The organism is Salipiger sp. IMCC34102 (genome assembly GCF_004145405.1).
Lineage (GTDB): Bacteria > Pseudomonadota > Alphaproteobacteria > Rhodobacterales > Rhodobacteraceae > Loktanella.
Genome location: NZ_SELQ01000003.1, coordinates 57,672 through 115,342 on the forward strand (window position 1 = coordinate 57,672; position 57,671 = coordinate 115,342).

Below are 57,671 nucleotides of genomic sequence, written 5' to 3' on the forward strand. Positions count from 1 at the left end.
CCGGTTGGTGGCGGTATCGCACGGTCAAAGGACATTGCACCTGGCAAGACAAACCCCTGTAGAACCGCGTGGTGGAAAGCTCTCAAGGTCTCATGCGGGACGAACTGGCGGCTAAGCCCCTCCGAAAGCCCACACCAAGCTCGCAGTTTCGAGCCGGCGTATGACAATGGCGCGTGACATCGTCGCCCGCCATTCCGCCTTGATTACCCGAACGCACCGGCTCAGGCTTCGGTCGGTTCCGGCTCTGCTTCATCGCTTTCGTCCGTCTCGCGGTCCCATTGGAGAAGATCGTAGAGAACGGGCGTCAGGAACAGCGTGAGGATGGAGGCGAAGAGAAAGCCGCCGATGATGACGATACCGATAGAGAAGCGACTGGATGCCCCCGCTCCGCTTGACAGCACGAGCGGCACGGCGCCCAGGACGGTGGACATCACGGTCATCAGGATCGGGCGCAGACGCACCGTTGCGGCCTCGATCACGGCCTCCCGGACGCCCATGCCGCGCGTTCGAAGCTGGTTGGCGAACTCGACGATCAGAATGCCGTTCTTGGCCATCAGACCGATCAGCATGACCATCCCGACCTGGGTGTAGATGTTGATGGCCTCGCCCAGGACAAACAGCGTGATCAGCGCGCCGGCCGCGGCCAGTGGCACCGAAAGCAGTATGACGACCGGCTGTATGAAGCTTTCGAACTGCGCGGCCAGCACCAGGAACACGATCAGAAGCGCCAGGGCAAAGGTCGTGGCAATACCGCCGGAGGTGTTCTGGAAACTTTCGGCCTGACCGGAATAGGAGATTTGCATCTGCGAGGGCAGATCCTCGGCGATCCGCTCGATCGACGAGATGGCCGAGCCGAGGTCGACGCCTTCGGCCAGGGAAGACGAGATTTCGACGCTGGGTTGCCGGTTGTAGCGGTTGTAGGCGGCGACGGAGGCGCGCCGCTCCAGCGTCACCAGACCGTCGAGCGGCACCAGGTCGCCGCTGTCCACCCGCACGTTGATGCCGCGCAGATCGTCCGTGGCCGCGCGCCGGTCGTCGGGGGCCTGCAGGATCACGGGATACTGCCGGTCGCGAGAGATGAATTCCGTCACCTCGGCCGAGGCGAAGAAGGTCCGGACCGCGTCCGAAATGGTGCGTGCGTCGACCCCGATCTCGCGTGCGAGCGCGCGGTTCACGCCGATGTCGTAGCCGGGCGTGTTGATCTCGTAGCTGCGACGGACACCGGTGAAATCGGCCTCCGAGCGCATCGCGTCGGCCATTTGCTTGGAATAGTCGGCGGCCTGCTCGAAGCTGGGCGCCGTGACGATCAGCTCAAGCCCGGTCCCGCCACCTCCGTCGAAGCCGGAGGGCGCGAAGCTGCGCACGCTGACGCCGGTGATCTTCGCGAATTCTGGCCGCAATTCGGACAGCACGTCGCGCGGGCCCATTTCCCGCTCGCCCCAGGGCGCCATGACGGCGACAACGAAGGCGCGGCCCGTCTCGCCGTATTGGCCGACGATGGCGATGCTGTCGGATACGATCCCGTCCTCGCGGTAGGGTTCGATCAGCGCTTCGACCTGTTTGACGGCGGCATCCGTCAACCCGAGCGCCGATCCGGGCGGGGCGGAGATCGAGGCGAAGAACACACCGCGATCCGACTCCGGTGTCAGCTGCGAGGGAAGTTCCTGGTACAGCACCCAGGACATGCCGGACAGCGCCGCGGCGATTGCCAGAACGATGATCGGCGCCTTGATCGCCCGTGTCAGGACACTGCGGTACCCGCTCGTGACGCGTTTGGTGGCCCCCTGCACGAGGCGCGAGAACCAGCCCTCGTTCATGTCCGGCTTGAGCAGGCGGCTTGCGATGACCGGGCAGATGGTCAGGGCCACGAAGGTGGACAGCGTGACGGCGATCGCCAGCGTGATGCCGAACTCGCGGAACAGCTTGCCCAATTCGCCTTCGAGAAACGAAAGCGGGACGAACACGGAGACGAGGACGGCCGAGGTCGAGACGACGGCGAAGAAGACCTGGTTGGCGCCGGTGCGCGCGGCGTCTTCCGGGTCATCGCCTTCCTCGATGCGGCGTTCGATGTTCTCCAGGACCACGATGGCGTCGTCCACCACCAGACCGATGGCCAGAATGAGCGCGAACAGCGTCAGCGTATTGATAGAGAACCCGGCGATGGCGATCCCCGCGCAGGTCCCTACGAGGGCGATGGGGATGGTGACCGCAGGGACCACCGTCGCCCGGATCGATGTCAGGAACAGGAAGATCACCGCGATGACGATGGCGACCGAAATGCCGAGCGTCGTCAGCACCTGCCGGATGGAGTTGCTGATGAAATCGGCATCGTCCGAGGTGATCGAGATCTCGGTCCCGCCGGGCAGGCTTTCGGCGATCTGCTCGACCTCGGCGGCGACGGCGGAGGATATCGTCAGCGTGTTGGCGGAGGATTGCCGCAGGACGCCCAAGCCCACGGCCACTTCGCCGTTCACGCGGAACAGGCTGTCGTCATTCTCGGTGCCGATCTCCACCCGGGTCACATCGCCCAGAAGAACCCGGCCGTCGTCATCCGATCGCACGATCAACCCCTCGAACTCCTCCACGCTGTTCAGGCGGGTTTCGGTGCGCAGAAGGTAGGTGCGGGAGGTGCTCTCGATCTGGCCTGCCGGCAGTTCCAGGTTGTTGGCCCGCAAGGCGTCGGCGACCTCGGTGGCCGTCACGCCGCGCGCCGCCATCGCATCGGGATCCAGCCAGACCCGCATGGCGTAAGGGCGATCGCCGTAGATCTGCACGGCCGCAACGCCGGAGAGCGTCTCCAGCCGGTCAGTGACGAAACGGTCGGCGTAATCGGTAAGCTCGGACGCAGACAGGGTGTCGGAGGTCATCGTCAGGCGCATGATGGGATCGCCCTGACTGTCGTTCTTCTCGATCTGCGGCTCTTCCGCCTCGGTCGGCAGGTCCCCCGATACGGATTGCACGGCAGCGCGGATGTCGGAGGCCGCCTGATCGATGTCGCGCCCTTGCTGGAACGTGATGACGGTGCGCAGGCCGCCCAGTTCGGATTCGGTCGAGATGTTGTCGATCCCCGAGACCGAGGAAATCGCCCCCTCGATCACCGTGGCCAGCTCGCTGTCCACGACGCCCGGACCGGCACCCGTGTAGGGCACGCTGACGGTGACTTCGGCGGTCGTGGTGTCGGGCAGTTCGCGCACCGGCATCCGCAGAAGACCCGCGATGCCGATGACGACGATCAGGATCGAGACGACCGTGGCCAGCACGGGCCTGCGGATGGACAGATCGGACAGGGTCAATTCGTCGCCTCCTGCGCGTAGTCTTCGTCGATCTCGACTGTGTCCCCGTCCGACAGGTCGTCCCAGCCGGCGATGACGACGCGATCATCCGCCTCCAGGCCCTCGCGCACTTCCGTCAGCGCCTCGATGGAGCGTCCCGCGACGATCTCCGTGCGGGCGGCGGTGTCGTCCGTCACGGTGTAGACGAAAGTGGTCAGGCCTTCGCTGATGATGGCATCGTCCGGTATCGCCAGGGCGACGTAGGTGTCCAGCACCAGGCGCGCGTTGGCAAACATGCCGCCGACAAGGCGTCCATCGGGATTGTCGATGCGGGCGCGGACATCGAAGCTGCGTGTCGCGAGGTCGATCTGCGTGGCCCTGACGGCAACGACGCCTTCGAAGGTGTCGTCGGGGTAGGCGGGCGTCTGCATGGTGACCGTCTGACCGGGCTCGACGCGGTCGAAGTACCGTTCCGGCAGGGACAACTCGATCTCGACGGCCGACAGGTCGAACAGGGTGGTCACCATCGTATCCTGCGCCAGGAAGCTGCCCGGTTCGATATCCACAAGGCCCACGGTCCCATCGAAGGGCGCGCTGACCGTGCGATCCTCGAGGTCGGCGCGGGCAGAGGCCACGGCAGCTTCGGCCCGCCGAAACGCGGCGCGGGCCTGTTCGACGCGCGCCTCTGCGGCGGTGTTGCTGTCGCCCAGCTCCTCGAAGCGTTGGAAGTCTCTGCGTGTTTCGTCCAAGGTCACTTCCGCTTCCGTCAGGGCGGCTCTCTCTGCCCGGTCGTCCAGCTGGATCAGGACGTCGCCTTCCGAGACAATCTGTCCGGAGTCCACGCGGACTTCGGTGACGCGTCCGGAGACCACGGGCCTCACCTCAACCGCGCGGATCGCCCGCAGCGTTCCGACCCCGGGCACGTCTTCCTCGATCCGGCGTTCCTCGGGCATGGCCACGCCCACGCGCCGGGCGTCCGACCCGCGGTCCCCACTTTCCTGGTCGCTGTCCTGCGCGGTCAGCTGGCGTGCCCCCCAGACCCCGGCGAATGCGAAAGCGGCGACCAGGAGGACGCCGATCAGGAACTTGAACAGCTTCGACACCGCAGCTTCCCCGTTTCAGTTCGTTCTTTCGATCCCAGCAGGGCCGGATGCAAGATTGCTTCAGTCCGACCACCTAGGTCCAAAGCGCTCGATTGGCAGGGACGCGTCAAAGGGTCGCTGCGCGCATGGATCGCACGGAGCCGCGATCGCAAGCCTGGTCGACCGGATACGGTGCGGCTTTGATACGGGAAGAATGGAGGAGACGCGGCGCCATGCGCGGCGAGATTTCAAGACAAAGACGGAAAGACGGGACGGGATAGGGTCTCGCCCGCATATTTCGATGGGCACATGCGGACCCCCGGCAACACAGCCTCGATGAAGATGTTAATACCATCTCTCGCATACATATCATAACTTTCAAGCCAGCGACGGAATTGGAGGCTCGGGACATGGCGCAGGGAAGATCCGGGCGGCGGGGGGACGATGGTGATGGACATCGTGGAAACCTTGCAGAAGCGCATCACCTCCGGTGAATTTCCGGTCGGAGGTCGACTGCCGAGCGAGGCGAAGCTTTGCGAGGAGGCGGGCGTAAGCCGGACAGTCGTGCGGGAGGCCGTGGCGGCGTTGCGCGCCGACGGACTGCTGGAGCCGCGCCAAGGGTCGGGTGTCTACGTGACCGAACCGCCCACAAGCCCCGCCGTCCCGTTTCGCGACATCGACCCGTCGAGAGTGTCGTCGGTCATCGAGGTGCTGGAACTGCGCACCGCGCTGGAAGTCGAGGCCGCGTCCCTGGCGGCGCGACGTCGGTCGGCGCAACAGGAGGAAGATATCGTCGCGAGCTTCGACGAGATGGAACGGGTCATCGCGAGAGGCGAAACTTCTGTCGAGGCGGATTTCGCTTTGCATGTCGCCATCGCGCGCGCCTCTAACAACACGCGGTTCGAGGAATATCTGCAGCTGATCGGACCCAGCGTGATACCACGTCGCGGTGTCCGCGAAGGCGAAGGCGATACTCCCGTCGATCCGGCTTATCTTCAGCTTCTGTCGCAGGAGCATCGCGAAATCGTGTCTGCCATCCTGGCCAACGATGCGGATGGGGCGTCGGATGCCATGCGAAAGCACCTTCAGGGCAGTTTGGCACGCTATCGTGGGCTTCTCGAATGCGGATCTTCAATGAGGCGCTTGTAATATCAATTCTGCAAGCCGTACTGCGAAAGGGTTCATCGGGAAGAATGTCAGGCAGCGCAGCGCTTTATCGGGCATGGCGGGACAGGCCGGGGCGATCTTCGTCACGCTGGCCTGCCTGCTGATCCTGACCTTCGTCATCGGGCGGATCATGCCGACGGACCCCGTGCGCACCATTGCGGGAGAGGACGCGACCCGCGAAGCCTACGAGAATGTCTACCATCAGCTGTGGCTCGACCGGCCGCTCTGGCAGCAGTTTACGATGCGCCTGCGCGACGTAGCGACCTTCGATTTCGGAACCTCCATCCGGACCGGGCAGCCCGTCCTGCATGACGTTGCCCACGCGTTGCCCGCGACGATCGAGCTTGCGACCTTCGTCGACATCATCGGCGCGGTCCTCGGGCCGCCGATGGGGGTGGCCGCCGCCGTGTACAAGGGCCGCTGGCCCGGCCACGTGATACGCGTGGTCAGCCTGATGGGGCATTCGATGCCGATCTTCTGGACCGGGTGGATCGCGGTCCTGAACGTCGACGGCGGCTGGCTAGCCCGCTGACCCCTCCTCCCCAACCGCAGCCCCCGCGCGGGGATCATCTTGCGATCCACGCCGCCGATCGGGCAGGTTCGCCTCTCCGATAGGCCGTGCGCGGCCAAAAACAAGCGGCGGTGGCGCGATTCACGGAAGGCCCGTCACTTTCCTTGGCTCATGCCTTCGGCGCGGCATGATCTTGCACCGGCCGGGACAGACGCTGCTTCACCCTGGCGTTCTCGTCCGAAAGCGCCGTGAAGTGCTTGGCCTTCGGCGCGGCCTTGCAGCAAGACCCGGCATTCCCCCTGATTGATCTGCCTTTCGACCTGTTGGCCGGCGCCGTATGTCGCCGTCCTGGCCCATTGCTACGCGTTTGAATTGCAACTGGCGTCTGCGCAGTCCGTCCCGGCCCCAGGGGCAGTGGGCATCGCGACAATTTGCCCTGACGGCAAACTGGTTTGATTCCATTTCTGTCCGCAATCCGGCCACTGTGCTCACCGGACCGTCAGCCAATCATCCGCTCTGAAAGCATCTCGATCCTCGGGCCGAGCCTGCCGAGTTACACGCAAAGCGCGAATCACGGTGGTGGAATCACGTCCGAGTGGCCGGCAGCCAAGAGGATCCGCGATCACGAATGTCGAGTGGATGGAATCAATCGGTGGTTCGGGGCGTCATTTGCGCTTGGATGGAATCAATCGCCGAGCGTTTCGGCTGAGAATCGCAATTCTTGGCGGGAAAGCTTGTCTATTGCCTGAAAATTCCCAATGCTCGGACTCGGTATCTTGAGCGTTACGATCTGCGGCTGATTGTGGTCGCCGAGGAGCTTTAATCCGAACCTCTGAATAGGTATTCGCCCAGTGATTATCGCAGCTACCGGGATTCTCCTGGTTGGAATCGTTTTGCTCGATATCTTTCTGACCGTGCTCGACGCCAATGGGTTGAGCATGATCTCCAGCCGCATCTACAGAGGATTCTGGTGGGTATGGAGGCATTTTTCCCTGCTTCTTCCGCCCATTGCGCGACACCAGATGCTGGCGCTCGGGGCCCCGCTGATGATTCCGGTCATGATTTTCATTTGGCTGATCGGCATCGTGGTGGGCTTCACGTTGATCTATTACGGCGGCCTCTTGCCGGGAAACTTGAGCCACGTCGTATCAGGGGAGCATTCTCGACCTGAATTGCCCGATGCTTTTCGGTTGAGCGTGGTTTCCATTTCGACGATCGGTTTCGTGGAAATCAGTCCATCGAATATGCCATATTCGCTGACTGTCGCATTCGAGGCAATTCTCGGAAATCTGATCTTGACGCTCGTCTTGACTTATTTCCTGAGCGTTCACGGAGCGGTTCTCAGCTACAACGTGTTCGTTGCTTACCTGCGGGCGCGCATTCCACGCAGCGGAGAGCCCATCGACGCGCTCAAAAGGCATTTCGACAAGGGCGAAGCGCGCGAACTGGAACCCTGGCTCGATCGGTTGGATTCCGGGCTGTCTGCGCTTCACGAAGGGCTGCGGCGCTACCCGATCCTCTACTATTTCCGGCCCCTGCACATCGAGCGCGGGCTGCCGGATACGTTGTCGGCGCTCAGACGCGTCGTGACCGGGTTGAACTGGGGGCTTCCCGGGGACCATCCGGCCCGCCGAAGCGCCAACTTGGGCGCGTTGGAAGCAACGCTGGAGGACCTGATCGAGGATCTGCAGGATCGCTACGTTCCGATCCACCGCCGAACCGTGATCGCGCCGATGTCGGCCCGGGCCTTCGCGACGGCCTGCGCCTCTCGCCGGGCCCTTCGCGATCCCTGGCTGGACGAGTTCCTCGCCGAATGTCGCGCGGTGCAGATCGCGACGGGCGTGGAGGATACCGATGACGTCGAGCAACTGTATGACCGCTACCTCTCCTGGTTGCCGATCACGCTCAGGCTTCATGACTTCAAGCGCGCCGTACGGGACGACCTGGGCTACTCCGAACGGGTTCGCCCGGGTCGCAGGTCTGTCTGGGCGGTTCTGGCCAGCGGACCGCGTGAGCGTCCGCAATCCCTGCAGTCGACCTCTTCCGAGAGTGCCGAGCAATGATCGGGTCGTCGTTTCATATCCCGACGGTGCTCGGCCGGATCCGGGTGTTCCTGCTGGATGCCTTCTGGATCGTGCCGGCCTTGGCGACAATCGCCGCATTGCTCCTGGCGCGCTGGACCAGCACCCTGGATTACACGACGCCCATCCGTTTCGGCGGACTGCTGACGACGTCGGGGCCATCGGGCGCGCGCGACATGGTGCAGACCGTCGCCAACAGTTCGCTGTCGGTCGTCACGTTGGTCTTCTCGATCATGATCGTGGTGCTCCAGGTCGCGGGGTCGCAGTACTCGCCCCGTCTGCCCGCGCAGTTCCTGCGCGACATGACGACCCAGGTGGTTTTGGGGATCTTCGTGTTCACCTTCGTGTTCAGCCTGTCGATCGTCCGGTCGATCGGCGCGGCGAGCGACTTCGTCCCCACCTTCGCGGTCACGGCCTGCTTTCTTGCCGCCATCTTCTGCGTCGCGGCGTTCATCCATTTCATCCATCACACCGTTCACTCGATGCGGGTTGAAATGGTGCTCGACCACATCCGTGAGGAAACCGTCAGCACGTTGCGCAGGCGGCAGCGACGCCACGATCCCTCGGTCGAGTTCGCCGAGATGCCGATCATTCCCGATCACGCGGCGCCATTGTTCTGCCCGGTCGTGGGCACCTTGCAGAACCTCGACGGCAGCGGGTTGGTCGAGACGGCGAAATCCGAAGGGGTGGTGGTCTGCTTCGTCGTGCTGAATGGCGATACCCTTGCTGCGGGAACGCCCATCGCCTGGATCTGGAAAGGGGACGCCAAGCCCAGATCGGATTGCATGGAGCGCCTGGACAAGAGGATCCGGAAGATCATTCAACTTGGCAACGAGCGAACCTTCCGAAGCGATTTCGGGTTCGGCATCATCCAGTTGATCGACATTGCCCTGCGATCGCTGTCGACGGCCGTCAACGATCCCACGACGGCCTGCATGTCGATCCGGGCGATCGAGGGCGTGATGAGCGAACTGGCCCGCGGAAACCCCCGCACACGACACTTCTGCGACGACGATGGCGAACTCAGGGTCGTCGTGCCGGAAAGAAGTTTTGCGGACTACCTCGGCGATGCCGTGGGATCGATCAGCCGCGCCGCGCCGGACGACGTCATGGTGGGCAAGGCCCTGCTGGGGCTGCTACACGACCTAGCCTATGCCGCCCGGTCGGTCCGGCACAAGAGCGCGGTCGCAGCGCAGGTCACGCGGGTCGAGCAGCTTTGCCTGAACGCCATGACCGACGACTGCGATCGCTCGGAGATCAGGGTCTCGGTCATGAGATCGCGGCGGGCCCTGCGTGGCGAACCACCGGTGTACCTATGAGCACGGTCATCGGATTCTTCACCTGGCTCATAGCCGGCCTGAGCCGCAAGGTTCTGTTCTACATCGTGGGTTCGATCTTGGCGGTCATCGCGTTCCTGTTGTCGATCTGGGCCTATACCGAGATCCTCTGGTATCGGGCGATCGGGTATTTCGACGTCCTGTTCACCATGTACACGACGATGTTCTGGATGGGGATGTTCCCTTTCCTGACCATGACGCTCTTCGTCGTCGCCAACATGTCGCTGGCGCGCATTCTCGCGCCGGCCGATCGCGTGATCTCGGACGACGAGCGGACCGTCGATCGGTGGCGTCGGGCGATCACGCCTTTCTTCAAGCCTCTCACGGTGATCGTGGGGATCGTTTGCGGTCTTCTGATCGCGCTGCAGACCTATATCCACTGGCAGACCTACCTCCTTTGGGCCAACGGGGTGGAATGGGGCCGGGTCGATCCGCAGTTCGATCGCGACCTGAGCTATTTCATGTTCGATCTGCCGTTCTACGCCCTGATCAACCGCTGGGCCTTCATCGGGCTGCTGGTCACGCTGGTTCTGTGCGCGATCACCAGCTACATTTTCGGCGGTATCCGCCCCCAGGCCCCTGGCAGCAAGTTGCCGGTTCCGGTCAACATCCACTTCTCGCTGATGCTGATGATGCTGATGGCGATGCTGGGATGGCGGCTGCTGATCGAGCTTCACATGCTCAGTTACTCCGACCGCGGCGTGATCACCGGACTGGGGTTCACGGATTCCAACGCAAGCCTCGTGGCCTACAAGTTCGTCGCTTCCGGCGTGGTCACGGGCTTCGTGCTGTTCCAGGTCAACATCCGAAAGCCCGGCTGGATTTTGCCCACGATCGCGCTGGTCTGGTTGTTCCTGATCGGCCTCGCGGCGGCGCGCTTCTATCCCAACATCTACCAGCTTCTGATCGTGGAGCCGCAGGAGCTGGAGCGGGAGTCCTCCTTCATCGAGGATCACCTGGAGTTCACGCGCTACGGGTTCGGGCTGGACAGCGTGGATCGGCGGACGATCACCGGTCGGTCGCCTGTCCCGGGAGATCTCGAGGAGTACCGCGACGATTTCGCGAACCTGCGGCTTTGGGACTCCGACACGATCCAGATCAACTTCGAGGAAATGCAGGCGCTGCGCAGCTACTACGAGTTTCCGAACATCGACTTCGACCGATACGTCATCGACGGCAGGCAGACGCCCGTCCTCGTCGGCGCACGCGAGGTCAACATCGCGCGGCTTCCCGAAGGATCGCGCCGCTGGCAGACGCAACGGATGATCCTGAGCCACGGATCGGGAGTGGTGGCCGCGGACGTGACGGCCTCTACCGCGGCGGGAATGCCGGTTTTTCTGACCTACGACATGCCGGTGCAGGGCGTGCCCGAACTGGTCGCGCGCAACCCGCGCATCTACTACGGGGAGCGGACGACGGGCTTCGCCTTCGTCGATACCGACACGCTGGAACTCGACCGTCCCCTGCCGCCGAATGCGCGCAACGAGAAACTGACGCCGGTCGTGCCGGATGACAACGCCGCCAACGCCCAGGCCAACGACCGGCGCTGCCCGGAGGATTACATCGACGATCCCTCGGACCCGAACCCGATCGTCGACGCCTTGAGCCCGGCGGGGACGGGCCCCGAAGCCAGCCCCGAGAACACTTCGGAGGAATGCGCGCGCGACCGGGTCGGATTCCGTTTCAACAACTACAGCGGAGAAGGGGGCGTGGTCATGCGCAACGTCTTTCACCGCCTGTCGTTCGCGCTGCGCCTTTGGGATCTTCGGCTGGGTTTGACCCGTCTTCTCGATGCCGACAACAAGGTGCTTTTCCACCGCAACGTGCGGGACCGGATCGCCCGGGTCGCGCCTTACCTGAAAGTCGACAGAGATCCTTACCCCGTGGTCCTCGATGGCCGCATCAAATGGATCGTGGACTGCTACACGGTTTCGGACATGATGCCCTACTCGCGGCGGGTGAACCTGACGTCCCTGACGCAGGTGACGCAACCCAAGCAGGACGGCGGGCTTCTGCCCGACGAATTCCTTGCCGACGACGCGGGCCTCGCCGGCACGGCCAACTACCTGCGCGGCAGCGTGAAGGCTGTGGTGGACGCCTACGACGGCACCGTCACACTTTACGTGGTCGATCCCGACGATCGCGTCCTGCAAAGCTGGAAGAAGGTCTTTCCGGATAGCTACGTGCCGATGTCCGAGGCAAGCGAGACACTGCGGGCGCATTTTCGCTATCCTCAGGACCTTTTCCGTATCCAGGCCACGATCTGGTCCGATTACCACATGATCACGCCGGAAGCCTATTACTCTCGCGAGGCCGCTTGGCGGATCCCGCCCGACACCTCGTTCATCTCGGACCGCGCCGAGCGCCAGACCGGTCACGAAGACCAGCGCCGCGCCGATATGCGGCCCTATTGGCTGCAGACGCGGTTCCCCGGCGATGACGAAGAGCAGTTCGCGATTGTCCAGACCTTCAGCCCGGAGAACCGCAACCTACTGACCGGCTACCTAGCGGGATTGAGCGACGGCGATCGCATGGGGGAGCTGATATCCTATGCACTCCCCCCGACGAAGACGGTCCTCGGTCCGGCGCAGGCACAGGCGCGCATCGACCAGGACACGGAGATTTCCGCCTGGATCACCTTGCGGATGCAGTCGGGGTCGCGCGTCTCCCGCGGTCGCCTGATCACACTGCCGCTCGGTGATACCGTGCTCTACGTGCAGCCGCTCTTCGTGCAGGCGGACAAGTCCGAGGTTTCGACCCTGCTGGGCGCACAGCTCGCCAGCCTGCCGGAGCTCAAGAAGGTGGTCCTGGTAATGGGCGACCGCGTCCTGATGCGCGACAGCCTTCAGGAGGCGGTCGAAGCCATCCTGGGAACGTCGGCGACCGCCACGACCCCGCCGCCAAGTCCCGACAACTGAACGGAAAGGTTCTTCATGCTCGATATCATCCTTATCGTGGGGCTCGTCATCCTGCTGGCCAGCGTGCTGATCGCGGCCCTGCGCAGGTTTGATGCGAACTCGTACTTCGACCAGGACCGGCAGCCCTTCTATTCCGAACCCGACGAGCTGGTGAAAGCCGGGCTCATCTTCTCTCAGCGAGACCGCAGCGGGGAGGAAAAGCACACCTATACCGTCACCCCGGCGGGAGAGGCCGGTTTGCGCGCCTGGTTGCGCGAGCCCACCAACGATCCGGGGTTTCTCTCGGCGCATTTCGGCGGGCTGGTGAAGACGTTCGACGCCGATCAGATCGTCGATGGCCGCACCAGCCAGCACCGGTCGCGCCTGGCCGAATACGAGCGGATCGAGGAGCTGGTCGTGAACCGGCCCGAGTGGCGCTACGCGCTTGCGGCCACGCGCGTCGGGATCGAGTTCGAGCGCGCCTGCCTGGAGTTCTGGGACGAGATCGCGACCGACCAAAAGATCAACGCCGAACGCGCGGAGACCCAGAAAGAGAAATACTTCAAGGAGATCGCCACATGAAAATCCGCAACCAGGGCTTCATCGGCCTGCTACTGCTCGCCCTCCTGTTCGGCTGGATCTGCGTCGCGCTGGTTTGGCCCTGGCTCAGTCGGACGTTCTCTGAACCCGAACTCAGCCAGCTGATCTCGACCGTCGCGATCGCCGTCTAGGGAGCCCCGCACATGCTTGTCCTCATTCTTATCGTCGCGATAATCGCCCTGTTGATCATCTACATGGTCGCATCCGTGCGCCAACACGATGCCGACAGCTACGCGGACCAGGATCGCGACCCGTTCTATTCCGAAAGCACGCGACTGGCGGCAGCCGGATTGCTTTACGAGCAGCCCGAGCGCACGCACGGACGTCCGCGAAAATCCTTTACCATCACGCCCGCCGGGGAAGCGGCCCTGCGCACATGGCTGCGCGATCCCATGAGCGATCCCGGTATGCTGCGCCTTTACTTCGCGGGCATCGTGACCCCTTCCGACGTGCTCGATCTGGTGCGGGCGCAACGCGAGCGTCATGCCGAACGGATCGCGCAATACGAGCGCATTCAGACGTTGCTCGGTCCCACCGCGGATACGCAGGACGACGAGGACGGCCAGGGTGGGAGTGGCAAGAGCAAGGCCGAGCAGGACGACGACGCGGAGGAGAATGAGAACGACGACAAGAAAGGCAAGAACGACGGCAAAAAGGGCAAGGAGGACGACAAGAAAGGCAAGGAGGACGGCGAGAAGAGCGAGGGCGACGACAAGAAAGACAAGAAGACAAAGGAGAGTGACGACGAGGAGGAGGACGGCGCCGAGGAGGACGATGACGAGGACAATTCCGACGAGAACGAGGACGCCGAAGGTCGCGACGCGGAAGACGGTGCCGATGACGACGACGCGCCGCGCGACGAATGGGCCGACGCGCGCGACTTCCATGCCCTCGGCCTGCGCTTCGAGACGTTCTGCCGCGATTTCTGGGACAGGAAACTCGACGGTCCGATCGGCAATTTCGCCCCCAGCAAGTCCAGTTCGGAGTAAATCGATGTACAAGCTTGCTTTCGTCGCCTTTGCCCTGTCCGCCGCCACGGGCGCCCGGGCCCAGGGCCTTCCGGTCGTGCAGGCCGACGAGGAGACCCGCAACAACAGCACCGTGAGCGTCCAGCAGGACCCCGATGCGAGAAACGGACCCTTGTCCAATTTCGATGGCGCGGCAAACTACACGTTCTTCGACGGCAGCGAAATCTACATAGAGCCCGACGGTGCGGCCATCTACCAGGACGGCAGTGGGTCCGAAGCGCACCTGTCGCAGGCGGGCAGGGACAACCGTGCGGCGATCCGGCAGGCCACGGGCGAAGACGCCGGGACGAACGATGCCACCGCGCGCATCTTGCAAGGGGAAAGCGGCGCCGAGGCGAACCACGCCGAAGCGCTGATCGTCCAGCGCGGCGATGGCGGCACGGCCGTCATCGAGCAGAATGGATCAAGCCTGCGCTCGATCGGGCTGCAGGTAACGGAGGCCTCCGGAGGGAGGAACCGGGACGAAGACCAGGAAACCCCTACCCAGTCCGACCAGGGGACGAACGAACAGACCCAGAAGCTGTCGGGCGAGGCGTTGCAGAGCGAGGTTTCGCAAACCGGCCTTCGACTTGCCGCCGAGGTGTCCTTGATGGACGCCCGCGACGACGATGGCCGGATCAGCCAGACGGGCGCTGGCCACAAGGCCTCCTATTCGGCGAAATCGGGCGAGGGCCGCTCCGGTCGGATTCTGCAGGATGGCGACCAACCGAGCGAAGCCGACGTCGATGTCACGGGATCCGGGCACCGCGCGACGATCGAGCAAGGCGGCGTGGGCGGAAGGCATGCCGCGACCGTCGCGCAGTCCGGGGCTGATCATCGCGTCGAACTTCAACAACGGCGCGACACCACGGACGGTGAAGGGCAGTCCGCCACGGCCGACCAGAGCGGCTCCGGGAATGTCGTTAATGGCAACCAGTCGGGCGCGGGTGGGAACATCCTGCAAGTCGGACAGGAAGGCGAGGACTCGACCGCCCTCGAGGCCAATGTGCAACAAGACGGCTCCGGAGGCGGCAACAAGGCGGACGTCGATCAAACGGGCGAGAACCAACTGGCCGATCTGGTCCAAGGCGGATCGGGCGGCGGCAGCGTGGCGGCTGTCGACCAGTCGACCGACGACAGTCATGGCAACACGGCCAGGCTTGAGCAGGCGATCGAGGCAGGCACCGGAACCGACGAAATCGACGTCGACCAAAGCGGGAATTCCAATACGGCAGACATCCTTCAGACCCGCAATGCGGGCGGTACGGGACATCTGGTCACCATCGCGCAACCGGGCACATCGAACGAGACCGGCGTCGAGCAGGAGGGCGTTGCCCAGAAGGCCGCCGTGGATCAGGATGGTCGCACCAATCTTGCAAAGGTGGGCCAAACCGGCACCGGCGGCCACGAAGCCGATATCGATCAGGCCGGACGCGACAATGTGGCAACGCTCGACCAGTCCGGCAGCGGCGGCGCAAACATCGGGTCCATCGATCAGTCGGCTTCCGAAGGCAAGAACGAGGCCCAGCTTCGTCAAGGTGGTGAGCGGGGGCTGAACACGGCCGACATCGATCAGGCCCAGACTGGCAACAATGGTGTCATCGAGCAAAGCGGTGACACCGGAAGCACGGGGAGCACCGCCAGTCTCGCGCAACCGGGCCGCATGACCGAGGGGCGCATTTCTCAATCCGGCGCGGCACTGGAAGCCTCCCTCACGCTCAACGGCGAGGAGAATCTTGCCGAGATCGTGCAAAGCGGCGAGGAGGCTTCCGGCAAGTCTCAGATATCGACCGGATCGGATGCTTCGGGAAACGATGCGCGCATTCTCGCGCGAACCGGTGGAAGCGTGGGGTCCATCGATCAGACGTCCAGCGACAACACGGCACGGATCGAGATGTCCAACGGAAGCCCCACCGACGGCACGGACGAGGCTGACATAGATCAGGGGGGCGCAGGGGGGCACGAGGCGCGGATCCTGATCGAGGGGGCCGGCACATCGCGCACCGCACAGATTGCGCAAGATGGCGAAACCTCGGTGGCCGAATTGACCTTCTCCGGGCCCGGACCCAATACGAAAGCCAGTATTCGGCAAGTCGGGGCGGACAATTCAAGCAGAATCGAAAGCACGGCGCGTGATAACGGCGGGCTGACCGTGACCCAAAAGCAAGATGGCCAGGGCAACGAAACCGTCCTGAAACAGGAGGGGCGGAATCTTGAGGTGACCATCAACCAGGTCGGCGAGAACAATACCGTCGATCTAACGCAAACGGGCGAAGGCTATGCCGTCACGATCACGCAAAGAGGCAACGGACAGCATCTGTCGTTGACGCTCGATGGGCCGAAAGAGGGGGGTGGCGACTATACCTATACCCAGACCGAAGAATAGATACCCGAAAGGCTTACCATCCGCCCGACAGCCCCGGATAACGCGTCCAGTATGGTGTTTGCCGAAGTCTCTCGCCGATATTCGTCCGTGCCCGCGCCCCGGCGATCGACCCCGCGCGATACGACCGTCCGAGGGGTGGAGAAGCCGTCGGATCAGGAAATGCCGGTCCGCAGAACACCTAGTGTCATGTCCGATGCCCCAAGCCCGCCCACACGAGGATGAGGCCCGACCGGAAAGGTCGAACACTCCGGAATGACACGCTCGGCAACGCGGTCCGTTATTCTTCATGCAACCGATGGACTCGCACCTTGGAGGGCGCAATACTCCCTTAGGTTGCTAAATGGTCATCCACTTCAAGTTTGCTGTACCGTTTCCCTGTTGTCTTCCGCTTTTGGTCAATTCCATTTGCCCTCGAGGTCCCCCAAATGTCCCGTAATTCGCTACTTTCCCATGTGTCTGCCTTGGCACTGGCCTGTGTCGCCCCGTCCTTCGCGACAGCGCAATGTGTCGTCACAACCGGAACGGGCACCGCGTCGAGTCCCGATGCAGGCGACGTCATCGACTGCGACAGCAATCTCGAAACGGATTCGATCCTCGGTCCGGATGCCGCCGGCGTGACGCTGAATATCAACGCGCCGTCGGGTGGCATCTCGGTGACGGGCGACGAAGCGGTGCTTTTGGGCAACGGTGCCATCATCGACATCGACAGTGCCTCCAACCGTCCCGTGCAGACCTCGGGCGATAGCGCGGCGGCGATCACGGTCGGCAACAACGCGCAGATCACGGTCGGCGGTCGGGTCGCGACCTCGGGCGAGGCATCGAACGCGATCGACACCGGACGCCGCGCCACGGTCGACGTGCTGGGAACGGTGACCACCGGCGGCGGCGGCTCGAACGCGATCTCCGTCGGGGCGGGCAGCACCGTGACGGTCGGGCCGCGTGCCAACGTCAACACCCAGAATTCCAAGTCGACCGCCGTCCTGCTGCGCGGCGACAACGCGACGCTGACGATCGAGGCCTTGCAGACCGAGCAGAACGGCCTTCAGCAAGGGCTCGTGACGACCTCATCGGGCAATTCCAATCCGGTTCTGATCCGCGGCAATGGCGGCACGGTGAACGTCTCGGGTGAAGTGAGATCCTCTTCCGGGGCCGCCACGGCAATCCTCGCCGCCGGGGATGAAGCCGAAATCACGGTGCGGGACATGGGCTTCGTCAGCGCGACCTCCTCGAATTCCAACGCCATCGAATCCACCGGAACCGGCGCGTCGATCCTGGTGGAGGCCGGCGGCGAGATCGCCATCTCATCGGGAAATTCCGCAGGCATCGTTGCCGGTCCCCAAGGCACGGTCGAGATCGCCGGCACCGTCGGGGCAAGTTCCTCCAACAGCCAAGGCGTCGTGCTGGGCAACCGGGGTGAGCTTACGATCCGCACCGGCGGTTTGATCGAAACCTCCTCTTCGGAATCGCAGGCCGTGCTGATCGGCGAAGACGCCACCACCGCCACGATCCTGGTCGAAGAAGGCGGCGACATCGACGCGGTCGGGGCGCAGGCGATCGTCGACCGGGGCACGACCCGCACCGAAGTCACGGTGAACGGCGTTGTCTTCGGCGGCTCCTCCGAGCCGGTCATTTCGCTTGGGGGCGGGAACGACACCCTGGTCGTCAACGGCACGGTCCGGGGCTCCTCGGCCGACCCGGTGATCGACATGGGCGCGGGCGACGATTCGACGACGATCAATTCGTCCACCACCGTCGAAGGGCCCGGGGTCCTTGTCGACGGCGGATCGGGCAACGACGAGCTGACCCTTGCATCGGGGCAGAACTTCGACGCCAACCAGTTCACCGGGGTCGAACAGACCACGACGCGGCGCAACACCACGCCGGGCGATCCGAACGAGGGCGGATCGACCTCGGTCAACGTATCGGATGACCAATCCGGCAACAGTTTCTCTGCCGGGGAAGGTGGGAACGTTACCGTCGAAAACGGCGGACGCGCGGGGCGGGTCTCGACCAACGACGGCGGGCAGGCCACGGTTCGCGAAGGTGGAACGGCCGGAGTGGATGCCGACTCGGGCGGTGACGGCACCGGGCGGCTGACTTTCGAGCGCGGCTCGACCGCCGACGTGGAAGGCAAGGCGCAGTCCGGCGATCAAAGCTTCGATGTCGCCGGGGCCAATTTCCAGGACGGGACGAACGTATCCATCAACAATTCCGGCGTGCTGCAAGGATCCGCCTCCGGTGGCCGGGTTTCGGTCTCCTTGCCCACGGATGCCTTCGAGGCGGCCAGTGACAGCGCCTCGACGGCCTCTTTCGGGGCGGCCATCGATGCCGCGATCGCCGCTGACGACGTCGATGCGACGCAGTTGATCCTCACCGATGCAGAGTCGCTTCCGGCCATTCTGCGCGACGGGGCCGGCGAGGATCGGGCACAGGTTGCCGCAGGTGCGGTGGCCACGACTCTGGCCTTCGGTGACCTGCTGTCGGCGCGCGGCCAGACCGGCCCCGCCGCCGCGGCTGCGAGTGGTGTCGTGGTGTCGTCGAAGAACCCGATCGGTGCGGCGACCGGCGCCTGGGTCGATCTCTTCGGTGGAGAGATCGAAAGCGAGACTGACCTGACCAGCGACTTCGACGCAAGCTTCGCGGGCCTCGCAGCCGGGGTCGAACAGGACATGGCGTTTGGCGGCCTGGGCTTCGGCCAGGTGGGCTTGGCCGTGGGCGTCTCGCGGGGCAACACCGACGGTATCGCGGGCGACGGCGACTTCGACGCGCTCTCGATCGGTGTCTACGCAAACTCCGTCAACGGTCCGTCGCAGGTGACGGGACATCTGGCCTACACCGGACTGGACTTCGATCTGGGCGGTGACGACGCGGGCGACGGCCACCTCTTCTCGGGCCGCGCCGAATATGCCCATGATCTTCGCGGCGAGTATGCGGATGCGATCCTGCTGGCCCCCTATGCGGCGCTCGGCTTCGTCTCTGGCGAGATCGACGGCGGGGCGACGCCGCTCGCCTCGCTGGACGAGGGGGAGATCGATCAGGGTATTGCCGAGATCGGCATGCGCGTCGGTCGCACTTTCGACGTCGGAAAACAGACCGTCAGCGCCGTTGTCGAGGCGGCCTACGAGCGTACCTTCGGCGACGAAGGCGTGACGTTCGCAGGCACCGCGTTCGGCCAGGACTTCTCGACGGTGGCTTCGGCTCTCGAAGACGAGCGGTTCAAGCTGGGCGTGGGGCTCGAGACGCGTTTGTCCCCCGCGGCGACCCTGTCGGTGCGGTACGACGGGCGGTTTGGCGGCAGTGACGACCATCGCCTTGGCCTGGGGGTCAACTTCGCGTTTTGATCGCTCGCAGCGCGGTTGATCGGATCAACCTAGCGCAGGAGCCCGTGCCGGTGTCGACCGTTCGACTTCATGGCGCGGGCTCCACCCCACGGCATTCCATATGGGCGCCGTCGGTTCCGGCGGGCAGGCTGCCTTCGACACATGCCTGCCCGGGCCGCGCGCCGGCAGATCGCCTTTCGATACGTCCTGCTTGATCCTGTCCCCGGACGGGTCGTGATCGAGTGGGACGCCGTGCACCTTCCGTCGCTTCCATGCGGCGCCCGTCCGGCCGATGGCTTCCACGTGTGCCTTGCCGGCAAGGTCTGCCCTCAGCAGCTCGATCGCAGCACGAGGTGCGGTGTGACCACGTCGTGGCGCGCCTCGCGCCGGCCCTCCAGCCGCGAGAGCAGGGCGGCGGCGGCGCGGCAGCCGATCTCCTCTCCGTGCTGGTCCACGCTGGACAGATCCACCATCGGCAGGCGCGCCATGGCGTTATTGTCGTAGGAGACGAGCGCCAGATCCTCGGGCACGCGCAACCCGCGCTTGCGGGCAGCCCCCAGCAGATCGACGCCGTCCAGATCGCTCCAGACGAAGGCGGCGGTGGGGCGGGGAGAGAGATCGAGGACCCCTTCGAGCGGCCCGTCCCCCCGTCCGGTCGAGCCTTCGTTGTACCAGACCCGGATCATGTCGCCCAATCCGAGATCCTCCATCGCGCGACGATAGCCTGCCTCGCGGGTGGCCCCCACGTCGGTCTTGGGATTGAGGGACGGGTGGCTGACCATGCAGATGTCGCGGTGACCTTTCGCGACCAGCGCCTCGACCGCCAGCCGCGCACCGGCCGCATCGTCGGAGTTCACGGTGTCGAAGGCGGTCGAAGAAGGCTCGTGGTGACCCACGACGGCCAGCGGAATCTGCCGGGCATAGGGGGCCAGCTTTTCGCCGCTGAGGCGCGGAGCGACGAGCACCACGCCGTCGATCTGCATGTCGATCATCGAATCGACGAGATCGCGCTCGATGGTGGCCTGCGACCGCCCCACGCCGATCAGCAGCTTGTACCCGGAGTCTTTCAGCGCGGCCTGCAAGCCATCGACCACCTGCGCCAGGAAGGGGTTCGACATCTCCAGCAGCAGGACGCCGATGGTATAGGTGCGCCCGCGCATGCCGCGGGCCGCGGTGCTGGGGCGATACCCCAGAGTATCGATGGATTTCAGCACCTTGGCCCGCAGTCCGTCGCTGACGCCGTAGGCGTTGCGCATCACCTTCGACACCGCGGCGGTGGACACGCCGGCATCCTCGGCCACATGCCGGATCGTGACCTTGCCACGCGGTTTCTGCGATCCGTCAGCCATGCTGCTGGCCTTCCAAGCAAAGATTTTGGGCATCTTACGAAAATTTCCCCTTGATCCGCAATCGCGCTTGTAGAACAGTTTACGTATAACGGTCTACGAAGCCCCTCGGGAGGAGGGGCCGACCGGAGCGGAGGAAGTTTCATGGCGCTGGACACGGGCACCAAGGTCGTACGCGCGGACGGGTTGGCGGGGCGCGACTGGACGGGGCGGCTCATCGCGCCCGAGGTCGATGGCGGTGTCGGATCGCAGGCCTGCTTCGTCGCCCGGACCTTTACCTGCAAGGCGGACGCCCGCCCAGTGCTGCACGTGACGGCGCAGGGGCTCTACCTGGCTTTCGTGAACGGCCAGCGGGTCGGCGAAGACTGCCTGACCCCCGGCTGGACCTGCTACGACAACCGGATCGCGTTCCAGAGCTACGACATCTCGGACCTCGTGACCGAAGGCGAGAACCGGATCGAGATCTGGCTGGGCGACGGCTGGTATCGCTCGCCGCTGATGTGGCGCTTCATCCAGATCGAGAATACCTGGGGCGACCGGATCGCGGCGCTGGCGGAGATCGTCGAGGGCGACTCCGTTCTGCTCGCCACGGACGCGAGTTGGGAGAGCGGTCTGCTGCCGATCACCAAGTCGGGGATTTACTGGGGCGAGGACCACGACGCCCGCATCGCGGCAAAGGCCAGCGGCGGCGTGTCGGAACTGGCGACCGATCCGGCTCTCTTCGTGGCGCACGAGACGACCGGCGTGAAGGAGCTGGCGCCCATCGCCCCGGTCGAGGACTGGGATCTGGACGGCGCGCGTGTCTACGACTTCGGCCAGAACGTCGCGGGCTACCCACGCATCGAGGTCACGGGCGCGGCGGGGGCCAAGGTCACCATCGACTTCGGAGAGGTGCTGGCGCAGGACGGATCCTGGGACAACCGCAACTACCGCCTGGCCCGTGCCACGCTGACCTACACGCTGGCGGGCGAGGGGGCGGAGACCTGGTCCCCCGTATTCACCTTCCAGGGCTATCGCTACGCGCGGGTCCGCATCGAGGGCGAGGCCACCCTCACCGACATCGTCTCGGTGCCCGTAAGCTCGGTGCCGGACCTCGCGGGCGGCTTCGAGTGCGCCATACCGGAGGTGAACCGGCTGGTGCTCAACACGATCTGGTCGCAGCGCGGCAACTTCATCGAGGTGCCGACCGACTGCCCGCAGCGCGACGAGCGCCTGGGCTGGACCGGGGATGCGCAGGTCTTCGCGGGTACCGCCTGCTGGCTTGCCGACAGCGAGACCTTCCTGCGCAAGTACCTGCGCGACGTGATGCACGACCAGCGCGAGGACGGCGCCGTGCCGCACTTCACGCCGGACCCGACGCACCGCGATCATTCCAAGGCCCCCGGCGACTGGGCCGGATCGACCGGCTGGGGTGACGTGATCACGGTCATGCCCTGGCAGCTTTACCTGCATTACGGCGACGAGGCGGTGCTGCGCGAATGCTTCCCGGCAATGGTGAAATGGCTCGATTACCTGTGGTCGATCTCTGACGGTCCGATCATCCGGCCCCATTCGACCTGGGGCGAGAAGGGGTTCACCTTCGGCGACTGGCTTCAGCCCACGGGCGACAGCCGCAAGCCGCGGCCTACCATCGCCGACGATTGCGCGGCCACGATCTACCACGCGATCTCGACCGATCTGGCCGCCCGCATAGCGCGCATCATCGGCGAGGACGACGAGGCTATGCGGCTCGACGCCCGCGGAGACCAGATCCGCGAGGCCTTTGCCGCGGAATACATCTCGGCCAGCGGTCGGCTGGCGCACAACGACCAGACCTCCTACGCGCTGGCGTTCCTCTATGACCTGATCCCGGGCGCGCATCTCGACGCGGCGAAGGGCTACTTCCGCCGGGTGATCGAGGACGCCGACTACCTCATCGGGACCGGCTTCATCGGCACGCCGGCGCTTCTGCCCGCCCTTGCCAAACTGGGCATGACGGATCTGGCGGAAAAGGTGTTCCTCAACCGCAAGGTGCCCGGCTGGCTCTATCAGGTGGAACAGGGCGCCACGACGATCTGGGAGCGCTGGGACGCCCTGGGCCCGGACGGCGAGATCTTCTCGCCCGAGATGAACAGCTACAACCACTATGCCTACGGGGCCGTCTGCCAGTTCCTCTTCGAGGACGTGGCGGGCGTGCATCCCGTGGCCGATGCGCCAGGCTTTGCCCGCGTGCGGCTTGCCCCCACCGTGATGCCCGGGCTCGGTCACGTCGCCATGTGGCACGACTGCCGCCTGGGCCGGATCGAGGCGGGTTGGACGCTCGACGGCCGTACCGTCACCTATACCGTGACTTTGCCGGAGGGCTGCGAAGGCCTCCTCGACGGACCGCTGGGAGACGGTGTCGTCGGGGCGGGCACCCACGAGTTCGCGTTCGATCTGACCGATTGATCGCGCGAAAAGGACCGGCCCCGCGCCGGGAAACAAGGGAGAGAGACCAATGACGACACGTTTGATATCCACCACCGCCATGTTGCTTGCATTGGGTGCAAGCGGTGCGGCGGCTCAGGAGCTGACGCTTCTGGTCGACAACAGCGCCGACACGGTCGCGATCGCCGAGGCCCTGACCGCAGCCTATACCGAACAGAACCCCGATGTGAGCTTCTCAATCGAGGTACGGCCCGGCGGGTCCGAAGGCGACAACATCGTCAAGACGCGCCTTGCGACGGGCGAGATGACGGATGTCTTCCTCTATAATTCTGGCTCGCTTCTGCAGGCGCTGCGGCCCGATCGCACCCTGGTGCCGATCAATGATATCGCGAACTTCGATCAGATCCTCGACAGTTTCACGCAGACCGTGTCGGACGATCAGCAAAACGTCTACGGCGTGCCCGCGCAGACCGCGATGGGCGGCGGGATGCTGTATCACGTGCCGACCTACGAAGAGCTTGGCTTGGAGGTGCCCACAAACTGGGACGACTTCATGGCGAACAATGCCGCGATCGCCGAACAAACCGACAAGGCGCCAATCATCCAGACCTATCAGGATACCTGGACGAGCCAGCTTCTCGTGCTCGCGGATTACTACAACGTCCAGGCCGAAGAGCCCGGCTTCGCCGATGCCTACACCGCGAACGAGGCAAAGTACGCCTCGACGCCGGCGGCCATGGAAGGGTTCGGACGCCTGCAGGAGGCCTACGAGTCGGGCTACTTCAACGAGGATTTCGGCGCGGCGAACTACGATGACGGTTTGCGCATGGTCGCCAACGGCGAGGGCGTGCATTATCCGATGCTGACCTTCGCAATTCCCGCGATCCAACAGAACTACCCCGACAAGCTCGATGACGTCGGCTTCTTCGCGCAGCCGGGCGACAGCAGCGACGAAAACGGGCTGACCGTCTGGATGCCGGCCGCCTATTACATCGCGCGTGGCGGCGACAACATAGATATCGCCAAGGACTTTCTGAACTTCGTTGCGACGACAGAAGGCTGCGACATCATTACCGAGGCGGTAGGCGCGACGGGACCCTACCTGATCGATGGCTGCACCTTGCCGGACAGCGTTCCGACCTCGGTTGCGGACATGATGCCGTACTTCCAGAGGGAAGGCGGCACGGCGCCCGCGCTTGAATATCTGTCACCGATCAAGGGACCCGCACTGGAGCAATTGACCGTCGAAGTCGGCTCCGGCATCCGCGATGCCCAGTCGGCGGCAGAGCTCTACGATGCCGACGTCTCCAAGCAGGCACGCCAGCTCGGCTTGCCGAACTGGTAAGTTTTCCCTCCCAGGAAAACCCCGGCGCGGCGGCGACGTCGCGCCGGGATCTTAGACGGAGCCCCGGTCATGCGCGCCAAATCCCCCTATCCCTACTGGTTCTTCCTGCCGGCGGCGGTGATCTTCGTGGGGCTGTTCCTCGTGCCCACGGTGGCCTCGTTCTACTTCAGCCTGACTTACTGGGACCCGTTCGAAGCACGGTTCGCGGGATGGGACAATTACGTCCAGTTCTTCTCGGAGCCGTTCCTCGTGCGGGGCACGTTGAACACGCTGATGTTCGCCTTCGTGACTTCGCTTCTGAAGACGGTTCTGGGCCTCTTGCTTGCGGTCCTGTTGACCTCGGGGATGTTCGCGCAGGGCTTCCTGCGGTCGGTGGTCTTCTTTCCGGTGCTCGTTTCCACCATCGGCGTGGGCATCCTGTTCCAGGAGTTGATGCATCCCACCCAGGGCGCGATCAACGTAGGGCTGGAGGCCATCGGCATCGACGGCCCCGGCTGGCTGACGAACCCGTCGCTTGCGCTCTTCTCGGTCGCGCTGGTCGATGTCTGGCGCGGCGTGGGTCTGGCCACGCTGATCTACATCGCGGGGCTGTCGACCATCGCGCCCGACTATTACGAGGCCGCACGGATCGACGGCGCGACCCGCTGGCAGCTGTTCTGGCGCGTGACCGTGCCGCTGGTGCGGCCCGCCACGACGACCGTGGTGATCCTGTCGCTGATCGGCGGCTTGCGGCTCTTCGATCTGGTCTGGGCGATGACGCGGGGCGGGCCGGGGTTCTCCTCGGACGTGCTCGCGAGCGTCATCTACAAGCAGTACCAGGCCGGGTTCTGGGGCCTGTCCACCGCGGGCAACGTCATCCTGTTCCTGCTGATCGCGCTGATCGTGGCGCCGCTGGCCTGGTGGCTGAACCGCAAGGAGCTTGACGCATGACCCGCCGCCAGCTTCTCACCGGCCTCGCCTCGCTCGCCGTGGCAACGGTTGTCTTCATCCTGCCGTTCCTCTTCGTGCTGATCAACGCGGCCAAGACCCCCGCCGAGGCAAGCCAGCCCAGCTTCGCCTGGCCCAGCGAGTGGCACCTGTGGTCGAACCTGGTCGAGGTCGTGCAGGTGCGCGACTACGCGCTGCTGCTGGCCTACTTCAATTCCATCGTCATCACCGTGGGGGCGATGACGCTTCTGGTGATCTTCGCCGCCATGGTGGGCTACGTGCTGCAACGCAGGCCCACGCGGTTCAGCAAGTTCGTCGAGTTCACGGCCCTCGCCGGCCTGATGATCCCGCCCGCGGTGGTGCCGACGATCTGGGTGCTGCAGCAGGTGAACCTCTTCAAGACGATCCACGGGATGATCCTGATCCAGGTGGCCTATGGTCTGTCGTTCTGCATCCTGCTGTTCCGGGCCTTCATCTCGTCGATCCCGCGGGACCTGGACGAGGCGGCCATCGTCGACGGGGCCACGCCGCTGCAGGTCTTCTTCCGGGTGATCCTGCCGCTGCTGAAGCCGGTGACGCTGACCGTGATCGTCGTGCAGTCGATCACCATCTTCAATGACTTCACCCACCCGCTCTACTACCTGCCGGGGGCCGAGAACATCACGGTGCAGCTCACGCTCTACAACTTCCAGAGCCAGTTCACCTCTCAGCTCAACCTGCTGTTCATGAACATCCTGCTCATCACGATCCCGCCCTTGCTGGTGTTCGTCTTCTTCAACCGTCAGATCGTCGCGGGCATGACCTCCGGCGCCGTGAAAGGATAACCCATGGCACGCGTGGCCCTGAACGCATTGCGCAAGAGTTTCGGCGCGGTCGAGGTCATCAAGGGCGTCGACCTCGATGTCGAGGACGGCGAGTTCTGCGTCTTCGTCGGCCCTTCGGGCTGCGGCAAGTCCACGCTGCTGCGGATGATCTCCGGGCTGGAGGAGGTCACCTCCGGCACGATCGAGATCGGCGGGGCGGACGTGACCCGGGCCGAGCCGTCCAAGCGCGGCATCGCGATGGTGTTCCAGTCCTACGCGCTCTACCCCCACCTCACCGTGCGCGAGAACATGGGCTTCGGCCTCAGCCTGGCACGGATGCCCAAGGACCAGATCGCGGCGGAGGTCGACAAGGTCGCGGCGATCCTGCAGCTCGAACCGCTCCTGGACCGCAAGCCCAAGGCCCTGTCGGGCGGGCAACGCCAGCGGGTCGCGATCGGCCGGGCCATCGTGCGCGATCCGGGCGTGTTCCTCTTCGACGAGCCCCTGTCGAACCTCGATGCCGCCCTGCGCAGCCAGATGCGGCTGGAACTGACGGACCTGCACGCGCGGCTGGGGGCCACGATGATCTACGTGACCCACGACCAGGTCGAGGCGATGACCATGGCCGACAAGATCGTCGTGCTGAACGCCGGCCGGATCGAGCAGGTGGGCACCCCGATGGACCTTTACGAACGCCCCGCGACCCCCTTCGTGGCGGGCTTCATCGGCTCGCCCAAGATGAACCTCTTCGAAGGCGAGGTGGCCCGGCGGATGGGCGCATCGGTCTACGGCATCCGGCCCGAACATCTGAAGGTCTCCGACGATGACGGAACCTGGCAGGGCACCGTGCGTCATGTCGAGCGGCTAGGCGCGGACACGATCCTGCACGTGGAGGTCCCCGACCTCGGCCCGGTGCTGGCCCGGATCGAAGGACATCGCACCTATGCCCATGGCGCGCGCGTCTACCTGACGCCGGATCCCGAACGCGAGTTCCGGTATCAGGATGGCGCTGCGGCAAGCTGAAGCCGAAAGACCGGAGGGCGGATCCGGTCACTGACCTTGCCGGCCCGGTCGGGAGAGGTTCTCTCAGGTGACGATCACCGCAAAGGAACCCTCGCACGCGTCACCGAACCTCATTGCGTGGGAATGTTCTCGCGAAAGACGACCTGAAGCCGAGGCAGGTACTCGGGCTCCGTCGAGCCCTTCACGGAGGAGGCGAGCAGGCGGACGATCTCCCGCGCCTCGACCCTGGGGTTCTGGTCGACGACGGCATCCATCGTCCGGTCGAGCAGCATCAACCGTGTCGCGTCGGTCAGGTCATGGCCGATGAAGACGACCTCCCGTTCCACTTTCGCCTCGCGCAGGGCGCGCGCGATGCCCTGGTTGCCCGACCCGATGCTGTAGATACCCGAGATGTCGCCACGCTGAAGGAAGCGCATCGTCTCCGAGTAGGCAAGATCGCGGTCGTCGCTGACCTCTGCGGTGCCGGCGATCCGCATGTCGGGGAATTCCTCCGACAGGATCGAGCGGACGCCCATCTCGCGCTCTTCATGGCCGCGATAGGCGAGCGAGCCGATGAAAACCGCCACGTTGTGGCGACCCGGGGGCAGGAACCGCCCCAGCAGCAATCCCGCCAAGCGTCCCGCCGCGCGGTTGTCGACACCGACGTAGCCAACCTTGTCGACCGTCGGGATGTCGGAGACGAGCGTCGCGATCCGCACCCCGGATTTGGCGAGGTCGTTGATCGCTTCGCGCACCTGCGGATGGTCGAGCGCCACCAGCCCGACCGCGTCCGTCCGCCCACGCAGATCGTGCAGCTTCGCCGACAGCCGCTCGGGATTGAAGCCCTCGATCTCGTGGATGGTGGCACTGATTTCGGGCCGGGCATGGGCCTCTTCCAGAAGAAACTTGCGCAACGACCGCATGAACGAGTTGCTGCCCGCGGGCAGGACGAAATCCATCCGCATCTTCATCGTGGTCCCGGTGCCGGTTGGTGGACCGAAATAACCAAGCGCCCGTGCGACCTGCAGAACGATATCGCGCGTACGCGGTCGCACCCCGTCCCGATCGTTCAGGACCCGGTCCACCGTCGCGGGCGATACGCCGGCCTCGCGGGCAATCTGGGAAACGGTGGTGCGCATCGTGATTTCTCCGCTCGGCGATCACGTCATTTAACATCATAAAGCCGTGGCAAAGCAATCATTTCCGCCGGGTATGGACCTCTCGTATGCATTAGAAGTCCATATCTGGATTGGATCAGCGAAAATGATGTCTTTTGATGTGTCATGATGATTGCGCACTGATGGCCCGCGCCAGATGCTGTGTTTCATAGAGAAACCCCGGAAGACGCACGACCGGGAGAGGGGAGAGTGACATGTCGACGCGTTTCCCGTGGCCCCGTGTCCGCCTCCGGGACGCTGTCGATCTCGCAGGTGGCGCGATCAGCGGACGGATCGGCTTCGCCGGAGCCAGACGCCGCGGATCTGTCGCGGGCAATCGTGGCGACCGGACAATCGGGCACCCCGAGATGCCGACGGCTTTCGGTCAGGAGCCTTGGCGCATCACTTCGGCCTTACGGACGGGGCGAGCGATCGGATGACCGGCTGTCTTCGGAGGGCGCCTCCCGGGTCAAGGATCCGTGGGAGCGGATGATGGCGAGCACGCGTGACGCAGGGAGTGCCGCCCGGGCGGCAAACGGGAAGAAGGGAGAGGGAGGAAAGTATGAAGGATGTCGCCTACACGCCGGACCCGGAGGTCCGGGTACGCAAGTACAAGATCGGCGCTATCGGGGCGGGCATGATCATGTCCGATTGTCACCTGGCCGCCTACACCGAAGCCGGGTTCACGGTTCATGCCATCGCGTCCCGTACCACGTCCAATGCCCGGACGGTCGCAGAACGCTGGAACATCGGCACGGTGCACGACACGCCGGAGGCGCTGATCGCTGACCCGGACGTCGAGATCGTGGACATCGCCTACCCGCCGGACCAACAACCGGCCCTGATCCGCAAGGCGCTGGCCGCGCCGCACGTGAAGGCGATCCTCGCGCAGAAACCACTGGCGCTCTCGCTCGAGGAGGCGCGCAAATTGCGCGACGAGGCCGAGGCCGCCGGCAAGCCGCTCTCTGTCAACCAGAACATGCGCTACGATCAGTCGATCCGCGTCCTCAAGCAGATCCTCGATCGCGGTGCACTTGGAGAGCCGGTCTTCGCGCAGATCGACATGCACGCCATTCCGCACTGGCAGGAGTTCCTGAAGGATTACGACCGGCTGACGCTTTCTAACATGAGCGTGCACCACCTGGATGCCTTTCGCTTCCTCTTCGGCGATCCCGAGGAGGTCACCAGCGTCACCCGTACCGATCCGCGCACCACCTTCGCGCATACCGACGGGATCGTCGTGACGACCCTGCGCTTTCCCGGCGGTCTTCTGGCGCTGTCGACCGAGGATGTCTGGTCCGGCCCGCGAGAGGAGGGCTACGCCGACGATCAGCACATTACCTGGCGCGTCGAAGGCACCCGCGGTGCGGCGAAGGGCACGATCGGCTGGCCGACCGGTGCGGCCTCGACACTGTCCTACAACGCGATCGACGAGACGGGCGGCGAATGGGTGAGCCCCGAATGGGACACCATGTGGTTCCCGCACGCCTTCATCGGCGTGATGGAGCAACTTCAGCACGCCGTCGCCACCGGCACCCCGCCGGTTCTGAGCGTCGCCGACAACGTCCGCACGATGGCGCTTGTCGAAGGCGCTTACCAATCGATCCAGGAAGGCCGGACGGTCCGACTGGACATGACCAGAGACTGAGGGAGGAGACACATCATGATGCACACCGGCATTTTCTCGGGATATTTCCCGTATGATCTGAAAAAGACCTGCGAGGTCATCAAGGGCCACGGCTTCACCACCGTCCAGCTCGACCTTCACTTCAAGGATATCGACGTCGGCGACGGCCAGATGACACCGGACAAGTGCCGCACGATCCGCGACACGTTCCGCGATCACGACCTGCCGGCCTGTTGCATCTCGGGCTATACCAACATCGTGCATCCCGACGCCGACACCCGCAAGGTGCGCCTGGCGCGCCTGAAAGAGTTGATCTCGCACGCGCAGTACCTCGGCACTCCTTACGTGATTTCGGAAACCGGGACCTTCGACACCGACTCGGACTGGGTGCACCACCCCAAAAACAAGACCGAGGAAGGCTGGGACGACTGCCGGGCGGTGATCGCCGATCTGGCGCAATATGCCTTTGATCATGGCGCGGTCTTCCTGCTGGAGACCTACGTGAACAACGTGGTGGGCTCGGTCGAGGAAACCCTTCGCATGTTCGCCGAGGTGGATCACCCCGGCCTTGGCCTGCTGATGGACCCGACGAATTACTTCGAGGGGCACAACATCGACAAGATGGACGAGACCCTGAACCACGTGTTCGACGCGCTGTCGGACAAGATCAAGATTGCCCACGCCAAGGACGTGAAGCGGTCCGGGGACGACAAGGGCGAGAAACACTCGAACATCGGCGACGACACCGCCGCGGAAAGCCACACCTTCCGCGGCGTGGGCGAGATCGAACTGCCGGCCCCGGGCCTGGGGGAGCTGAACTACGATCTCTACTTCCAGCGCCTCGCCAGGAAGCATCCCAACATTCCGATGATCATCGAACACCTTGACGAGGCCGACGTGCCGCGCGCGAAAAAGTTCATCGACGGCAAGTTGCGCGCCAACGGCTGCTGAACCACCCCGGCGGGCCGATTCCTTCAGGCTCGCCGACGACGAAAACCAATACGGGAAGGCGCCTCCGGTCAGCGGCGGCGGACGAAGAAACAATGGTAAAGCTTTACGGCAAGACCTTGAGCAGGCCTCAGGCTGAGGCGCTGAGCGGATCTCTCGGACATGCAGCGGGCGTGCGGCTGATGACCCTGGGCGACGGGCTGGAGCGCGGCATCCGGATGCTGGAGTTCCGCACCGGCTCCGGCCTGCGGTTCACGGTGCTGGTCGATCGCGCGATGGACATCGCCGATTGCGAACACAACGGCCGCGCCATCGGCTGGCACTCTCCCGCGGGCTTCCGCCACCCCGGCCTGCACGACTACGAAGGCGAAGGCGGGCTGGGCTGGATGCGAAGCTTTTCGGGGTTGATGATCACCTGCGGGCTGGATCACATCCTCTTCATGGCCGAACCGGAAACGCCGGAATACGTCTACGGACCGCGCGGCACTGCGAAACACTCGCTTCATGGCCGGGTCGGGACGATCCCGGCGCGCCTGACCGGGTACGGCGAGGCCTGGAACGGCGACCGCTGCACGCTGTGGGCGGAGGGTGTCGTGACCCAGGGCACGGTATTCGGCGAGCATCTGGAACTGCACCGGCGGATCGAGGTCGAGGTGGGATCCGACGAGATCCGGCTTTCGGACCGGGTCGTGAACCGGGGCTTCTACGCGACGCCGCACATGTTCTGCTACCATATCAACCTGGGTCATCCGGTGGTGGAGGACGGTGCGCGCTATCTTGCGCCGATCCGCGACGTGGTCTGGGCCGCCCACGCGGAGGACTACGAGCGCCAGGGGGTCGGCTACCGCACCCTGCCGGAGCCGCAGATGAACTTCCACGAGCAGGTCTGGCAGCACGAGATGGGGACGGATGCCTCCGGCGAGGTTCCCGTGGCACTGGTCAACGATCGGCTGGGGCTGGGCTTCATGGTGACGACCCGCAAGGACCAGTTTCCCTGCATGTACGAATGGCAGAACCTCCAGGCCGGCCAGTATGCCCTGGGGATAGAGCCGTCCTCGAACCATGTCACCGGCAACATGGGCGCACGCGAACGGGGCGAGTTGATCCGGCTCGACCATGCAGAGGAACGGCGCTACGACAGCCGTTTCACGATCCTGCCCGATGCCGCCGCCATCGCAGGGGCCGAGGCGCGGATCACGGCCATCGCAAACCAGCCGGACCAGGATTTTCCCGCCCCCTCGGGAAACTTCACACCGATCGGAGGCCGGTCATGAACCGCGAGACCGCACTTGCGGCGCAGGCCGGGCAGGGGGCACTCACCGGGCGGCGGGTGCTCTATACCGGCGCATCCGGCGGATTGGGACATCAGACGACGCTCGATCTCTTGGCGGCGGGGGCCGATGTCTTCGCCCTCGACCGGGATCACTCGAAGAACGAAAGCCTCCTGGCGGACGTGCCGCCGGACCAGACCGGGCGTCTTCACCTGCTGGAGATGGACCTGACCGATCAGGACAGGCTTGAGGCGAGGCTCGGCGAGATCGCTGCCGAAGGTCCAATCGACGTCGTGATCAACAATGCGGCGATCTACCCGTCGAAACCCTTCGAGGAGTTCTCGATGGAGGAACTGCGCCACGTCCACCAGGTCAACGTGGAAGCGGCGCTGATCTGCACCCGCGCGGCACTGCCGGGGATGCGGGACCAGGGCTGGGGCCGGATCGTGAACGTGACCTCGATTACCCTGACGGGGGGGTGGGAGAACCTCGTGCCCTACGTCCAGTCAAAGGGGTCGCTCCTCGGCCTGACGCGGGCCTGGGCGCGGGAGTTCGGCAAGTGGGGCATCACCTGCAACGCCATCGCACCGGGGGCCTTCCCGACGGATGCCGAGAAGATCCACCCCGATCCGGAGGGCTACACCCGCTTCGTGCTGGATCACCAGGCGGTGAAGCGGCGCGGCACGCCGCATGACATCGCGGCCACCATCCTCTTTCTGACGTCGGAGGGGGCCGGTTTCATCACCGGCCAGAACATCGCCGTCGACGGCGGGTGGAACATGACCTGACCGGCTCTTCCGTCCTTCCGGACGGCTTCGCACATGCACTGACCCAACCCCAACGGGAAGAAAGAACATGGGAATTCTCGACGGCTACACCGTTCTCGACTGCTCCATCGCCATGGCCGGGCCCTTCGCGGCGCAGCGCCTGGGCGATCTTGGCGCGGATGTCATCAAGGTCGAACCGATTACCGGCGAATGGCAGCGACACGCCCCCGCGGGCGGCATCACCGGGAACAAGATCAATGTCTCCTTCCTTTCGCTGAACCGCAACAAGCGGTCGCTCGCGGTGGACCTGAAGTCCGACGGGGGGCAGAAGATCATCCGCAAGCTCGTCGAGAAAGCCGACGTCTTCATCCAGAACTACCGGGCCGGAGTGGCCGGTCGGCTCGGCGTCGATTACGAAACGCTTTCGGCGATCAACCCGGGCCTCGTCTACGTCTCGATGACCGGTTACGGCGAGGATGGCCCGCACGCGCAACGTCCCGGGCAGGATCTGCTTTTGCAGGCCATGTCGGGCGCCATGATGTCGACCGGCCGCAAGGGAGAGCCGCCGCAGGCCGCGGGCCAATACCTCGTGGATGCCGTCACCGCCTATACCGCCTTCGAGGGCGCGTTGGCCGCCCTATTGCACCGCGAGCGGACGGGCGAGGGCCAGAAGGTCGAGGTCAACATGCTCGATGCGATCACCACGCTGCAGATGCAGGAACTCTCGGTCTTTACCGTGGGCAACAAGCCGCAAGCGCGCAGCGCCGAGCCGCATGCACATGTCTACATCCGCGCGCCCTACGGCACCTTTGCCACGACCGACGGTTACATCGCCCTCGCGATGCCGAATTTTCCCGGCCTCGCAAGGGCGCTCGACGCCCCCGCCCTGGCCGATCTCGACGAGACCAGGGCAGGCTGGGACGACCGTGACACCACCTTCGCCACGGTCCGCGACGCCGTCGCGAAGTTCTCGACGCAAGACTGCCTCGACCGACTGGGGGCCGAGGGCATCTGGGCCGGTCCGGTCTACGGCTACGCCGATCTCGTGGCCGATCCGCAGATCGCCCATAACGGCACGTTCATCGAGTACGACCACCCGACCGAAGGCCACGTGAAGACGCCGGGCTTCCCGATCCGCTTCTCTCGCAGCCCGTCGGAGTTGCGACGTGGCGCACCGCTCACCGGCGAGCATACCGACGAGATCCTGGGCGCGGCCGGGTTTGCCGATGACGAGATCGCGGCACTTGCGGCCTCCGGCGCCATCGGGCGGGGACAAGAATGAGCTTTCGCGGCCTGACCTGGGATCACCCGCGGGGCTACAACGCGCTCGCCGCGGCGGACGGTCCGGTGCACTGGGAAACGCAGCCGCTGGAAGGCTTCGAATCCGCCCCGATCGCCGATCTCTGTGCGGAATACGACCTCGTCGTACTCGACCACCCGCACCTGGGCGAGGCGCTGGCACAGGACTGCCTTACCCCGCTCGACGACGTCTTCACGGCCCAAGCTCTTGCCGGCATAGCGTCCGCGGCCATCGGTCCCGCCTATTCGAGCTACACGATGGCGGGCCGTCAATGGGCCCTGCCGCTCGACGCCGCAACGCAGGTCATGGCACTGCGCCCGGACCTGACCCAAGAGCGCCCCTCGACCTGGGACGAGGTCGAGGCGATGTCGCGGAATGGCCATGTCGCGCTTTCACTTGCGGGACCCCATGCGGTGCTCTCGTTCCTGTCGGTCTGCGCGGCGCTCGACCCGGCCCTCGACTTGCGCGACGCGGGCTGGCCCGCGGACGACATCGCCGGGCAGGCCCTCGAGATCCTGACCCCGCTCGCGGCCAGGACGCCGCCACGGACACGGCACCTCAATCCCATTGGCCTGCTGGACCTGATGGGAACGGAGGACGAGATACATCTCGTCCCGCTCGTCTACGGCTACGTGAATTATACCCGCGCCTCGCGCCCGGTGCTGTTTGCCGATGCGCCCATCGCAGGCCATCGGCCCGGCTCGATCCTCGGCGGGACCGGCATCGCGGTATCGCACCGGGCGCGGGTGGACGCGGACCTGCGCGACCATCTTCTCTGGCTCATGTCCGAGCGGACGCAGCGGGGTTTCATTCCCGCGCACGACGGCCAGCCCGGCTTGCGCGCGGCCTGGGCCGATCCGAAGGTGAACGCCTCTTGGGGCAATTTCTACGCCAATACGGCCGCAACGCTCGAAGCCGCCGCCATCCGACCCCGCCACGACGGCTACATCGCCTTCCAGACCCGCGCCTCCGCCTTTCTGCGAGAGAGCTTCGAGGCGCGCGACCCGTTACCCGCGACCGTCCGCCGCCTGCGCGAGATGTACGCGGCCAGCCGACACGAAAGGACCTTTGCATGAGCACGCCGCTCACCCTCGAGATCGAGAACCGGATCGCCACGATCACGTACAACCGGCCCGAAAAGCTGAACGCGATGACGCCGGAGATGGCGCAGCTGATGTGGGACGCCGTGCGCCGCATCAATGCCTCCGACGAGGTGCGCGCGGTGGTCCTGACCGGCACCGGCAAGGCGTTCTGTGCGGGCTCCGATATCTCTGATCTCGATCGTTACGCCACGGCATGGGATTTCCGCAACCGTCCCGAATACTGCGATGCGCTGCGGGCACTGCTGAAGCCTTCGATCGCGGCAATCAATGGCTACGCCATGGGTGGCGGGCTGGAGATGGCGCTGTCCTGCGACATTCGGATCGCCGCGCAGACCGCAAGGCTCGCCGCGCCGGAGATCAAGCTGGGCTGGATTGGCGGCGGCGGGATGACCGCCTTGCTGGCGCATTCCATCGGGCCGTCGAACGCCGCGATGATGGTGATGACCGGCGATCCGGTGCCCGCGGAAAAAGCTCTTTCCTGGGGCCTCGTGTCGGAGGTCGTTCCGCTCGACACGCTCCGGCCGCGCGCGACGGAGATCGCTGCGACCATTGCCGGTCGGGCGCCCATAGCGGCCGAGACCGCCCGGGTGAACCTGCAGGCGGCCTACAACATGCCGCTCGAAAAGGCCGTGGCCTACGAGCGCGACTTGCAGGCGATCTGCTTTGCGACAGAGGATGCGGCCGAGGGTCGCGCCGCCTTCGCAGAGAAGCGCGCGCCCCTGTTCAACCGCCGCTGAAGGAACCCGGACCATGACCATCATCGACACCCCCGAGGGCCTCTGGCTTGGCCGCTGCTGGCTGCCTTCCGTCCAGGGGCCCGCCGTCGTGACGCTGCGCGATGGCCAGCTCGTGGACATCACCACGGCCAAGGCGCCGACGGTGAGCGATGTGCTCGATCTGGACGATTGCGCAACCCACGTCCGATCCACGACCGGCACCGTCCTAGGCCCGTTCGACCGGATTTCGTCCACTCCGCCCGATGCCGAACGGATGCATCTTCTGGCCCCCTGCGATCTGCAGGCGGTGAAGGCCTGCGGCGTGACCTTCGCGCGCTCCATGGTGGAGCGGGTGATCGAGGAGAAGGCCGCCGGCGACCCCGCCCGGGCAGAAGCGATCCGTGCGCGGGTCGGCCAGGCCATCGGCGACAGCCTGCGCAACCTGCGCGCGGGCTCTCCCGAGGCGGCCGACGTCAAGCGTGCCCTGATCGAGGAGGGGCTCTGGTCGCAATATCTCGAGGTCGGGATCGGACCCGATGCAGAGGTCTTCACCAAGTGCCCGCCGATGGCATCGGTGGGACCCGGTGCCGCCATCGGCCTGCACCCGGTCTCGCGCTGGAACAACCCGGAGCCGGAGATCGTCCTCGCCGTGTCTTCGTCGGGCCGCATCCTGGGCGCCACCTTGGGCAACGACGTGAACCTGCGCGACGTGGAAGGGCGTTCGGCGCTGTTGCTGGGCAAGGCCAAGGACAACAACGCGTCCTGCGCGATCGGGCCGATGATCCGGCTGTTCGACGGGGACTGGACGCTCGACGATGTCCGCCTGGCGGAACTGACCCTGACCGTCGAGGGTGAGGACGGCTACCGCCTGACCGGGCATTCCTCCATGTCCGAGATCAGCCGCGATCCGCAGGATCTCGTCGCACAGACACTCGGGCGGCATCACCAGTATCCCGACGGGATCGTGCTGTTCCTCGGGACGCTCTTCGCTCCGACGGAGGACCGCGACCACCCCGGCGAGGGTTTCACCCACAAACTGGGGGACAGGGTCACCATCTCGGCCCCCGGACTTGGCACGCTGACGAACGTCGTCCAGCTTTCGACCGAGGCCGCCGAATGGACCTTCGGGACGCGTGCGCTCATGCAGAACCTCGCGGTCCGCGACCTTCTCCCTGGCAAGCCGGCCGATGGCTGAGATGCCGACAAGATCCGTTTTGCTCTGACATCGATGCGGCCTTGCGTTGGACATCGATAGCATACCCTGCTCCGCCCCCGACCAAAGTAGGGGCAGGAGGGCGTCACGCAAGGATCAGTCGGGCGTGTCACGGATTTCGGAGCGTGGGCGTTCCGCGCGCATCAATCCGGTGATCGTGACGAACCCGGGATGGTCGGCGATGCGCGACAGGTCGGTCGGGCTGCGGGGCTGCCAGTTCGGGTGTTCGTCCGTTGTCCCCGGCACATTGGTCTGGATCGCTGGCCCGACGAGATCGGCCAGGCGGACGGCGGTCAGCAAACTGGGCGTGCGGGCCAGGAACCGATGCGCCGCCTCGAGCACCGCGTCCGGCATTTGGGGGGCATCCGCCGCGGCGGGCCCCCGCAAGGTGCCCGACTGCCGAAGCCGTTTGAGAAGCGCCTTTCGCTCCTCTCGCCGGTGGGCTGCGGCATCGTCGGATTGTTCGGCGTCGACGAGCCCATGCGCGCGGCGCACCTCCACGTCGGAGCCCTTCCACCATTCGCTCAAGACGGGCAGGTCATGGGTCGACAGGCACGCCAGCGCCAGTTCGGGGTAGGCGCTGCGGGGCTTGAATCCACCCTCTTCCTGCTCGAACACGAGGATGCGGTAGGACAGCACGTTCGCCGAGGCCATGGCCTTGCGGAACCCTTTGGGCACGAAGCCCAGATCCTCGCCGATCACCACCGCCTCGTGCTGTTGCGACAACTCGGCCAGGGCTGCGACCATGTCGGGGAAGGGGTAGCGCAGGTGCGTCCCCTCCGCCGGGCTTTCGCCCTCGGGGATGAGGAAGAGTTGCCAGAGCGCCATCGCGTGGTCGATCCGCAAGGCGCCCGCGTCGCGCAGTTGTGCGCCGATCATCTCTTTGAACGGGGCGAAATCGGTGCGGGCGAGTTCGGTCGGGGAGGGCGCGGCCAACGCCCAGTTCTGCCCCTTGGCGGCGAACATGTCGGGTGGCGCACCGACGGTGACCCCAGGCAAAGCCGCAGCGGCGCCCGACCACGTCGAAGAGCCGTCCGGCGCCTCGCCCACGGCAAGGTCGAGGTAGAGGCCGATCCGCATGCCCGCGCCCGTTGCGGCCTGCGCCGCCTTCGACAACTGCTGGCGGGCAATCATCTGAAGCCAGATCTGAAAGTCGATTTCCTCTGCAAGGTCTTCGGCCAGCCTGCCGACCTCGGCGCTGTCGGGATCGCGCAACGCTTCGGGCCAGTCGCGCCACCCTGCGCCATGTCCCGCGGCGACCATGCGCTGCGAGATCGCCTCGGACAGGGCATGAAGGCGCAGCGCGTTACCGCCTTCACGGGCGAAGGTCTCTTGCGCCGACGTCCGGGGGGCGCGGTCGTATGCACGTTGCAAGGCACCGATCTTCACCTCGGCTATGGCCCGGTAATCCACCATCTCGGCCGCGCGCAGGTTCGCGACGCCTTCGGGCGTCTCCACCCCCTCGATCAGGTCCGGGGCGATGTAGAGCGGGTTGAGAAAGCGCCGGTTCGACGGGGAGAACGGGCTGCGGCGGTCCGGGTCGGCCCCGAAAAGCGCGTGGACGGGATTGATGCCCAGGAAGTCGGCCCCCGCCGTCCCGCAGATGCCTGCCAGTTCCGCAAGATCCGCGAAGTCGCCGATCCCCCAGTTCCGATCCGAACGCAACTCGTAAAGCTGGCAGAACACGCCCCAGCCCGGTGCCTCGTGCAGATCGGGCGGCAACCAGCACCGGGTCCCGTGCGGGACCGTCATCCGCTGGACGGCACCTTTCCCTTCAGGCGCGGCGTCCGGATCGACGCCAAGCCCGCGAAGGACGAGGCGCAGCGTGTCGTCCGGCACCGGGCGGGGTTCGGTCTGACCGAACGGGTCTTCGTAGGAAAGTGTCAGCCCGTGATGTTCGGCAAGACCGTGCAGATCGGATGCCATGTTCCGTCCTCCCTTGGATGATCGAAGACTTAGCGCATCGCGTGGCGCGCCAAGGGGAGCGGGCGCATTCGCGTGATCGCGGGCGCGTGTCATCGGGCGGACGCACCGGGCGTGCAAGGTCCGGGGGAGGCCGTGTCCAGGCTGACGCGCGGCGCGACTGTGGTCCACGACTGAATCCCGAACCGGCCGTGGCGCTGCCGTCCTGTCTCGGCCCCGACGTCTCGGGCTTGCCTGTCGGTCGCGGCGGGAAGAATCGGTTCAGCGAAAACCCTCCGGTAATGGTTCTAAATGGCAGTCGGTCGGACCATCCTCATGTCATTTGACGTCGAAAGGACAGCGTCCTTGCTGCCGAAAACCCGCCCGGAACCCGTGGCAGGCAAGGCTTTCGTAGCCTTCCACGCCAAGCCCGCGGTGACCCGTTTGCGGTCCGGCGACGCCCCTGTTACCCACCCCGCGATGATGAATGAAATTGACAACCCCGACGCGTCGCTGGTCCTCGACCCGCCGCGTTCCCCGAACCGGGCGTTTTCATTTTTTCAAATCGAATCAAATACCAAAAAGGAGAACTTCATGCGCTCTATGAAGCTTGCATCGACCGCGCTCGTCGCCACGCTCACCCTTCCTCTCGCCGCGCAGGCGCAGGACGACGCTGGCCAGTGCGGGGAAGTTTCCATCGCTCAGATGGGCTGGGCCGCCGCCGAAGTGACCACCAACATCGCCAAGTTCCTGCTGGAGCAAGGCTACGGTTGCGATGTCAGCCTCGTGCAATCCGACACCATCCCCGCGATCACCTCGGTCGCCGAGAACGGCGAACCGGACGTGGTCACCAACCTGTGGCTGAACTCGGCCGGAGAGGCCTACACCAAGCTCGAAGAAGGCGGCACCATCACGCGCCTGACGTCCGTTCTCGAGCCGGGCGGAGTCGAAGGCTGGTGGATTCCCACCGCGCTTGCCGAAGAGCACCCCGAGCTCACGACCATCGAGGGTATCCTCGAAAACCCCGAACTGGTCGGCGGTCGCTTCAACAACTGCCCCGACGGCTGGGGCTGTCGGGTCGTGTCCGACAACCTGGCACGCGCGCTGGATCTTGAAGGCAACGGCATCGAAGTCTTCAACCACGGTTCCGGCGAGACGCTCGCGACCTCCATGGGGGCGGCCGTCACCGGCGGCGAGCCCTGGTTCGGCTACTACTGGGGTCCGACCGTGCCGCTTGGCAAGTACGACATGACCAAGGTGGACATGGGCGGCTACGACGAGGCGGCCTTCGCGCCCCTTCAGAACCCCGACGCCACCGATCCGCAGGTCTCGGACTTCCCCGCGGCCCCGATCCTGACGGCCGTGACCACCGAGTTCACCGAAGAGCAGCCCGAGGTGACCGCGTTCTTCACCAACATGACCTTCGCGACCGACGACATGTCCGGCCTGCTGGCATGGAAGGACGAGAACAACGCCTCGAACGAGGAAGTCGCCGTCTACTTCCTGTCGACTGCCTCGGACACCTGGACCAACTGGGTCAACGACGATGCGCGCGAGAGGCTCTCCGCCCTCGTCGAGTGATCCGGCGGAGCGCCCGTCGCGGCGTTGACATTCAACGGGGCCGGACAGCCGGCCCCGTTTTTACGTTTCGAAACAAGGAAGGGCCCAGCCGGGTCCAAGATGCATATGGCAACCTATGATGGTCTGTTCGACACCCTGGGCTTGAGGGATTGGTGCGGCGCGCAAGAGGCCGGCGGGCCCTTGTCGATGGCCGACCTGCTGGCCCGGACCAGCGGAAGCGACGCGGCCACCTCGTGGCGCGATCTCCCCTTTCCCTCGCTCGACGCGTTGCACGATGCCTGCGCGGCCATACCGCAATCGCGCGACCTGACGCGCGGTCTGGAGGCAGGTTTCCTCGGTATTCGTGACGCGCTGCGCGTGGTCGTCGACCCCTTGACCCAGCCGCTGAGCTGGGCGCTGGAGAACATGCTCTGGCTGATGACCGAGACGCCCTGGTGGGTGATGGGACCTCTCCTCTTGCTGATCACCTGGGCCGTGGCGCGGTCGTGGAAGGTCGTGGGTTTCGTGGCGCTGGTGCTGGCCAGCCTGGCGTTCGTCGACCATTACGAGGTGGCGATGCAGACCCTCGCGATCATTTTCGTCTGCGCCTTCATATGCGTGCTGATCGGGGTGCCCATAGGGATTGCCATGTCGCGCAGTGCGCGCCTGCAGGGGATACTGACCCCCGTGCTGGACATGCTGCAGACACTCCCGCCCTTCGTCTACCTGATCCCCCTGATCTTCCTGTTCTCGGTGACCGAGCCCAAGCTCTACGGCATCGCCGTCATTCTCTATGCCATCGTGCCGGTGGTGCGCCTGACCAACCTCGGGATCCGTCTTGTCGATCCCGACGTGATCGAGGCCGCCGACGCCTTCGGCATGACCAAGCGCCAGAAGCTTTTCGGCGTGCAGATCCCGCTGGCGCTTCCCAACATCATGGCGGGCGTGAACCAGACGATCATGATGAGCCTCGCGATGGTGGTCATCGCCTCTATGGTCTCGGCCCCCGGCCTGGGGATCCTGGTGCTGCGCGGCATCCGCAACCTCGAACTGGGCGTCGGCCTGATCGCGGGGCTTGGCATCGTGGTGCTGGCCATCGCGCTGGACCGTGTGACCAAGGCCGCGTTGGCCCGGATCGACGCCAGCCAGACCAGCCGTTGAGGAGATGGACATGACCAAGAAGAACGTGAAGATCTCGATCCGCAACCTCTACAAGATCTTCGGTGAGGACCCCCAGGGGGCCCTTGCCGAGGTCCGCAAGGGAATGAGCAAGCCCGAGCTTCTGGAAAAGACGAACCACGTGCTGGGCCTGCAGGACATCAACGTTGACATGCGAGAAGGCGAGATCACGGTCATCATGGGCCTTTCGGGCTCAGGCAAGTCGACCCTGATCCGTCACCTCAACCGGCTGATAGAACCCACCGCGGGTGAGCTTCTGGTCAACGGCGAAGATATCCTGTCGTGGAACGAGGCGCAGCTGCGCACCCTGCGGCGCGAGTCCATGTCGATGGTCTTCCAGAACTTCGCGCTGCTGCCGCACCGCACGGTCCTGGAAAACGCCGGCATGGCGCTGGCCACGCGGGGACAGGCGCGCCGCGACTACGAGGGCGAGGCCAACAAGTGGCTCGATCGCGTGGGGCTGGAAGGTCAGGGCGAGCAATACCCGCACCAGCTTTCGGGTGGCATGCAGCAGCGCGTCGGCATCGCGCGCGCCTTGGCCTCGAACTCGGACATCATGCTGATGGACGAGGCATTCTCGGCACTCGATCCGCTGATCCGGACGGACATGCAGAACCTTCTGCTGGAGTTGCAGGACGAGTTGCACAAGACGATCATCTTCATCACCCACGATCTCGATGAAGCCCTGAAGCTCGCCGATCATCTGGTGATCCTCAAGGACGGTGCGGTCGTGCAGCAGGGCCAGCCGCAGGACATCCTGCTGAACCCGGCGGATCCCTACATCGAGGACTTCGTCGCCGACATCAATCGTGCGCGCGTGTTGCGGGTCCGGTCGGTCATGACGGACCGGGTGCCGGAGGGACCGCTCGACGGAGAGGTCGGGCCGAACGACAACCTCGAAAGCGTCATCGGGCAGGCGGAAGGCAACCTGTCCCGGGTCTTCAGCGTGACGAAGAAGGGCGAGACGTTGGGCTACATCGACATGGAAACCGTCGTTCAGGCGCTGGTGCCGCGGCAGGTCGATACCGCGGCCTGAGCCTTGAACCAACGACGCCCCCGCGCCGATCCGATCGGCGCGGGGGCATTGCCGTCAATCCAGTGCCGTGTTTTGGGCGCTGTCCGCGGGCGTTTCGTCCGGTATTCGTGCAAAGCGGCGGCCGGGTCAGGCGACGCGGTTTCCCTCCGCGTCGATCAGCGGCGTTCCGTCTTCCTTGTTCATCGGCCCCGGCGGAATGGTGTCGAGCAGGTCCAGCACCGCCTCGCTCGGCCGGCAGAGCCGCACGCCCTTGGGGGCGCAGACGATGGGGCGGTTCACCAGGACCGGGTGTTCCAGCATCGCGTCGAGGATGGCCTCGTCCGTCACGCTGTCGTCAAGCAGGCCCAGCTCCTTCGCCGGCGATTTCGAGGTGCGCAGAGCGGTGTGCGGCGTGAGATCCGCCGCGGCAAAGAGCGCCAGAAGTTGCGGGCGTGTCCAGCCGGCCGCGAGGTAGTCGATGACCACCGGGGTCTCTCCGGACGCTTCGATGAGGGCAAGGACATTGCGGGACGTGCCGCAATCGGGGTTGTGATGGATGACGATGGTCATGATGCGCTTTCCGTTTTCGGGAACCAATGTTGTGTGCGGTTGGCGAAGGCGACGAGCGAAAGCATCACCGGCACCTCGACCAGGACGCCGACGACGGTGGCCAATGCGGCCCCGGACCCCAGTCCGAACAGGCTGATTGCGACGGCGACGGCCAGTTCGAAGAAGTTCGACGTACCGATGAGCGCGCAGGGGGCCGCGACGTTGAACGGAATGCCCCAGGCCCGTGCGGCGCCGTAGGCCACGAAGAAGATGCCGTAGGACTGGATCAGCAAGGGCACGGCGATCAGCGCGATGACGCCGGGACGATCGAGGATGACCTCGCCCTGGAAGCCGAAGAGCAGCACGACCGTCACCAGAAGGCCCATGATCGAGAAGGGTTGCACGCGGGACTTGAAATCATCGACCGCCGCTTCGCCGCCCTTGCGCACGAGGGCACGTCGGGTGAAATACCCCGCCAGCAGCGGAAGCATCACGTAAAGGCCGACCGACAGCAAAAGCGTGTCCCAAGGGACCACGATGTCCGTGACCCCCAGCAGGAAGGCGACGATGGGCGCGAAGGCGAAGACCATGATCACGTCGTTCACGCTGACCTGGACCAGCGTATAGGTCGCGTCCCCCCGCGTGAGGTTCGACCAGACGAAGACCATCGCCGTGCAGGGCGCAGCCCCCAGCAGGATCACGCCCGCCAGGTAGGCCTGCGCGTCGTCGGGGGGGATGAGACCCGCGAAGACATGGTTGAAGAACAACACGCCGAGGGCGGCCATCGTGAAGGGTTTCACCAGCCAGTTGACCACGATGGTGACCACCAGCCCCTTGGGCTTGTCGCCGACGCGTGCCAAGGCGCCGAAGTCCACGCCGACCATCATCGGGAACACCATCGCCCAGATCAGCACCGCCACCGGCAGGTTGACCGAGGCGACCTCGAGTCCTGCGAGCGCGCCGAAGAGACCGGGAAAGAGATTGCCGAGCAAAAGCCCCGCGCCGATGGCGAGCGCCACCCAGACGGAGAGCCAGCGCTCGAAAGTGCCAAGGCCCGCGGCGGCGGGAAGCGATGTATCGGTCATGGTCGTTGTCCTATCGTGGAGGGCAGGCAAGTTCGTCGAGGACGGGTTGGCACAGCTCCGGGCGCCCGGCGCAGCAGTCTTCCATCAGGAAACCCAGCAGCCCCCGCACGCCGTCCATGTCGGCGAAGTAGCGGATGCTGCGGCCTTCCCGGACGTTCCGGATCAGCCCCGCGCGCAACAGGATCGCGAGGTTCGCCGACATCGTGTTCTGCCGCACGCCCAGCGTGTCGCTGATCTCGCCGGCCGACATGCCGTCGTCGCCGGCCCTGATCAGCAGGCGGAACACGTCGAGCCGGGTCGATTGACTGAGGGCTGCGAAAGCTTCGAGAGCGGTTGTATTATCCATATATCCGGAAATATCGAAATGATATGCAATTGTCAAGCGGTTCGATCGGGCGTCGCAGGGGGCAGGGCGCGTTGTTTCCATCCTGCCAGTGTGACTGAGCGCTGCTACAGGAAGATAGGGGCCCCGGCGCGGGCCGATGGCCTGGGCCGCGCTTACGCGAAAAGAAGCAACGTGGCGTAGCCGACCAGCCCGATGGCGAAGGGCAGGAAGCGGCTTTTCCGTTCTTCCGGCAGTTCTTCCTTCAGGACGTTCAGCACGACGCCGCCGGCGAGGAAGGCGAAGAGAAATCCGATGACGATCTCGGAGACGCTGATCGTCACGCCGAGCGTCCAGCCGATCAGGACGGCGGCGGCGATGAACCAGCGTCCGCGGCGGTCGTAAAGGTCCCGGTGATCGTCCCGCATGCCGAAATCGTTGGTCACGAAATGCAGACCCATGGCCACGAAGTAGATGAAGAGCGACCACAATCCCGTCTCTTCGCGGTGCAGCAAGAGGTAGCCGATGAGCACGTTGTAGAAGCTGAACGAGACGATGTGCAGCCAGAAGACCTTCGCCTCAACGGCGTCCCCGCCGCCTTCGCTGCGCGAGCGGCTGCGCGACAGCTTGGCCGCGCGTTCGAGACCGTAGAAGATTCCGAGCCCTGCCAGTGCCACGAGATAGACCCACATCTCGGCCGTGCGTTCGTCGAGGCCCAGGCCGTCCGCGAAGGTCTGCTGATGGCTGCTCAGTTCGGGCAGGATGTGCAGGAACACATAGGCGACGGCCACCCCGCCCGCGGCGGACAGCCAGCGGCTGCGCGGCACCGCGTCGAGGAATCGCAACTTGTCGATGAAAAGGTGAATTGCCGCGAAGGCTCCGGCGAGAAAGGCAGTAAGAAGGATCATCGTTGAAAACCGGCCGGGGTGCTGGCGAGGATGCTAATTGCAAACCGCCCCGAAAGAAACCCGGCGGACGGGTGCCGCGGGACGTCACCGGGTCGGGGTCGACCTTTCTGCCATACCGGGCGCTTGTCGGCGCTCGGCCGTCTCCCGCCGCCGCCTGTTGCGTCGTCGACCGTAGGTAAGGGGAATCTGACGACGCACAACCGTCCGGAAGCATCTCGGATGATGCCGGACCGCACCGGGGTATTTAGGCGGCACGCGTGTCACGCCACGGTTGTGTCGACGGACCGGGGAAGGGCGCCTTGCCCGCGACCGACTATGCACCACCTTCGAGTGACGGGTCGCGCATTGGGCGGATCCTCAGGCACCGCGGGGGGCGGAACCGAAATGAGTTTTGCGATAGGCAAGAGATGCTGGGTGCTGGCCGACGGCTATATCCCCGCGGACAGCACCGGCGCACCGCCGGAAATGCTGAGCCACGAGGCGCTATGCATCCTCAATACCGGGTCCGATCCCGTTCGGGTCGTCCTGACACTTTACTTCGAGGACCGCGATCCAGTCGGTCCCTACGAGTTCCGGGTGGAGGGCAGGCGCACGCGGCACCAGCGGTTCAACGATCTCAGCGATCCCGCACCGGTGCCCAAGGGGATCGGCTATGCCTGCGTCCTGGAAGCCGATGCGCCGGTGGTCGTGCAACAGACGCGGCTCGATTCCCGGCAATCGGAAAACGCGCTTCTGAGTACGCTGGCGTACCCGGCCTGACGCGGGCACGCTTACCGCCTTCGGAAACGGGAGGGGCGTGTGGGGTCCCATTCAGCGACATGCGATATGCGCCAACCTGGCCCCGCTCCACGACCCGATCGAGAAAATCGGGAACTGTGACGCGCGCCTGCTGTTCACTTCCTGGATACTGAAGGAACAATCATGATGAAGCGCCCCACACTCCTCGCCACGGCTGCAGCCGTTCTGCCCATGGCCGCCTTTGCGCAGGACGCCTCCGGGCTCGACATGGCCGCTGTCGCCTACGACGGCGGCTCGTTGGAAAGCAGCCAGACCGAAGTCATCGCGGCCCTGCAGATCCTTCTGGACCGCAAGGGGATCAGTCCCGGTGTCATCGACGGGACGGACAACCCGCTGACCGAACGTGCGCTTGCGGCCTTCGAAGCGCAGCAGGGGCTCAAGGTCGATGGCGCCCTGGACAGCGGGGTCTGGTCGGCGCTGGGCGGCGAGGATGCCGAGCCTTACGTGCAGGACTACACCATCACCGCTCAGGATACTGACGTGCGGGGAGAGCCTTTCCCGGATGACTACGCGGAACTGGCGGAACTGGACTACATGGGGTTCGTCACCACGCGGGAGAAGCTCGCCGAAGAGTTTCATATGAGCGAGGATTTCCTGCAGCAGCTCAATCCCGACGCCGCCTTCTCGGAAGGGGAGACGATCCGCGTCGTGGCCCCGGGCGAGCCCGTGACCGGTTCCGTCGCGCGGATCGAGGTCCGCAAGGCGGTGGAACGCGTGGTGGCCCTGGACGAGAACGACACGGTGATCGCGAGTTACCCGGCAGTCATCGGTTCCGAGGAAAACCCGTCGCCCTCCGGCGATGTCGAAGTCACGGCGGTCGCGATCGAGCCTACCTACAGCTACCGCCCCGACGAGAACTTCCAGCAAGGCGACAACACCGAGCCGTTGACCCTGCCGCCGGGCCCGAACGGACCGGTCGGCATCGTCTGGATCGACTTGGACCAGCCCACCTATGGCATTCACGGCGCGAACGATCCGGCCCAGATCGCCGAGATGACATCGCACGGCTGCGTCCGCCTGCTGAACTGGGACGCGATGGAACTGGCCGAGATGACGCAAGCCGGCGTTCAGGTCAGCTTCGTCGAAGGGGACGGCTCCATCTCGGCGGAATCGAACGGTGCGGACCGCGAGGACAGCGGCGGCCAGACAGGCGACGCGCAACCCGGTGATGCCGATAGCTCGGACGGGTCCGACAGCGGCGATCAGTCGGACGACACCGACACTACGTCGAACGATTGAGCGTGACCGCGCCACCGGTTCATGCAGATGCAGGAACCGGTGGCGGCCATGAAATGGGGATGATTCCCCCCAAAGGCGAAAACGGTCTCGCCCGACTGTTGATGAGTGATCTGTTTGCCGATCGCGCTCGCGCCGGACGCGAGTTACCTGCCGTGCCCGGTCGGCGGGTCGCGGGACCATCTGCGATCGGCTGGCGCGGCATTGGTTGACCTTGCAAGGCAAGCCATGTTTGTCGATCGACGACCATTTCACCAGCCCGAGAGACATTCGCGGAGAACGAGATGACCCTGGACAACACATCGACCGCGCGGGACGCGCCGCGGAAGAAAGCACAGGCCGCTGACGAAGAGGATCCGTTGTTCCAACCCGGCGAGACCTGCTGGCGGATCGCGCGGGCCGACCGGATGTCCGTCATCATCGATGCGGAAACCTACTTCCGCATGTTGCGCAAGATCTTCATCCTGGCCGAAAAAGAGCTTCTGCTCATCGGCTGGGACTTCGACTTCGAGATCGAGATGCTGCCCGGGGAAAGCGACGCCGACGGCAATGCGCCGGATGGCTATCCCAACATGCTGGGGGCCTTCATCGTCAAGATCGTGGAGGAAAAGCCCGATCTGCGCGCCTACCTGCTGAAGTGGAACGGTGCCGTGCTCGCGGCGCCCGGTGCCGTCTTGCCGTCGCTCGCGCTGGACCTGTTCAGCGGTGATCACGTTCATTTTGCGCTCGACGGGCATCATCCCTTCGGGGCCTGTCATCACCAGAAGATCGTCGTGGCGGACGACACGTTCGCCTTCTGCGGCGGCATCGACATGACCGAGGACCGCTGGGATACCGCCAAGCACAAGCCGGGCGATCCGCGCCGGACCCGCAAGGACGGGACCATCGCGGGGCCGTGGCACGATGCGACCTCGGCGCTGACCGGCCCCGTGGCTGCCGCCTTGGGGGAATTGTCGCGCATGCGGTGGCACCGCGCGACCGGCGAGGAACTGACACCGCCCAAGGACACCCGCAGGATCGAGTGGCCCGACACGCTCGATATCGGGGCCGAGAACATCGACGTGGCGATCGCCCGGACGGAGCCGCCCTACAACGAAGAGCCCCTCGTCGACGAGATCGAACAGCTCTACCTGCGCAGCATCCAGGCGGCCGAGAAGAGCATCTACATCGAGTCGCAGTATTTCGCGGCCGAGAATATATGCGAGGCGCTGAACGCACGCCTGAAGGAAAAGAACGGGCCGGAGATCGTCGTCATCAACCCGCGCGAGGCCAAGTCGCAACTGGAAGACGACGCGATGCATGTCCTGCGTGGCCGCATGATCGACCGGTTGAGCGCCTCGGATCACGAGGACCGGTTCCGGATCTACTATCCCGCCAACGACGCCGACGAGCCGATCTACGTCCATGCCAAGATCTTGATCATCGACGACCGGGTGCTGCGGCTGGGGTCGAGCAACATCAACAACCGGTCCATGGGTTTCGATACCGAATGCGACGTGGCGGTCGAAGAACGCCCCGGGTTCATCGCGGGCCTGCGTCGGCAACTGCTGGCCGAACACCTGGGCATCTCGGAGGAGGTCTTCGATGCGACGTTGGCGGAAGAGGGGTCCCTGATCGGCGTGATCGAGCGGGTGAACACCTCCCGGGGCCGCGGGCTGCGCCAGATCGTGCGCAATGCCGAGACGGGCGCAGGCAGTTTCCTGGCCGATACCCGTCTTCTCGATCCACGTTACCTGCCGGGACAGGTGGCGGCCGCCGGGCGGGGATTGCGCCCGCGTCACCTTGTCGTCGGCGCAGGCCTCGCGGCACTGGCCTATCTGGGCTGGAAAGCCTGGTCGGCCCGGAAGTAACGGCGCCCGACAGGATGTCCCGGCACATGGGATGAAGGTCCGGGAAGGAGGCGCCATGACGAACGATCCACACCCGTCCGGGCGGATGGGCTGCCCATTTTCGAAGGTCGATGCGAAAGCGCGCGCGTTCGATCCGTTCGACGCGGCCGACTAGGCCGATCCCACCGAGATCCCGGGCTGGGCGCAGGCGCAGGAACCGGTCTTCTCCGCGCCGAAACTGGGTTACTGGGCCGTCACCCGCTACGATGACTTCAAGGCGGTGTTCCGCGATCCGGTGCTTGTCTCGCCGCGCAACGTGCTAAAGAAGATCTCGCCCCCCAAGTACGAGGCGCTCCACTTCCTCGGCGTGCCGGAGGACGAGATCGAGACCTCGCGGAGATTCTCGCTCGCGCATTCGGTGAACACCTGAGGGCGGCCCGTCGAACCTGTTCCGGTTGGACGGGGGGGGCGTCGCTTGACACGCGCGTCGCGGGCGGCATCGGGATCACGCCGATCCTGGCCATGACGGACCGCCTGACGGCAATCGGGGCCCGCTACGCGCTGAATGACGCGGGACGTGCGCGCCGGTCGATGGCGTTCCTGGACCGCCTGAAGCGTGACCGCGGCGCGGTCAGGACGTGAACGACATCACGACGAACAGGATTGTCCCGGACAGGATCGCGGCGGTCGGCACGGTAATGACCCAGGCCGCGATGATCGTCATGAAATGCGAGCGACGCACCAGCTTGCGGCGGCGGCGTTCCTCGGGGGCGAATTGCGGCCGGTCCGGCATGGCGAGGCGGGCCTTGCGGATCCGGCGCTCGGCGTCCCATTCGCGGTAGAAACCCACGCCGAAGACCGCCCCCACCGCGATATGCGTCGACGAGACGGGCAGGCCCAGCGCGCTTGCGACGATCACGGTGATCGCGGCCGACAGAGCCACGCAATAGGCCCGCATCGGGTTCAGCTTGGTGATCTGGCTGCCGACCATGCGGATCAGTTTCGGCCCGAACAGAAACAACCCGAACGAGATCCCGAACGCCCCGATGATCATGACCCAGAACGGAATGCTGAACGCGCTAGTGAAATCGCCCGACTGCGAAACCTGCACGATTGCCGCCAGCGGTCCCACGGCATTCGCCACGTCGTTTGCCCCGTGCGCGAAGCTCAGCAATGCCGCCGAGACGATCAGCGGAATGCCGAACAGCACCTTGAGCGACTTGTTCCTGTTTTCGAGACCCGCCGATTGACGGCGGATCACCGGGATCATGACGAGCCAGACGACGATCGCGATGAAAAGACCCATCAGCAGGGCCATCGGCAAGTCGATCTCGACGAGTTGCTTGAGACCCTTCAGCGCGAGGTAGGTCCCGAAGGCCCCCGCCATGATGCCGACGAGGATCGGGACCCAGGTGCGCGCGGCGGCGATCTTGTCGTCGCGGTAGGTGATCCGGGATTCGATCACGAAGAGAAAGAATGCCGCGATCGCCCCGCCCAGCACGGGGGAGATGACCCAGGATGCCGCGATCCCGGACATCGTGCCCCAGGACACGGCAGAGATCCCGGCGGCCGCGATTCCGGCGCCCATCACGCCGCCCACGACCGAATGGGTGGTGGACACCGGTGCGCCGATCCAGGTGGCGAGATTGACCCAGAGTGCTGCGGACAACAGCGCCGCCATCATCGCCCAGACGAAGACGTTCGCGGTGCCCATGCGCTCGGGTTCGATGATGCCCTTGGCGATGGTGGAGACGACATCGCCGCCCGCGACGAGCGCGCCAGCACTTTCGAAGATGACGGCGATCGCGATGGCCCCGCCCATCGACAGGGCGTTGGCACCGACGGCGGGTCCCATGTTGTTGGCCACGTCGTTCGCACCGATGTTAAGTGCCATGTAGGCCCCGAGGCAGGCCGCGATCACGACGATGTAGAGGTTGTTCGCCTCACCGAAGAGGAGCATCGCGGCAAGCCCCGCGACCACCACGAAGAGAACCGAGACGCCGACGCCGATCATCGGGCGGCCGACACGGCTGGTGGCCGTCTCGAGGTTGGAATACCGGGCCAGGTCACGATCCAGCGTGTCGAGGTGGCGCGGATCGCCGTCGGCGTTGGTCATCTGATGTCCCCTTGTCTGGCGGTCAGCCTTGTCGAGCTTGTTTGCGGATGCATGGTGCGCGCCTTCGTGTCCAGACCGCTACTGGTCGCGAATGATCGCCTTGAGTTCCGGTTCCTGCACCATTTCGGCGGCCTGTTCGGCGCTCACCCATGTGCGCTTGCGTTCGACGGCTTCGGGAAATTCGTCGGCCATGCGGTCCACGGCGACGGAATAGACGAGCGTCTCCACCGGAAAGGCAAATCCGTGATCGCGATACTTGTCGTAAGTATAGCTGCCGATCGGCTGGTCGGAGGCGCGGCCCGCCCTCACGCCGGCTTCCTCCCAGGCTTCGCGCAGGGCGGTCTGGTTGGAGCTCAATCCCCGGATCGGCCAGCCTTTGGGGATGATCCACCGACCCGTGCCGCGGCTTGTGACGAGCAGATACTCGCGCGCCGCGCCCTCGCCGCGGTGGCACAGGGCGGCCATCTGCAGACGCTTGGGCCTGCGGAAGAAAAGCGCCAGGAATGCGCCAAGGGTCGACAGCTTGGGGAAGCGCATCTCGAAAATCGCTCGCCGTTCATTCTCTTGAGTGACACGTCCTTAGTGCAAAGGCGCAAGGGGTTCAATTCCGCGACCCGCGCCCGCGCGCAAGCGTGACGGGTCGCGAACCAGCACTCTTGTCGCGGCGGTAGCCCCCGGACCCGCCGCCATTCTTGCGGAAGCGTATGCGCTCGTGCCGCACTACCTCGCTGATCGCGATCTGCCGGAGCCCCCGCATGATCGAGGCAGCAAGCCAACCAAGGGATCGCCAGCTGAAGCGCTCGCGCCATCTTCTCCGCCTCTCCCTTCGAAAATTCCGTCAATCGGGTCGATGTGCGAAAAACGCGATCCGGGTGTTCGACTTTGGGGGTTAGGTCATCGGCCGACGTGATTAGTTGCAAGGTATCGGCGCGGACGTGGTCCTCGCGGACAAGCCCAGGAATAAAGAAGGAATGAGCATCATGAAGCGTTTTGAAGACAAGGTCGTGATCGTCACGGGCGCAGCTTCGGGTCTCGGTGAGGCGACGGCGGAGCGTCTGTCGCAGGAGGGCGCGAAACTTGCTCTCGTGGATCTCAACGAAGAGGCGCTGACCGCTCTGGCGGACAAGCTGGGCGGCGACGTCCTGACGGTGAAGGCAGACGTGGCCTCGCTCGACGATGTGAAATCCTACGTGGCCAAGACGATGGACAAGTTCGGTCGCATCGACGGCTTCTTCAACAATGCCGGGATCGAGGGAAAGCAGAACCTGACCGAGGATTTCGGCGCCGACGAGTTCGAGAAGGTCGTCTCGATCAACCTAGATGGCGTGTTCTACGGCATGGCGGAAGTCCTGAAGGTGATGCGTGAACAAGGCTCCGGCGCGATCGTGAACACCGCCTCCGTCGGTGGCATTCGCGGGGTCGGCAACCAGTCCGGCTACGCGGCCAGCAAGCACGGCGTCGTGGGGCTGACCCGCAACAGCGCGGTCGAATACGGCCAGTACGGCATCCAGATCAACGCCATCGCGCCCGGTGCGATCATGACGTCCATGGTCGAAGGGTCGCTGCGCCAGATGGGCGGCGACGATTGGGAGAAGGCGGGGGAGGAACTGGTCTCCGCCAACCCGATGAAGCGGTTCGGCAAGCCCGAGGAAGTCGCGGCCCTGACGGCCTTCCTGCTGTCCGGCGAAGCCCCCTTCGTCAACGGGGCCGTGGTCAACATCGACGGCGGACAGTCCTACAAGTACTGACGCGCTCCGATCGGCGAAGAGACGCGTATTCAGGACACGTCCTGCCGAGGGGGCAGGCCCGAGCATTTCGGGCCTGCTCTCGTCCCGGGGCCCGATCTCCGCGTCAACCGAAAGCACGAAACGCGCGCCGGGGTCCGGCGCGCGTTTGCGTTCAGTCGAGCGGGGCTTCGGCTTAAATCCGCGGCAGTTCGGAGAAGATCTCCGGCCCGTCCTCGCGCAGGATGACGATCTCTTCCAGTCGCAGGCCGAACTTGCCGTCGAGGTAGATGCCCGGCTCGATCGAGAAGACGTTGCCTGCCTCCAGCGCCACGTCGGAGGTGCCGGTGATGTATGGCGGTTCGTGCAGGTCGATCCCCAGGCCGTGACCGACCCGGTGGGGGAAGTGATCGCCGTAGCCGCCTTTGGTGATGACGTCGCGCGCGGCGGCATCGACGGCGCGGGCCGGGGCGCCGACCTTCGCCGCGGACAGCGCGGCCTGCACCGCCATCTCGACCAGGTCGCGGACCTTCAGGAACTCCGGGTCCGGGTCGGATCCGAACCAGCGGCAGCGCGTCATGTCCGAGGGGTATCCGTTCAGCACGCAGCCGGTGTCGATGAGCACCGCCATGTTCTCGGCCAAGGCGGTCTGGCCGGGGTGGTGGTGCGGGAAGGCCCCGTTCTCGCCGAAGCAGACGGAGCAGAACGCGGTGCCGGCACCGTTGGCCTTGTAGTGCTGCGCGATCAGGTCGACGACCTCGACCTCTGTCATGCCAGGGGTGAGGGCGGCGAAGGCCGCCTCCACCGCGGCGTCGTTGAGCAGATGGGACGCCTTGATGCGCGCGGCCTCCTCGTCGTCCTTGCGGGTCCGCAGAAGGCCGACAGTGTCTCCGGTGAAACGTCGGCGCGGCGCCTCGAGGCTGTCCAGCAGCAGCAGCGCGAAGTCGGCGCGCATCGTCTCGTCGATGACGACGGACAGGCCGGGGCGGCGGGCGTCGCTGGCGTCCAGCAGCGCGTCGAGTGCGGCCCGGGGGCCATCGGCATCGCTCCAGGTGAAGAGGGGCAGGGAGGTGACCTGGCCCGCCATGGCCGCGTTCAGCGCGGGCATGAGGATGCCCGCGTGATCAGCACCGATCACCAGCATGACGGGCCGCTCGTCGCCGTGCGGGTTCAACCCGGTCAGCCAGGTCATGTGGCTGGACGGCCCCAGCACCACCAGGTCGGTATCGGTCTCCTTCATACGGGCGCGCAGTCGGGACAGCCGCGTTTCGGCCTGCATCGGATCGGACATGTCGGTCTCCTTCAAAGAAACGGGCCGCCGGCGCACCGGCGACCCCATGGTCTTGCGGATGGTGGGCGGATTATTCCTTCTCGACCAACCGGTAGTAGACGAAGTCGGACGTGGCCCCATTCACGTAGCCCGAAACATCGGCGCCCATCGCCACCTCGTAGGAGGCCTGGAACATGATCACGATGGGAGAGCTTTCCTGCACCTTGGCCTGCAGGTCACGATACATGTCGAGGCGCGCCTCGGGATCGCTTTCCGACAAGGCGGCCATGGTCTGCTCGTTCATCTCGTCCGGCACGGCCCAGGCGTTCCGCCACGTGGTCGTGGCCTGGTAGTTCTCGTCCGAGTTGTCGGAGTTGTAGGCGAAGGCCTTGGCGTTGGAATGCGGGTCCATGAAGTCCGGGCCCCAATAGAGCAGCATCGCCTCGTGGGTCCGCTCGCGGTACTTGGTGATGACCTGCGCGCCGGTGCCTGGCAAGATCTCGAACTCGATGCCTGCGTCCGCGAAGCTCGCCTGCAGCGATTGCGCCATGTCGGTGAAGGGGGCCGCGTTGATCACGTCGAGCGTCACCTCGATCGGGGTCTCGACACCGGCTTCCTCGAGGATCTGGCGTGCCCGCTCGGGATCGTAGGTGAAGGGCGTCTCGTCGTAGGAGCCGGGGAAACCCTTCGGCCAGAAGGCCTGGTGGACCTCCATCTGGCCGTTGATGATCGTGTCGGTCATCCCGGTGTAGTCGACGAGGTAGCGCGCGGCCTCCCAGACGGCCGGGTCGGTCAGGCTGTCCGTCTTCTGGTTGAACGACAAGAAGTGCACGGCAGCCTGCGGGAAGGTCTCGACCTTCACGTCATCGCCCGAAAGCGACGCGATCTGATCGGGCGTCAGGTTGCGCGCCATGTCGATGTCGCCCTGTTCCAGCAAAAGCTGCTGGGTGGCGGCTTCGGCCACGTGGCGGATGATCACCTGCGACATCTCGGGCGCGCCCTTGAAGTAATCCGCGTTCGCGGCCATGCGCACCATCTGGCCCGGCGTGTAGGCGGTCAGCTCGAACGGGCCGGAGCCCGCCGAATTGGCGTTCAGCCAGGCGTTGCCCATGTCGCCGTCGACCTCGTTCTCCATCACGAGCGCCTTGTCGACGATGGAGGCCGGGCGCGCGGCCAGCACGTTCAGCACGAAGGCGGGCGAGAAGTCGCCTTCGTAGCGCACCGTGACCGTGTTGCCCTCGGCGGTGATCATGTCGTCCACGTTCTCGGGCGTCCAGCCAAGCTGCGCCAGGATGAAGGCCGGCGTCAGGTTCAGCTTGATGACCCGCGACAAAGAGAAAAGCACGTCCTCGGCCCGGACGGGGTTGCCGGAGGTGAAGACCGCGTCGTCGCGCAGGGTGAAGGTGATCGTCTTCGCCTCGGCGTCGGTGGTCCAGTCGGTCGCGATGCCGGGGGCCAGCACGGTGGGGTCTTCCGCGTCGTACTGCACGAGGCGGTCGTAGAGGTTGGTGACCAGTTCGCCAGAGGTGAACTCGTAGGCTTGCGCGGGGTCGATCGCGACGATGTCGTCGATGTTCTGCGCGATGACGAGCGCGTCGTCCGGCGTGTCGGCCAGGGCGCCCGTGCCCATCATGGGCCAGGCGAGCGCCGATGCGAGCAGCGCGGGTTTCAACATGTTCATGGGACTCTCCTTGTTGGTTTCGTTGCACCGGGATGGCGTGGATCAGCTGTCCAGCTGCGCCATTTCCGGCAGTCTTATCCCGCCCTTGCGATTCAGCACGGCCAGGGTTCCCGTCCAGAGGATCCGGACGGGCTTGTCGGTGGGGTTGGTCCAGGAATGCGGTCGCAGCCCGCTGTAGTGCAGGCTGTCGCCCGCCTTCATCGTGATGACCTCTCCGTCGAGCATCTGTTCGATCTCGCCGTCGAGGATGTAGATGATCTCTTCGCCGTCGTGGCTGACCACTTCGGAGACGTATCCGACGGGCACATGCAGGATATAGCTCGACAGTTCGGCGCCGGGGAAATCCGCGGCCAGGTTCTCGTAGCCGATGGAAGAGTCGTTCAGCGAGAACTGCGGCCGGGTGTCCGCCCGGGTCAGGCTGTCGGCGGGGACGGGGGTGGCGACGAAATATTCCAGCGTCACGTCGAGTGCCGCCGCGATCTGCGCCAGCGTTCCCAAGGAGGGGGTGGCATTGTCGCGTTCCACTTGGCTGAGGTAGCCGACGGACACGCCCGCCGTGTCGCAAAGCGCCTGCAGCGTCAGCCCCAGCTGCTTGCGCCGCTTGCGGATCAGCGGCCCGAGCGGACGGTCGGCCTTGTGTCTGCCCTGTCTTTCACCCTGCGCCATCGCGCGTCCTTCCTGCGGCTGTCCAGGCAAGGCTACAAAAAAATTTTTACTATGGCAAAAATTTTTTGTAAGACGGGGGAACGCAAGGCGCTCGAATGATGCCGAAGGAGGCGGAAACCTTGGCGACAGAAGCTAAAATGGCCGTCCGGACGGTGCGTACGATGCGGGGCCTGGGTGGTTTCGCCGTGGTCACCGCGCTGACCTTTCTGGGCCTTCTGGCCATCACCTTCTTCATCGGCC

46 protein-coding genes (1 of these 46 only partly in view) are annotated in these 57,671 nt (G+C 65.0%); 32 read left to right on the forward strand and 14 right to left on the reverse strand.

Going from position 1 to position 57,671, the window contains the following annotated elements; genetic code table 11:
- Positions 1 to 221 precede the first annotated feature (221 nt).
- Positions 222 to 3,293, reverse strand: coding sequence for an efflux RND transporter permease subunit (locus EU805_RS07980; RefSeq protein WP_129763445.1), 3,072 nt, complete (start codon positions 3,291 to 3,293; stop codon positions 222 to 224).
- Entirely contained in the window at positions 3,290 to 4,375 is a 1,086-nt protein-coding gene (locus tag EU805_RS07985) for an efflux RND transporter periplasmic adaptor subunit (RefSeq protein WP_129763446.1), read from the reverse strand. Before EU805_RS07985 ends, EU805_RS07980 begins: the two co-directional genes overlap by 4 nt.
- Positions 4,376 to 4,804: 429 nt before the next feature.
- Between EU805_RS07985 and EU805_RS07990 the strand changes: the two genes are divergently transcribed.
- From EU805_RS07990 to EU805_RS08030, 10 genes are all read left to right on the forward strand, one after another.
- The gene (locus tag EU805_RS07990; RefSeq protein WP_242494096.1) at positions 4,805 to 5,503 is read left to right on the forward strand and encodes a FadR/GntR family transcriptional regulator; all 699 of its coding nucleotides are present in this window, start codon (positions 4,805 to 4,807) and stop codon (positions 5,501 to 5,503) included.
- 73 nt (positions 5,504 to 5,576) lie between these two features.
- The gene (locus EU805_RS07995) at positions 5,577 to 6,053 is read left to right on the forward strand and encodes an ABC transporter permease (RefSeq protein ID WP_242494097.1); all 477 of its coding nucleotides are present in this window, start codon (positions 5,577 to 5,579) and stop codon (positions 6,051 to 6,053) included.
- A gap of 872 nt (positions 6,054 to 6,925) precedes the next feature.
- Positions 6,926 to 8,095 (forward strand): two pore domain potassium channel family protein, encoded by a 1,170-nt coding sequence (locus tag EU805_RS08000; RefSeq protein ID WP_129763448.1) that lies wholly within the window; start codon positions 6,926 to 6,928, stop codon positions 8,093 to 8,095.
- Positions 8,092 to 9,432 carry a DUF2254 domain-containing protein gene (locus tag EU805_RS08005; protein WP_129763449.1) on the forward strand — a complete coding sequence of 447 codons (1,341 nt, stop codon included), beginning with the start codon at positions 8,092 to 8,094 and terminating at the stop codon, positions 9,430 to 9,432. The genes EU805_RS08000 and EU805_RS08005 overlap by 4 nt, the downstream gene beginning before the upstream one ends.
- Positions 9,429 to 12,368, forward strand: coding sequence for a UPF0182 family protein (locus tag EU805_RS08010; protein WP_129763450.1), 2,940 nt, complete (start codon positions 9,429 to 9,431; stop codon positions 12,366 to 12,368). Before EU805_RS08005 ends, EU805_RS08010 begins: the two co-directional genes overlap by 4 nt.
- A gap of 15 nt (positions 12,369 to 12,383) precedes the next feature.
- Positions 12,384 to 12,929 carry a hypothetical protein gene (locus EU805_RS08015; protein ID WP_129763451.1) on the forward strand — a complete coding sequence of 182 codons (546 nt, stop codon included), beginning with the start codon at positions 12,384 to 12,386 and terminating at the stop codon, positions 12,927 to 12,929.
- Positions 12,926 to 13,078, forward strand: a complete 153-nt coding sequence (locus EU805_RS17425) for a hypothetical protein (protein WP_165351913.1) — start codon at positions 12,926 to 12,928, stop codon at positions 13,076 to 13,078. The genes EU805_RS08015 and EU805_RS17425 overlap by 4 nt, the downstream gene beginning before the upstream one ends.
- Positions 13,079 to 13,090: 12 nt before the next feature.
- On the forward strand, positions 13,091 to 13,936 hold the full coding sequence (locus tag EU805_RS08020) for a PadR family transcriptional regulator (protein ID WP_129763452.1): 846 nt from the start codon (positions 13,091 to 13,093) through the stop codon (positions 13,934 to 13,936).
- A gap of 4 nt (positions 13,937 to 13,940) precedes the next feature.
- Entirely contained in the window at positions 13,941 to 16,340 is a 2,400-nt protein-coding gene (locus EU805_RS08025; protein ID WP_129763453.1) for a hypothetical protein, read from the forward strand.
- Positions 16,341 to 16,765: 425 nt separating this feature from the next.
- On the forward strand, positions 16,766 to 19,681 hold the full coding sequence (locus tag EU805_RS08030; protein WP_129763454.1) for an autotransporter domain-containing protein: 2,916 nt from the start codon (positions 16,766 to 16,768) through the stop codon (positions 19,679 to 19,681).
- Between the two features lie 308 nt (positions 19,682 to 19,989).
- On the opposite strand, the gene EU805_RS08035 is transcribed toward EU805_RS08030, so the two are convergent.
- On the reverse strand, positions 19,990 to 21,009 hold the full coding sequence (locus EU805_RS08035; RefSeq protein ID WP_129763455.1) for a LacI family DNA-binding transcriptional regulator: 1,020 nt from the start codon (positions 21,007 to 21,009) through the stop codon (positions 19,990 to 19,992).
- 141 nt (positions 21,010 to 21,150) lie between these two features.
- On the opposite strand from EU805_RS08035, the gene EU805_RS08040 reads away from it, so the two are divergent.
- The 5 genes from EU805_RS08040 (at position 21,151) to EU805_RS08060 (ending at position 27,510) form a co-directional block, all read left to right on the forward strand.
- Positions 21,151 to 23,433, forward strand: a complete 2,283-nt coding sequence (locus EU805_RS08040) for an alpha-L-rhamnosidase (RefSeq protein WP_129763456.1) — start codon at positions 21,151 to 21,153, stop codon at positions 23,431 to 23,433.
- A 49-nt stretch (positions 23,434 to 23,482) separates the two neighbouring features.
- Positions 23,483 to 24,757, forward strand: coding sequence for an ABC transporter substrate-binding protein (locus EU805_RS08045; RefSeq protein WP_129763457.1), 1,275 nt, complete (start codon positions 23,483 to 23,485; stop codon positions 24,755 to 24,757).
- A gap of 69 nt (positions 24,758 to 24,826) precedes the next feature.
- Positions 24,827 to 25,687 (forward strand): carbohydrate ABC transporter permease, encoded by an 861-nt coding sequence (locus tag EU805_RS08050; RefSeq protein ID WP_129763458.1) that lies wholly within the window; start codon positions 24,827 to 24,829, stop codon positions 25,685 to 25,687.
- Positions 25,684 to 26,508 (forward strand): carbohydrate ABC transporter permease, encoded by an 825-nt coding sequence (locus EU805_RS08055; RefSeq protein WP_129763459.1) that lies wholly within the window; start codon positions 25,684 to 25,686, stop codon positions 26,506 to 26,508. Before EU805_RS08050 ends, EU805_RS08055 begins: the two co-directional genes overlap by 4 nt.
- 3 nt (positions 26,509 to 26,511) lie before the next feature.
- Positions 26,512 to 27,510: an ABC transporter ATP-binding protein gene (locus tag EU805_RS08060; RefSeq protein WP_129763460.1), complete on the forward strand. Its 999-nt coding sequence runs from the start codon at positions 26,512 to 26,514 to the stop codon at positions 27,508 to 27,510.
- Between the two features lie 110 nt (positions 27,511 to 27,620).
- Here the strand turns inward: EU805_RS08060 and EU805_RS08065 are convergent, their stop codons facing one another.
- Entirely contained in the window at positions 27,621 to 28,628 is a 1,008-nt protein-coding gene (locus EU805_RS08065; protein WP_129763461.1) for a LacI family DNA-binding transcriptional regulator, read from the reverse strand.
- A 580-nt stretch (positions 28,629 to 29,208) separates the two neighbouring features.
- Between EU805_RS08065 and EU805_RS08070 the strand changes: the two genes are divergently transcribed.
- The 8 genes from EU805_RS08070 to EU805_RS08105 all read left to right on the forward strand — a co-directional run bounded on the left by EU805_RS08070 (position 29,209) and on the right by EU805_RS08105 (position 37,573).
- The gene (locus tag EU805_RS08070) at positions 29,209 to 30,294 is read left to right on the forward strand and encodes a Gfo/Idh/MocA family protein (protein ID WP_129763462.1); all 1,086 of its coding nucleotides are present in this window, start codon (positions 29,209 to 29,211) and stop codon (positions 30,292 to 30,294) included.
- A 15-nt stretch (positions 30,295 to 30,309) separates the two neighbouring features.
- Positions 30,310 to 31,224, forward strand: a complete 915-nt coding sequence (locus EU805_RS08075; protein WP_129763463.1) for a sugar phosphate isomerase/epimerase — start codon at positions 30,310 to 30,312, stop codon at positions 31,222 to 31,224.
- Between the two features lie 92 nt (positions 31,225 to 31,316).
- Positions 31,317 to 32,495 carry an aldose 1-epimerase family protein gene (locus tag EU805_RS08080; protein ID WP_129763464.1) on the forward strand — a complete coding sequence of 393 codons (1,179 nt, stop codon included), beginning with the start codon at positions 31,317 to 31,319 and terminating at the stop codon, positions 32,493 to 32,495.
- Positions 32,492 to 33,280: an SDR family NAD(P)-dependent oxidoreductase gene (locus EU805_RS08085; RefSeq protein WP_129763465.1), complete on the forward strand. Its 789-nt coding sequence runs from the start codon at positions 32,492 to 32,494 to the stop codon at positions 33,278 to 33,280. The genes EU805_RS08080 and EU805_RS08085 overlap by 4 nt, the downstream gene beginning before the upstream one ends.
- A gap of 67 nt (positions 33,281 to 33,347) precedes the next feature.
- The gene (locus tag EU805_RS08090; RefSeq protein WP_129763466.1) at positions 33,348 to 34,541 is read left to right on the forward strand and encodes a CaiB/BaiF CoA-transferase family protein; all 1,194 of its coding nucleotides are present in this window, start codon (positions 33,348 to 33,350) and stop codon (positions 34,539 to 34,541) included.
- A complete protein-coding gene (locus EU805_RS08095; RefSeq protein ID WP_129763467.1) occupies positions 34,538 to 35,635 on the forward strand; it encodes an extracellular solute-binding protein in 1,098 nt (365 codons plus the stop codon). The genes EU805_RS08090 and EU805_RS08095 overlap by 4 nt, the downstream gene beginning before the upstream one ends.
- Complete coding sequence (locus EU805_RS08100; RefSeq protein WP_129763468.1) at positions 35,632 to 36,399, forward strand: enoyl-CoA hydratase/isomerase family protein; 768 nt, start codon at positions 35,632 to 35,634, stop codon at positions 36,397 to 36,399. Before EU805_RS08095 ends, EU805_RS08100 begins: the two co-directional genes overlap by 4 nt.
- 13 nt (positions 36,400 to 36,412) lie before the next feature.
- On the forward strand, positions 36,413 to 37,573 hold the full coding sequence (locus EU805_RS08105) for a fumarylacetoacetate hydrolase family protein (RefSeq protein ID WP_129763469.1): 1,161 nt from the start codon (positions 36,413 to 36,415) through the stop codon (positions 37,571 to 37,573).
- Between the two features lie 114 nt (positions 37,574 to 37,687).
- On the opposite strand, the gene malQ is transcribed toward EU805_RS08105, so the two are convergent.
- Positions 37,688 to 39,517 carry a 4-alpha-glucanotransferase gene (gene malQ, locus EU805_RS08110; RefSeq protein WP_129763470.1) on the reverse strand — a complete coding sequence of 610 codons (1,830 nt, stop codon included), beginning with the start codon at positions 39,515 to 39,517 and terminating at the stop codon, positions 37,688 to 37,690.
- Between the two features lie 570 nt (positions 39,518 to 40,087).
- Here malQ and EU805_RS08115 point away from each other — a divergent pair.
- The 3 genes from EU805_RS08115 to EU805_RS08125 all read left to right on the forward strand — a co-directional run bounded on the left by EU805_RS08115 (position 40,088) and on the right by EU805_RS08125 (position 43,268).
- The gene (locus EU805_RS08115) at positions 40,088 to 41,074 is read left to right on the forward strand and encodes an ABC transporter substrate-binding protein (protein WP_129763471.1); all 987 of its coding nucleotides are present in this window, start codon (positions 40,088 to 40,090) and stop codon (positions 41,072 to 41,074) included.
- 105 nt (positions 41,075 to 41,179) lie between these two features.
- A complete protein-coding gene (locus EU805_RS08120; RefSeq protein WP_129763472.1) occupies positions 41,180 to 42,214 on the forward strand; it encodes a proline/glycine betaine ABC transporter permease in 1,035 nt (344 codons plus the stop codon).
- 10 nt (positions 42,215 to 42,224) lie between these two features.
- A complete protein-coding gene (locus EU805_RS08125; protein ID WP_129763473.1) occupies positions 42,225 to 43,268 on the forward strand; it encodes a glycine betaine/L-proline ABC transporter ATP-binding protein in 1,044 nt (347 codons plus the stop codon).
- Between the two features lie 126 nt (positions 43,269 to 43,394).
- On the opposite strand, the gene EU805_RS08130 is transcribed toward EU805_RS08125, so the two are convergent.
- The 4 genes from EU805_RS08130 to EU805_RS17665 form a co-directional block, all read right to left on the reverse strand.
- Positions 43,395 to 43,817, reverse strand: coding sequence for an arsenate reductase family protein (locus EU805_RS08130; RefSeq protein ID WP_129763474.1), 423 nt, complete (start codon positions 43,815 to 43,817; stop codon positions 43,395 to 43,397).
- Positions 43,814 to 44,881: an ACR3 family arsenite efflux transporter gene (arsB, locus tag EU805_RS08135; protein ID WP_129763475.1), complete on the reverse strand. Its 1,068-nt coding sequence runs from the start codon at positions 44,879 to 44,881 to the stop codon at positions 43,814 to 43,816. The genes EU805_RS08130 and arsB overlap by 4 nt, the downstream gene beginning before the upstream one ends.
- Before the next feature lie 10 nt (positions 44,882 to 44,891).
- Positions 44,892 to 45,227 (reverse strand): helix-turn-helix transcriptional regulator, encoded by a 336-nt coding sequence (locus tag EU805_RS08140; RefSeq protein ID WP_129763476.1) that lies wholly within the window; start codon positions 45,225 to 45,227, stop codon positions 44,892 to 44,894.
- A gap of 152 nt (positions 45,228 to 45,379) precedes the next feature.
- Positions 45,380 to 46,111 carry a hypothetical protein gene (locus EU805_RS17665; protein WP_129763477.1) on the reverse strand — a complete coding sequence of 244 codons (732 nt, stop codon included), beginning with the start codon at positions 46,109 to 46,111 and terminating at the stop codon, positions 45,380 to 45,382.
- A gap of 384 nt (positions 46,112 to 46,495) precedes the next feature.
- Here EU805_RS17665 and EU805_RS08150 point away from each other — a divergent pair, with 384 nt between their 5' ends.
- The 4 genes from EU805_RS08150 to EU805_RS17430 all read left to right on the forward strand — a co-directional run bounded on the left by EU805_RS08150 (position 46,496) and on the right by EU805_RS17430 (position 50,404).
- Complete coding sequence (locus EU805_RS08150) at positions 46,496 to 46,870, forward strand: sensory rhodopsin transducer (protein WP_129763478.1); 375 nt, start codon at positions 46,496 to 46,498, stop codon at positions 46,868 to 46,870.
- 162 nt (positions 46,871 to 47,032) lie between these two features.
- Positions 47,033 to 48,148: a L,D-transpeptidase gene (locus EU805_RS08155; protein WP_129763479.1), complete on the forward strand. Its 1,116-nt coding sequence runs from the start codon at positions 47,033 to 47,035 to the stop codon at positions 48,146 to 48,148.
- A gap of 281 nt (positions 48,149 to 48,429) precedes the next feature.
- Entirely contained in the window at positions 48,430 to 49,995 is a 1,566-nt protein-coding gene (locus EU805_RS08160; protein WP_129763480.1) for a phospholipase D-like domain-containing protein, read from the forward strand.
- 259 nt (positions 49,996 to 50,254) lie between these two features.
- The gene (locus EU805_RS17430) at positions 50,255 to 50,404 is read left to right on the forward strand and encodes a hypothetical protein (RefSeq protein ID WP_165351914.1); all 150 of its coding nucleotides are present in this window, start codon (positions 50,255 to 50,257) and stop codon (positions 50,402 to 50,404) included.
- A 201-nt stretch (positions 50,405 to 50,605) separates the two neighbouring features.
- Here the strand turns inward: EU805_RS17430 and EU805_RS08165 are convergent, their stop codons facing one another.
- Together EU805_RS08165 and EU805_RS08170 are read right to left on the reverse strand one after the other, a co-directional pair.
- A complete protein-coding gene (locus tag EU805_RS08165; protein ID WP_129763481.1) occupies positions 50,606 to 52,090 on the reverse strand; it encodes an inorganic phosphate transporter in 1,485 nt (494 codons plus the stop codon).
- A gap of 78 nt (positions 52,091 to 52,168) precedes the next feature.
- A complete protein-coding gene (locus tag EU805_RS08170; RefSeq protein ID WP_242494098.1) occupies positions 52,169 to 52,627 on the reverse strand; it encodes an NUDIX hydrolase in 459 nt (152 codons plus the stop codon).
- A 443-nt stretch (positions 52,628 to 53,070) separates the two neighbouring features.
- On the opposite strand from EU805_RS08170, the gene EU805_RS08175 reads away from it, so the two are divergent.
- Positions 53,071 to 53,838, forward strand: a complete 768-nt coding sequence (locus EU805_RS08175) for a glucose 1-dehydrogenase (RefSeq protein WP_129763482.1) — start codon at positions 53,071 to 53,073, stop codon at positions 53,836 to 53,838.
- Between the two features lie 172 nt (positions 53,839 to 54,010).
- Here EU805_RS08175 and EU805_RS08180 read toward each other — a convergent pair whose 3' ends face one another.
- The 3 genes from EU805_RS08180 to EU805_RS08190 form a co-directional block, all read right to left on the reverse strand.
- Positions 54,011 to 55,105: a Xaa-Pro peptidase family protein gene (locus tag EU805_RS08180; RefSeq protein ID WP_129763483.1), complete on the reverse strand. Its 1,095-nt coding sequence runs from the start codon at positions 55,103 to 55,105 to the stop codon at positions 54,011 to 54,013.
- Between the two features lie 70 nt (positions 55,106 to 55,175).
- Positions 55,176 to 56,765 (reverse strand): ABC transporter substrate-binding protein, encoded by a 1,590-nt coding sequence (locus EU805_RS08185; protein WP_129763484.1) that lies wholly within the window; start codon positions 56,763 to 56,765, stop codon positions 55,176 to 55,178.
- A gap of 42 nt (positions 56,766 to 56,807) precedes the next feature.
- Positions 56,808 to 57,431 (reverse strand): helix-turn-helix domain-containing protein, encoded by a 624-nt coding sequence (locus EU805_RS08190; protein ID WP_129763485.1) that lies wholly within the window; start codon positions 57,429 to 57,431, stop codon positions 56,808 to 56,810.
- 137 nt (positions 57,432 to 57,568) lie between these two features.
- On the opposite strand from EU805_RS08190, the gene EU805_RS08195 reads away from it, so the two are divergent.
- Positions 57,569 to 57,671, forward strand: the 5' end (the start) of a protein-coding gene (locus EU805_RS08195; protein WP_129763486.1) for an ABC transporter permease. 923 nt of this gene lie beyond the right edge of the window; only the first 103 of its 1,026 coding nucleotides appear in the window; the start codon lies at positions 57,569 to 57,571; its stop codon lies beyond the right edge, outside the window.

What these genes read in the sequence shown, in the direction of transcription:
- EU805_RS08105 (WP_129763469.1), top strand. Translation starts at nt 36,413, where the DNA reads ATGACCATCATCGACACCCCCGAGGGCCTCTGGCTTGGCCGCTGCTGG.
- EU805_RS08060 (WP_129763460.1), top strand. Translation starts at nt 26,512, where the DNA reads ATGGCACGCGTGGCCCTGAACGCATTGCGCAAGAGTTTCGGCGCGGTC.
- EU805_RS08115 (WP_129763471.1), top strand. Translation starts at nt 40,088, where the DNA reads ATGCGCTCTATGAAGCTTGCATCGACCGCGCTCGTCGCCACGCTCACC.
- EU805_RS08030 (WP_129763454.1), top strand. Translation starts at nt 16,766, where the DNA reads ATGTCCCGTAATTCGCTACTTTCCCATGTGTCTGCCTTGGCACTGGCC.
- EU805_RS08045 (WP_129763457.1), top strand. Translation starts at nt 23,483, where the DNA reads ATGACGACACGTTTGATATCCACCACCGCCATGTTGCTTGCATTGGGT.
- EU805_RS07995 (WP_242494097.1), top strand. Translation starts at nt 5,577, where the DNA reads ATGGCGGGACAGGCCGGGGCGATCTTCGTCACGCTGGCCTGCCTGCTG.
- EU805_RS08120 (WP_129763472.1), top strand. Translation starts at nt 41,180, where the DNA reads ATGGCAACCTATGATGGTCTGTTCGACACCCTGGGCTTGAGGGATTGG.
- EU805_RS08180 (WP_129763483.1), bottom strand. Translation starts at nt 55,105, where the DNA reads ATGTCCGATCCGATGCAGGCCGAAACGCGGCTGTCCCGACTGCGCGCC.
- EU805_RS17665 (WP_129763477.1), bottom strand. Translation starts at nt 46,111, where the DNA reads ATGATCCTTCTTACTGCCTTTCTCGCCGGAGCCTTCGCGGCAATTCAC.
- EU805_RS08190 (WP_129763485.1), bottom strand. Translation starts at nt 57,431, where the DNA reads ATGGCGCAGGGTGAAAGACAGGGCAGACACAAGGCCGACCGTCCGCTC.
- EU805_RS08050 (WP_129763458.1), top strand. Translation starts at nt 24,827, where the DNA reads ATGCGCGCCAAATCCCCCTATCCCTACTGGTTCTTCCTGCCGGCGGCG.
- EU805_RS08150 (WP_129763478.1), top strand. Translation starts at nt 46,496, where the DNA reads ATGAGTTTTGCGATAGGCAAGAGATGCTGGGTGCTGGCCGACGGCTAT.
- EU805_RS08095 (WP_129763467.1), top strand. Translation starts at nt 34,538, where the DNA reads ATGAGCTTTCGCGGCCTGACCTGGGATCACCCGCGGGGCTACAACGCG.
- EU805_RS08170 (WP_242494098.1), bottom strand. Translation starts at nt 52,627, where the DNA reads ATGCGCTTCCCCAAGCTGTCGACCCTTGGCGCATTCCTGGCGCTTTTC.
- EU805_RS08065 (WP_129763461.1), bottom strand. Translation starts at nt 28,628, where the DNA reads ATGCGCACCACCGTTTCCCAGATTGCCCGCGAGGCCGGCGTATCGCCC.
- EU805_RS08010 (WP_129763450.1), top strand. Translation starts at nt 9,429, where the DNA reads ATGAGCACGGTCATCGGATTCTTCACCTGGCTCATAGCCGGCCTGAGC.
- EU805_RS08175 (WP_129763482.1), top strand. Translation starts at nt 53,071, where the DNA reads ATGAAGCGTTTTGAAGACAAGGTCGTGATCGTCACGGGCGCAGCTTCG.
- EU805_RS08075 (WP_129763463.1), top strand. Translation starts at nt 30,310, where the DNA reads ATGATGCACACCGGCATTTTCTCGGGATATTTCCCGTATGATCTGAAA.
- EU805_RS17425 (WP_165351913.1), top strand. Translation starts at nt 12,926, where the DNA reads ATGAAAATCCGCAACCAGGGCTTCATCGGCCTGCTACTGCTCGCCCTC.
- arsB (WP_129763475.1), bottom strand. Translation starts at nt 44,881, where the DNA reads ATGACCGATACATCGCTTCCCGCCGCCGCGGGCCTTGGCACTTTCGAG.
- EU805_RS08185 (WP_129763484.1), bottom strand. Translation starts at nt 56,765, where the DNA reads ATGAACATGTTGAAACCCGCGCTGCTCGCATCGGCGCTCGCCTGGCCC.
- EU805_RS08165 (WP_129763481.1), bottom strand. Translation starts at nt 52,090, where the DNA reads ATGACCAACGCCGACGGCGATCCGCGCCACCTCGACACGCTGGATCGT.
- EU805_RS08070 (WP_129763462.1), top strand. Translation starts at nt 29,209, where the DNA reads ATGAAGGATGTCGCCTACACGCCGGACCCGGAGGTCCGGGTACGCAAG.
- EU805_RS08140 (WP_129763476.1), bottom strand. Translation starts at nt 45,227, where the DNA reads ATGGATAATACAACCGCTCTCGAAGCTTTCGCAGCCCTCAGTCAATCG.
- EU805_RS08005 (WP_129763449.1), top strand. Translation starts at nt 8,092, where the DNA reads ATGATCGGGTCGTCGTTTCATATCCCGACGGTGCTCGGCCGGATCCGG.
- EU805_RS08085 (WP_129763465.1), top strand. Translation starts at nt 32,492, where the DNA reads ATGAACCGCGAGACCGCACTTGCGGCGCAGGCCGGGCAGGGGGCACTC.
- EU805_RS08100 (WP_129763468.1), top strand. Translation starts at nt 35,632, where the DNA reads ATGAGCACGCCGCTCACCCTCGAGATCGAGAACCGGATCGCCACGATC.
- EU805_RS08020 (WP_129763452.1), top strand. Translation starts at nt 13,091, where the DNA reads ATGCTTGTCCTCATTCTTATCGTCGCGATAATCGCCCTGTTGATCATC.
- EU805_RS08035 (WP_129763455.1), bottom strand. Translation starts at nt 21,009, where the DNA reads ATGGCTGACGGATCGCAGAAACCGCGTGGCAAGGTCACGATCCGGCAT.
- EU805_RS08055 (WP_129763459.1), top strand. Translation starts at nt 25,684, where the DNA reads ATGACCCGCCGCCAGCTTCTCACCGGCCTCGCCTCGCTCGCCGTGGCA.
- EU805_RS08130 (WP_129763474.1), bottom strand. Translation starts at nt 43,817, where the DNA reads ATGACCATCGTCATCCATCACAACCCCGATTGCGGCACGTCCCGCAAT.
- malQ (WP_129763470.1), bottom strand. Translation starts at nt 39,517, where the DNA reads ATGGCATCCGATCTGCACGGTCTTGCCGAACATCACGGGCTGACACTT.
- EU805_RS07990 (WP_242494096.1), top strand. Translation starts at nt 4,805, where the DNA reads ATGGACATCGTGGAAACCTTGCAGAAGCGCATCACCTCCGGTGAATTT.
- EU805_RS08155 (WP_129763479.1), top strand. Translation starts at nt 47,033, where the DNA reads ATGATGAAGCGCCCCACACTCCTCGCCACGGCTGCAGCCGTTCTGCCC.
- EU805_RS08090 (WP_129763466.1), top strand. Translation starts at nt 33,348, where the DNA reads ATGGGAATTCTCGACGGCTACACCGTTCTCGACTGCTCCATCGCCATG.
- EU805_RS08160 (WP_129763480.1), top strand. Translation starts at nt 48,430, where the DNA reads ATGACCCTGGACAACACATCGACCGCGCGGGACGCGCCGCGGAAGAAA.
- EU805_RS08125 (WP_129763473.1), top strand. Translation starts at nt 42,225, where the DNA reads ATGACCAAGAAGAACGTGAAGATCTCGATCCGCAACCTCTACAAGATC.
- EU805_RS08025 (WP_129763453.1), top strand. Translation starts at nt 13,941, where the DNA reads ATGTACAAGCTTGCTTTCGTCGCCTTTGCCCTGTCCGCCGCCACGGGC.
- EU805_RS08015 (WP_129763451.1), top strand. Translation starts at nt 12,384, where the DNA reads ATGCTCGATATCATCCTTATCGTGGGGCTCGTCATCCTGCTGGCCAGC.
- EU805_RS08080 (WP_129763464.1), top strand. Translation starts at nt 31,317, where the DNA reads ATGGTAAAGCTTTACGGCAAGACCTTGAGCAGGCCTCAGGCTGAGGCG.
- EU805_RS08040 (WP_129763456.1), top strand. Translation starts at nt 21,151, where the DNA reads ATGGCGCTGGACACGGGCACCAAGGTCGTACGCGCGGACGGGTTGGCG.